Genomic DNA, 57,671 nt, shown 5'->3' with positions numbered 1-57,671 from the left:
GACCCGGTTGGCGGGAAGTCCGGCCCTGATACGTCTGGATCGGCTGGAGGCTTTGGCGCGGGATGATGACGTTCGCCGATACCGGGCGCTATGGGACATGCGGGGCCCGCGATCCGGCAGTGCCGCGGCCGCCGCGCACGGATCGGCCTCGCAGCGGCGCGGCGCGGCCGTGGAAGCGCGAGCCGCGCAGGCGCTTGGAGCGCTGGCGCGGCGGCTGGACCGGGAGGAAACGGGCCAGGATGGCGGGACGCGATACCGGGTCGCGACCTCGATGCGCGTGCCGGCATTCCTGTCGGCCGGCGCGGAGCGCGCGAAGACCGAGTGGGACGTCGTCCTGCTAAGGCAGAGCGGGGCGCGAGGGCGGCCCGATGCAGGCGCCAAGGTAGCCGAAGCGCAGGCCGGCGAGCCATCGCACGCCGTCTGGGACGTCCGCCTATGGGTCGAAGCCAAGGCCTCCCTGGATGCCGCGACCACCGACTTGCCACGGCTGGTGCGAGGTTTGCGGCTGCTTGCGGGCGCGGAGGAGAATGTTGTCTATCCCTTCCTGGCGCGCGAGGGTATCGTAGCGGTTTTCGGCGCATCCCTGCGCGGGATGCAAACCCATGAAGCGGCCCTGCGCGCGTCCGTTCTCTATTGCTGCGATGCACCGATGGAAATACATCCCCGCTTCCTGAGCGCGGCGAGCAGGATGCAGCTCCTGTCGGCGCCCGCGAGCCTGGCCTTCGCCGACCGGTGGGCGCGCGGTCGGCAAACCGATCCCGAAATGCTTGAACCCGTCTGGCGGGATCTTACGGGTTCCGCACGATGGACCGCGGTGCTTCATCAATATGCCATGCTGCGCCAGGTCCGCGAATTATTGGTCCATGTCGACGACGTGACGGCCACGGTCGCCTCATTGGTGTAGCCACCATGCCGCAATTCATGCGCGCTATCGATACCTGGTTGCTGGTCCTTGCCGCCTCCGGCCTCGCCGCGGGAGCGCTCTGCCGGGTCCTGGGATATCCTCAGGCCGCTCAAGCATTCTGGATGGCCGGCGTGGCGCCGGTGATGCTGGCGCTGTCGGTATCGATCGTCAAGGCCTTGATGAGCCGGCAGCCGGGTGTCGATGTGCTTGCATGGCTTGCGATCGCGCTTGCCGTGGCGCTGGGAGAGTTGCCCACCGCCGCCATCATCGCGCTGATGGTGGCGGGTGGGCGCGCATTGGAGCGCTACGCCCAGCACCGGGCCGAACGCGAAATGACGGCGCTATTGCGCCATGCGCCTCGCGCGGCCACCCGCTTCGAAGCGGGAGAATGGCGCCAGGTGGAGCCCGACTCCATCGTGAGCGGGGACCGCCTCCTGGTCAGGGCGGGCGACGTCGTGCCGGTGGACGGTTCGCTCGCCGAACAGGCCCAATTGGATGAGTCCTCGCTGTCGGGAGAGTCTCGGATCCTTGTCCGCTCGCCCGGAGAGTTCGTGCGCAGCGGCGCGGTGAATGCGGGCGCCCCCTTCGAGATGATGGCCGCGGCGGCGGCGGGCGACAGCACTTTTGCCGGGATCGTCCGCATGGTGCGGGAGGCCCAGCGCCAGCGCAGCCCTTCGGTGCGTCTGGCGGATCGCTATGCGCTGGCCTTTGTCTTTGTCTCGCTGCTGGTCTCCGTGGGCAGCTGGCTGCTCACGGGCGATCCGATGCGGGCGCTCGGCGTGCTGGTGGTCGCCACGCCCTGTCCGCTGATCCTGGCTGTCCCCGTGGCCATCGTTTCCGGCATCTCTCGTTGCGCCAAGCGCGGCGTGCTGGTCAAGGGAGGCGGTGCGCTGGAACGCCTTGGCGCCGCCACCATCCTGTTCTTCGACAAAACCGGCACTTTGACCGGGGGAAGCGCGCGCCTGGTCGCGATCGAGTCCGCGCCCGGGGTCTCGACGGAAACCGTACTGCGTCTGGCGGCGTCGTTGAGCCAGGCGTCGGGACATGTCGCCTCCGCGGCGGTCACGGTGGCCGCCCGCGAGCGAGGTGTGCAGCTGGCTCGGCCGTCGCATGTCCGCGAGCGCGCGGGCGCAGGCGTCGCCGGCGATGTGGACGGACGGCTCGTGACCATAGGGTCCTTCGACTATGTCAGCCGCGCCGCCGCACCGGCGCCGTGGAGTACGGAATTTCTGCGGCGCATCGCCTACGAAGGCGCCGCGGCCGTCTTCGTGGCCGCCGACGGTGTCATGATCGGCGCGATCCAGCTGGCGGACGAGATCCGGCTGGAGACGCCCCGCACCCTCCGCATGATGCGTCAGGAAGGCATACGGAAACTGGTGATGCTGACCGGCGACAGGAGCGACGTCGCGCAGACGCTGGGCACGATCCTGGGGGTGACGGACGTGCGGGCGGAGCAGACGCCGGCAGACAAACTGGCGGCCATCTCGGCGGCCCGGAAAGAAGGCATTGTGGTGATGGTGGGCGATGGCGTGAACGACGCGCCGGCGCTCGCCGCGGCCGATGTCGGCGTCGCCATGGGCAGCCGGGGCGCCGCGGCCTCGTCCGAGGCCGCGGACATCGTGCTGTTGGTCGATCGGCTGGATCGCATCGTCGATGCCATGCGGGTCGCGCGCCGGTCCCGTCGTATTGCGCTGCAGAGCGTATCGGCCGGTATGGGCTTGTCCGTCGTGGCGATGGGTGTGGCAGCCGCCGGTTATCTGCCGCCGATGTGGGGAGCCATATTGCAGGAAGCGATCGACGTGATCGTCATTCTCAACGCGCTGCGGGTTCTTGTCATTGCCCCGCCGGCGCGTCCAAGGCTGTCGCCCGCGGACGCGGCCGGCCTGTTTGCCAGCCACGCCGCGCTCGAACCCTTGATGGCGCAGATTCGCGGACTGGCCGACACGCTGCCCACGCTGCCCAGGAGCGCGATCGCCGGCGCGTTGGAAAAGGTGCATGCATCCCTTGCGCGGGATCTGCTGCCCCACGAACGTCGCGACGATACGGAAATCTATCCTCGCCTGAGCGGTTTGATCGGTGGAGATGATCCGCTTGCCACGATGAGCACAACCCACAGGGAAATTTTCCGTGTGACCGCGATGCTGGAGAAGATGATCGCCGATATTCCCCCGGAAGGCCCGGATCCGGAACGACTGCGCGATTTCCAGCGGCTGCTTTACGGGCTCGATGCGATTGTGCGCCTGCATTGCGTGCAGGAAAACGAGCTTTTTCATACTTTGACGGAGACGGCGTGAAGGCCGCGGCTATCGCCCGCGTGACCCGCGTCCATGGAGGAGAACAGGAATGGCCAGCAAAAACACGATCTGCCTGTGGTACGACGGGACGGCCCTGGATGCCGCGAACTTCTACGCCCGGACGTTCCCGGATAGCCGCGTCGTCGCGGTTCATCACGCCCCCGGCGATTATCCTTCCGGCAAACAGGGCAATGTGCTTACCGTCGAGTTCATCGTCGCCGGCATTCCCTGCCTGGGCCTGAACGGCGGCCCGGCATTCAAGCACAGCGAGGCCTTCTCCTTCCAGATCGCGACCGACGATCAGGAAGAAACCGATCGGCTTTGGAACGCCATCGTCGGCAACGGCGGCCAGGAAAGCGCCTGCGGCTGGTGCAAGGACAAGTGGGGCTTGTCGTGGCAAATCACGCCACGCGCCCTGATCGCCGCGATCACCGATCCCGACCAGGCCGCGGCCAAGCGCGCCTTCGAAGCCATGATGGGCATGACCAGGATCGACATCGCGGCGATCGAGGCGGCCAGACGCGGTTGAGTTCGCGACGGGCGGCCCGTGCGGTGAGCCGCCGTATACCGCTTGTGGATCGGCGTCGGGGTCAGGCTAATACCACCTCTACACCGACGCGGCGCCAACGGCGCAGTTCCTCCTGGACGCCAGCGTCGTCGTGCGCATTGGTGACAATCCGGCTGACATCCTGGGATTTGGCATAGCGCACGCGGCTGACCAATCCGATCTTGCTGTAATCGGCCAGCAGCACCCGCTGGCTGGCTTGCATGGCCATCGCCTGCGCGACCTCCGCCTCGTGGTGGGCGTAGCTGGTGGCGCCATGTTTCGCGCTGAGGCCCACCGGCGAAAGCAAGGCCAGGTCGGCATGGTAGCGGCCGATCTCATTGATGGTGCTGCTGCCATAGGTCGCCGGCACGTCGCCGTGCGGCGTACCGCCCAGCAGTATGACTTCATGGCGCGAGGCTTCGCCGGCTTCGTCGCGGCGCGCCAGCGTCATGGCGACGCCCAGGGAATTCGTAATCACGGTCAATCCGGATAGCCCGCGCAGCGCTTCGGCAAGGTAGCCGGTCGTGGTTCCGGCATCCAGCAGGATCACTTGTCCAGGCGCCAGCATCGGTAGCACGGCGCGGGCAATGGCGCGCTTTTCGCGGGCGCGCAGGTGCTGCCGTTGCGCGTAAGGCGGCTCGGCGTGGGCGGCCGTCGTGACCACGCCGCCATGTACCCGACGCAGCGCGCCCTGTGCTTCCAGTTCGAGGACGTCGCGCCGCACCGTCTCGCGCGACACCGAGAGTTCGCGCGCGAGTCGTTCGGTGCTGACGCGCGTGAACGCGCCGAGCAAAGCCTGGATGCGGGCGATGCGTTCTTCCTGCAGCATATCGGTCTGGTCGTGGTGGGTTGCGAACGGGGCGGACGACAGACGCCGCGCCACGGACTGCCATGGCGCGGCGTCTTTACCAGCAAAGCATCAAAGATCTTCCATGCCCATCGCCGGATCGCTCACGCCGTCCTTGCCCGTTTCGACGCGGCCCGCGAAGCGCCGCGACCAGCCGGGCTGCTCGGCGCAGGTGACGACGAAATCGTACCACTGGGCGCTATCTTTCAGATCCCAGTGCACGTCCTGGCTGGCGCCGGCGGCCACCGTCAGGTTCCATGGACCGTCATTGCGATAGGCCTTCGCCCGCACCGTCAGATGCGCATCCTTGCCGCCGGTATTCATGCCGGTCAGATAGACGTTGCCATTCGTCACGTCGTAGCAGACGCGGACTTCGGGCACGGCGGCGCCGTTGGCGGCCTGCACCGAAAGGTCGCCGGTGAAGCTCCGGTGGTAGCCGTTCGGTCCGAGCACCCACAGGTCATATCGGCCATCGTCCGCCGACTTGGCGTCCCAGCTGTCATCGAGCTGCTTGCCCGCCTCGACCACATAGCGCCGCGGAACGCGATCCAGGTGCAGGCGGTCGTAGACATGGAACACGGCCGCGGCCGAGCCCGTATTGGAGAAGATCAGTTTCACAGCGCCCGTCGACGCATCGGCGCGCGCGCTGGTGTGCAGCTCGTAGGGCAGGGCGCGCGATGGCCGCGTGCCGGCGCCTTGGCGTGGCAGGTTCTGCTGCGTGGGCAGCGCCACCTGGCCCAGCGCATCCTGCGAGATGCGCAGCGTATCCGCATCGTTGCGGCTGCGGCGCCCGGCCAGCGAGGGCAGTGCCGCGTCGTTCGGCGTGGCGAAGTTGAATGCCGACGTCAGGTCGCCGAACACCGCGCGGCGATACGGGCTGATCTGCGTCTCCGCCACCCCGAAGCGGGCTTCGAGGAAACGCAGTATGGACGTATGGTCGAACTGCTGCGAGTTCACCCAGCCGCCGCGGCTCCACGGCGAGATCACGTACATGGGAACGCGCGGTCCCGGACCATAGCAATCGCCGTCCGGCGCCGGCATCGAGGTGTTCGGCACCACGCCATGCGTGTAGTACTCGTACGACATATCGCTGGCGCTAAGCGTCGACTTGCCGAAAGTGGTGCCCGACGTCATGTCCAGCGACGGCGCGCAAGGCGGCGGCACATGGTCGAAATAGCCGTCGTTCTCGTCGAAGTTGATCAGCAGCACGGTCTTGGACCATACGTCCGGATTGGCGGTCAGCGCGTCCAGGACTTCCTGGGTGTACCAGGCGCCTTGCACGGGGCTCGACGGGCCGGGGTGCTCGGAATATGTTTCCGGCGCGATGATCCAGGAAACCTGCGCCAGCTTGTTGTCCAGGATGTCCTGCTTGAACGTCCCCAGGAAACCACCGTCCGGCATCGTATTGGCGATGCCCTTGTAGAGCGGATTGTTGACGTCGTCGCTGGGGGCGTACGCCGGGTTTACCGGCACGTCGTGATAAACCGGCTTGCCCGAGCGCAGATTGGCGTCGCGATACTGCTTGAAGCCGATCAGCGGGTTGTCGGTGAAGTTGTCCGGCATGTTCTGGTAAATCATCCAGGACACGCCGGCTTGCGTCAGGCGCTCGGGATACGTCATCCAGTCGAAGCCGGTGGTGGTCAGGTCGGTGGTCGTGTCCAGTCCATCCCAGACGTTGTTCACCACGACGCGGCCGGCCGGCGTGTTGGCGCCATTGGTACCCGTCCAAAAGAACAGGCGGTTGGTATTGGTGCCGCCGTGCAGGGAGCAGAAGTAGCCGTCGCACAGCGTGAAGGCATTGGCCAGCGCGAACTGGAAGGAGGCTTCCTGTTCGGTGAAGTAGCCCATCGACTGCTGCCGTTTGTAGCGCGCCCACTGGTACATGCGGCCCTTGTCCCAGGCATCGCGCGCGTCCGTCCAGCTGTGCGGCGTGCCGCTGACGCGTTGCGCATTGCCCTGCGTCTGGTCCAGGTGATACGGGAGGATGGGCTTGCCGTTGGCGTTCAGCTGCTGCCACACGTTCAGGGCGTTCGGCACCGGGATCGTGAAGCGATCGCCGAAGCCGCGCACGCCTGCCAGCGTGCCGAAGTAGTTGTCGAAGGAGCGGTTCTCCTGCATCAGGATGACCACGTGCTCGACATCCTTGATGGTGCCCGTGCGATTGTTCGCGGGGATGGCCAGCGCGCGGCGGATGCTGGGCGGGAACATGCTCAGTGCGGTCAGGGACGCGGTGGCGCCCAGGCTGTTGCGCAGAAACTTGCGTTTGGCGTTGTTGATCATTGTCGGTTCGCGGATCGGTTGTGGCGCGAAGGCCTGCATGGCGGGCACGGTGCCGCCGGGGTCGCTATGGGATGGAGGGGAAGGCGCGAGGGACTGCGTTCGCGACGATGGCCGGCTACGGCGCGCAGTGCATCACCGGCGCGGGCGGCGGCGGGGTGCCCGGCTGCTGCTCCGGCGGGGCCGGCTGCGTGGGCGTGTCCGGATTCGAGGGCGCATCATCATCATCGTGGTCGCCGCCGCAGGCGGTCAGCGAACAAGCGAGGGCGACGGCGGCCAGCAGCATGGGCCAGCGCGCGGCAGGACGGGCGTGGGAGCGTCGGATAGGGGTCGGTTTCATGCGGCGAGGGGGACGAGTTGCAGAAACGGCCGCGGAACGGCCGTGCTCGACGGTGATGTGCGTTTCGTTTGCACAAAACGCACAACTCCAAAAAAGTGCAACCGCATGATCGGCCATCGAGGTGACATGGCCGTGACAGGAAGGTTTAAGGAAGATGGCGGGAATGTGGAGCGCGGCGGCGGCGCCGCTGCCGAATGGAAAGATGGGCGGGTATTTGGTCTACCACCCGGAACAGTCGTGGGTCGCCAGCAGTCGCCGTGCGCACCATGCGTTCATCGACCCGGCGTGTGTTTCGGCAGCATTGATCGACGACCGTGGCGCGGCTTGGGCGCGACGCCTATCCGCGTGTCACGGGCGAAGACGAGACTCAAAATAGCTTCGACCGTTCGTTCAAAACCCGGATCGGATTCGGGCACATACAGCCACTTCCCAAGGACAGGATGTGGCCGCAGGCGCGGCAGTTCGCCGATTAGAGCGGCATGCCGCTCCTGCGAAGTGCACACCAGCAGGCCATCCCAGGGTGGCCCGCGATCGGCGGCGACCACGCAAAGTTGTCCATCGATATATCCGGCGTCGCAGCCGAACATTCGCTTGTGGATATAGGTGGGGTCCCGCTCCAGCGGCTCGAGGATCCAGGCGAGCGAGTTGAATCTGTTGGACGACATTGCGCTGGGTAGGTCTCCGGACTGATCTTCTGATGGTAATACGCTGCATTACCTCGTCAACCCGGAGGGGGCGCGCTTATTTCCCCTGCTGCAAGCTCTGCTTCAACCCCGTCTGTTCCGCCGCCGTACGCGAGACTTCCAGCTTTTTCGCGATGACCGCCTTGAACTCGCTGGGCGAGTTGCCGGTGGGTATGAAGCCCATGGACAGGAATTTCTCGCCCAGCTTGGGATCGCGCAGGGCGTCCATCAGGGCGTTGTTCAGCGTGGTCTTCAGGCTATCGGGCATTCCTTTCGGACCGACCAGGCCGTAGAAGAACGTGCTCTCCAATCCAGGGACCGCTTCCGAAAGCGTCTGGACGTCCGGCAGGCCGGCCCATCGCGTGGTGGAGCCGACCGCGACGGCGCGCGCGGCGCCGCTTTTGATATAGGGCAGGGCCACGCCCAAAGGCAGCACGAGCATGTCCACGTGGCCCGCGAGCAGGTCGGTCATGGCCGGGCCCGTCCCCGGGTAGCCGATGATGGTGGTTTTCACTCCCGCCGCGTCCTGTATGCGCAGGCTGTCCAGATGCATGCCTCCGCCCGAGACGACCGCGAAATTGAGTTTGCCGGGGTTCTTCCTGGCGTACGCGACGAAGTCCGCGAATGTTTTGATGGGTACGGACGGATTCACGATCAGGACCGTGCCGCCGGAGGCGATCTGGCCGATATGGTCGAAGTCTTGCACCATGTCGTAACCGAGATCGTCCCGCACGGCCGCGTTGCCTATATCGGAGTCGGTCCAGATGCCAAGGGTATAGCCGTCCGGCGCGGCGCCTTTAAGGTCGCGGATGCCGATGACGCCTGTGCCGCCAGGGCGATTTTTCACTATCACCTGCTGGCCCCACTTGCGGGACAGGACCTCCGCGACGCTACGAGCAACGGTGTCGGTGCCGCCGCCGGGCGCGTAGCCGACTATCAGCGTCACGGGACGGTTGGGAAATTCACTGGCATGCGCGACGGGCAAAAGCAATGACATCGCCGCCCACAAGCCCACGGACCAACGGACAATCAGCTTCATTTTGTCTTCCTCCTCAGGGGACCTCAGGGTCGCGGTGCCTGGCTATGTCTGCGGCTGGCGCGACCCTGCAGAGACGACTATACAAAAAAACAACTGACTGTCAAAGAAAATAATAGTCTTCTATAGAAGACGATATTAGGCCACTCCCTGGGCGCTAGGACATATGGCCGAGCTTGCGGTGGCTCCAAGAACCCGCCACCGCGCTCCCGCTGCCCCAGTCCATTGGGTTGCACTGAGTTCCGGGCACAAGGCCGCCCAGAACGTCTTCTATAGAAGACGATAGTACGCTATTGCAAACGTGCAGCGCATGTCCTACCATGGGCCGAAACGCACGTTCCAACGCGATCCCGTTCATCCGCCCCGTGTCGTACGCGGGCCTCGGCCCGGACCGGCGTTCCCCGTTCTACAAGCTTCCACAAGGAGGAGACATGTCGAAGGACACCCCATGCCAAGGTGCCGCGCCCGGCGCCCGTGAGCGCGTCGATGTTCTGATCGTCGGCGCCGGTTTCGGCGGGCTTTACGCCATCTACCGCATGCGCAGGCTCGGCCTCCAGGTGCGCTGCATAGAAGCGGCCACCGGGGTCGGCGGAACCTGGTTCTGGAATCGCTACCCAGGCGCCCGCTGCGACGTGGAAAGCCTCGACTACTCCTATTCCTTTTCCAACGAGCTGCAGCAGGAATGGAGCTGGTCGCACCGCTACGCCGAGCAGCCGGAAATCCTGGCATATCTGAATCACGTGGCCGACCGTTTCGATCTGCGGCAACACATCCGCTTCGAAACGCGGGTCACCTCGATGCGCTACGACGAAGCGCGGTCGGTGTGGCATGTTTCCACCGACAGCGGCCCGGCGGTGGAGGCCCGCTTCTGCATCATGGCCAGCGGGAATCTGTCGGCGCCGCGCGTCCCGGATATTCCCGGCATCGAACGGTTCAAGGGCGAATGGCACCATTCCGCCCGCTGGCCGGAACAGGGCGTCGATTTCACCGGCAAACGCGTGGCGTTGATAGGCACCGGCGCGACGGGCGTGCAAATGCTGCCCAGGATCGCCGCGCAAGCCAGCCTGGTAACCGTCTTCCAGCGAACCGCGAATTTCAGCGTGCCCGCGCAAAATCACCCCATGCCGGAGGATGAAGAGCGCGAACAGAAGGCCAACTATCCCGCGCTGCGTAAAGCGGCGCGCAAGCAATCCTCCGGAATGTCGCGTGTCGCGATTCCCACCATGTCCGCGCTCGATATGCCCCGAGAAGAGCGCTTGCGCCTGTACGAACGCCTGTGGGCGAAGGGCGGCAGCGCACGGATGATGGGGGCATTCACCGACCTGATGCGCAACGAGGAGGCCAATGAAAGCCTGGCTTCATTCGTTCGGGAAAAAATCCGCGCGGTCGTCAAAGACCCGGTCACCGCCGAAATCCTCACGCCCCGCGATCACCCGATAGGCTCGCGGCGGCTTTGCGTGGATACGGACTACTACGAGAGCTTCAACCGGGATAACGTGAGGCTGGTCGATGCCCGCCGCACACCCATCCAGGAAATCACCGAGCAAGGGCTGCGGACGACCGACGCCGAATACGAAGTGGACATCATCGCTTTCGCGACCGGCTTCGACGCAATGACGGGCGCGCTGAACGAAATATCGATCACTGGACGGGCGGGCGAGCGCCTGGGCGACAAATGGCGCGCCGGGCCGGCCACCTATCTCGGTCTCATGGTGCACGGCTTTCCCAATATGTTCATCGTTACCGGCCCCGGCAGTCCGTCGGTAAAGGCGAACATGGTCACCGCGATCGAGCAGCACGTCGAATGGATCGCGGACTGCCTGGCCTATCTCGACGATCACGACATCGCCACCATAGAGCCGACATCGGAGGCCGAGGACATGTGGGTGCGGCACGTGAATGAGGTGGCCAACGGCACACTCTTTCCGAAGGCGACCAACTCCTGGTATGTCGGCGCCAATATCCCCGGCAAGCCGCGTGTCTTCATGCCCTACGTCGCGGGCCTTCCCGCCTATATCAAGGTTTGCGAAGAAGTGGTCGCGGACGGCTATCGCGGCTTCGATCTGCGGAAAAGCAGAATGGACGCGGAGGCCAGCCTATGACGGCCGAAAGCGTATTCGTGGTCGGGGGCGCGTCCGGTATCGGCTTGGAAACGGCGCGCTACTTTCTCGAACGGGGCGCGGCCGTGACGATCATCGATGCCAACGCGGACAAGCTCGCGCGGGCCGAAAGGGCGCTGGCGCCGCCAGGAAAGCGCGTGTTTGCCCGCGCGGCCGATGTGCGCGATCGCGCAGGCTTGCAAGAGGCGTTCAGTGACGGCGCCGCCCGCCACGGCGGCATCGATGCCCTGGTATTCACCGCCGGAGTGCTGCTTCCCGCCTCGCTGGCCGATATGACCGATGACGCTTACGACCTGACCTTCGACGTGAACGCCAAGGGTTTCTGGCGCTGTGCGCAAGCCGCCTTGCCTTTCTTTCCGGAAACCGGCGGCGCTATCGTCGCGATATCGTCATCGGCGGGCCTGCGTCCCAAGGCCGGTAACGGCGCCTACGCGGCGTCCAAGGTCGCGCTGCAATTCCTGGCGCGAACGCTGGCATTGGAATTGGCCCAGAGGCAAATACGCGTGAATTGCATCTGTCCCAGCATGCTGAAAACGCCCATGACCGAAAAATTCATCGCCGGTGCCGCGCAAGGCGGATTCCACCTGACGGCAACCACGCCGCTCGGACGCCTATGCACGGAGGCGGACATCGCGCGGACCATCGCGTTTCTTTGCTCGGATGAGGCGTCATTCATCACCGGCGCGACCGTCGCGGTGGACGGCGGATCCACCGCCGGCATGCCATTGGCGCTTTGAATGAGCTGCTATATTCCGCGTGGAGCGCCGCAATTCCCAGGAAGACCCGAGCAGACCGCGTTGCGGCCATCAACCCTTGCATACGACCCTGTCACAGGAATGAGTTCATCGTGAGTACCGAGTACGGGATCGAGGCTGAATCGCAAGCGAGCAGGCCCGATGATACCGGCAAGGCCAGCCACGCTGACGGCGCCGAACGTGTCGTCGGCAAGCCGGTAGGGGCGATCGTTTCCGGACTGGCGGTGCTGCGCGCGCTGCATCGGGCGCAACGCCCGCAAAGGGCCAGCGAGGTTGCGCGCGAAACCGGCCTGCACCGCGGCACGGCGTTCAACATCCTCCGCACTTTCCAGCGGGAAGGGCTGGTCGCCTATAACGAACGCGAGCAAACCTACAGCATAGGTGTCATGGTCCTGGAGCTGGCCCACGGCGTGCTGCGTACCAGCGGCTTGCTCGATGTCATCAGGCCGGAAATGTTTGCGCTGGCCGAGCGCGTAGGCGTCACCGTCGCGCTGGCGAAGGTCGAGAAAAGCTACGACCTGGTGCTGCTGGATTTCGTGGGCGGCGGGTTCCGCGTCGACAGTTATTTCAGCGTGGGCCGGCGATCGCCCCGTTTCTCCGGCGCCTCAGGTCTGGTGATGGCCGCGTTTTCCGGGGCTGCGCCGGAATTGATCGAGTCCGCGTATGGCCAGACGGAATGGTTCCGCAAGCCTGCCTTCGAGGAGTATGTCCAGCGTGTGGAAACGACGCGGGCGCGTGGGTACGCGCTGGATTCCGGAGACAGAAGGCGAGGGCTGACGCAGATCGCGGTGCCGATCTTTTCGCAGGCGGGACCGTTGACGCTGGTCCTGACCGCCGCCAATTTCAGCTACGTCATGACCGAACCGAAAATAGCCGAAGTCGCGGAAGCCATGCTGGCCTTCGCGGATCGCATGTCACCGGAGCTGGCGCGCCTGCGCCTGGACTGAAGCCCGCCGGCGCGCGCCCGGGTCCAGGCGCCGGCGCTTACCAGCGCTCCGCCGGTTCCGGCAACGCCAAGGCCTTGCGCAGGGCCTCGCACATGCGATGAAACTCCATGTCCACCGCGGCGCTCAGCCGGCGCGCCCGCAAGCAGCCGTGGATCATGCCCACGCCTATGCGCATCTCCACGTCCGTCCCCGCCGCGCGCAGCTTGTCGGCATAGCGCCGGCCATCGTCCAGCAAGGGGTCGTGGTCGGCCAGCAGCAGATACGCCGGCGGCAGCCCCGCGTGGCTCGCCGCGCGCATCGGCAAGGCATAGCCGTCATCGCGCATCGCGCCCACCGTGGGCGGCAGAAAGGATTCCAACGCGTAGGCCATGGCCTCGCGCGTCAAGAAGGCATCCTGAGTGTTGTGCAGATAGCTGGGCGTATCGAGATCCGCGTCCAGCGTCGGGTAGATCAAGGCCTGCATGCGCAACCGTGGTCCCCCGCGATCGCGCGCCAGCAGCGCGCACGCCGCCGCCAGGTTGCCGCCGGCGCTGTCGCCGGCTATCGCGATACGGTCGGCGTCGATGCCCAGCATCGCGGCCTCGCGCGCGGCCCAGGTCAATGCCTCACAGGCGTCGTCCGTGGGCGCCGGATAGGGGTTCTCCGGCGCACGGCGGTAATGCACGCTGAGCACCAGCGCGCCGGTATTGAAGGCCAGGCTGGCGGTGATGAAATCATGTCCCTGAGGACTGCCCGCCACGAAGCTGCCGCCGTGCAGATAGACGATCGCCGGTAACGGCGCATCCGAGCGGGGCCGGTACACCCGTACGAGGATCTCACGGCCCGGCAGCACGATATACGTATCGTTGACCGCCAACGAGGCCGGGTAGGGTTCGTTCATCAATGCGGCCTGGCGATCGGCGCGCGCCCGCCGCTGCGCCAATGTCAGGCTGCCAAGGTCACCCATCTCCGCCAGGGCTTTGCGGGTGCGATCGACATACTGCTGGATGCCCGGATCGTAAGCCATGGATGGTCACCTGCCGTGATGCATGAGTGGGAAGGCCACTCTACAAGATGGCCATACCGATGCCAATACTGGATTGCCCGTCTCGCACGGCAGGGCGATCATCGATCGTCTTCTCACGAAAACGGTTCACCGTCGCGGGAGAAGCTGCGCAGTTTTTCTTCGTCCAGGGCCAGTCCCAGCCCGGGTTCATCGGACAGCGTAATCATGCTGTCGCGCTGCGCCGGCAGCGGCCGCGCCAGCATGTCGTGCAGCGGATTGCGGATATACATGTCCTCGAAATAGCGGAAGCGCGGGATGGCCGCCGACAGGTGCATGGAAGCCGCGATGCAGATCGGCCCGGATGCGCCCGTATGCGGGCATACGGCGATGTTGTACGCGTCCGCCAATGCGGCGATGCGCCGGCAGCCGGTGAAGCCGCCGGCGCGGGCGATGTCAGGCTGGGCGATATCCAGGAGTCCCTGTTCGAAGAACGGACGGAATCCCGCGCTGGTGAATTCGCCTTCGCCCGCCGCGATGCGGATGTCCTTGACGGCGCCGCGCACGCGGGCATAGCCGGGTAGATCGTCCGCCAGGACGGGTTCCTCCAGCCAGTAGATGCCCAGGCGTTCCGCGGCACGACCCACCACGATGGCGGAGGTCGGATCGTAACCGGCGTTGGCATCCAGCATGATCTCCACGCCGGGCCCGACGGCCGCGCGCACGGCTTCCATGCGCGGGATGTCCGCCTGTATGCCTTCGCCAACCTTCAGCTTGATCGCGCGATAGCCCTGCTTGACCAGGGCGCGCGATTCTTCCGCCATGACCTCCGGGGTATCCAGGAGTACGGACGAGGCATAAACGTCGATCTGCCGGCGGCCGTGTCCGGCCAGCAGTTGCCAGGTCGGCCGGCCGGCGGCCTTGCCCAGCAGATCCCATAGCGCGATGTCCACGCCGGAGATGGCCTCCATCAGGAAGCCGCGCGTATGGCCGCGCGCGCGCATCGTCCGGTACATGTCTTCCCAAAGGCCTTCGACGTGCCGCGGGTCGCGGCCTATCAGCACCGGCGCGAGGATTTCGCGGACCACCGCCGCGGCGACGCCGGGGCCCAGCCGCGCGATACATTCCCCGGTGCCGTGGATGCCTTCGTCCGTGACGATGCGCACGGCCGTCGCGGTCAAGGACGCCAGCGTGAATGTCGAAATCCGCCACGGCTTTTCGAGCGGCGCCTCCAGCGTCATGGTTTGTACGGCGGTGATCTTCATATGGATTTCCCTCCTTTCGCGCTCAAAGTGACCCACGGCGTCGAATTGCCCGGATAGGTCACGCCATACCGCGCGACCGCATCCGCATCGAAGCGGAAAGACAGTCCCGGATCGGTAGGCAAAAGCAGATAGCCATCCTTGGCTACCAGTTGCCGATCCAGCAGACGCCGCAGATTCACGATATGGTCGTCCGGCATGAACTCCATCCAGTTGGCATTGGGGCAGGACGCCACCAGATGCACATGAATGTCGTGCCATGCATGCGGCGCCACCGGAACGCCATAGCTGGCGGCAGTGGCCGCGATGCGGCGCCATTCGGTAATGCCGCCGCAAACCGTCGCATCCGTCTGCAGGATCGTGGTCGCGCCGCGTTCCAGCAGGTCCTTGAACCGCCAGCGGCCGGCCTCGATTTCACCCGTCGCGACCGGTACGCGTGTGGCGCGGGCCAGGCGCGCATGGTTGTCGATGTCGTCGGGTGAAAAAGGTTCTTCGATCCAGTAGGGGTGGTGCGGTTCGATGCGTTCCATGTAGTGCAGCGCCGTCGGCAGGTCCGGCCAGGCGTTGTTGGCGTCCAGCATCAGATGCACATCTTCGCCGATGGCGGCGCGCACTTTGCCTACGCGCGCGCCTTCCTGGCCTGGGGACAACTTGCCGACCTTGATCTTTACCGCCTTGTACCCCTCGTCGACGAATGCGCGCATTTCCGCGGCCAGGTCGTCGTCGGTCTTGCCCGGCCAGTAGTAGCCGCCGCTCGCATAGGCCGGCACCTTGTCCAGGACCGTGGCGCCGAGCAGCTTGTACAGCGGCAGGCCGACGCTGCGCGCATTCAGGTCCCAGAGCGCCACATCCAGCGCCGACAGCGCGCGTATCACCGCGCCGGCACGGCCCTGCAGCAGCGCCTCCTGGTACATCTCGCGCCACAGTCCTTCGACGCGCCAGCTATCCTGGCCCAGCAGCAGCGGGCCCAGAAGATCGGTCACGGCCACCTGCAGCAGCCTTCCGGATGTGTTTACCGCGTAGCAATAGCCGATGCCTTCCACGCCATCGCTGTCGCGGATGCGCACCAGGCAGTACTCGCGGGCGCTGACGGTGCGCGTGGAAAACTGCACCGGGTTGTCCAGGGGCACCCTGGCGATGCAGGCCGATACGGATTCGATCGATGCCATGTTTACTCCGCTTTGATACCGGTTTTCTTGAAAACGTCCGTCCATTTGGTGTACTCGGCCTGCATCAGCGAGGCGAATTCGGCGGGCGTGTCGCCCACGGGAACGGCGCCTTGCTGGGCCAGCCACTGCTGCGTTTCGGGTTTGCGCACGATGGCGACGATGTCCTTGTTCAGCTTGTCGACGACGGGCTTGGGCGTGCCGGCCGGCGCGATCACGCCGAACCAGACATCGGAGTCGTAGCCAGGGATGGTCTCCGCCACGGTCGGGACGTCGGGCAGGACGGCGGCGCGCTGCGCCGAACTGACGGCCAGCGCTTTCAGCCGCTTCTCCTTCAGGAAGGGCAGGGACTGGACCGTGGTCAGGAACATCAGCGAAACCTGTCCGGCCAGCAGATCGTTCATCGCGGGCGCGCCGCCGCGATAGGCGACGTGCGTCATCTTGATATCCGCCATCTGGTTCATCAGCTCATGCGAAAGATGCTGCGTCGAGCCGTTGCCCGGTGAACCGAAGTTGATGCTTCCCGGCTTGGCCTTGGCCAGCGCGATCAGTTCCGCCACGTTATTCGCCGGCAGCTTCGGATTGGCCAGCAGTACGAAGGGAGACGTCGCGACCACCGAAACGGGCGCGAAGTCCTTCAATACGTTGTAGGGCAGATCTTTGTACAAGAGGCCATTGGTGATGTGCGAGGAGATCGTCAACATCAGCGTGTAGCCGTCGGGCGCCGAGCGCGCCAGTTCGGTGGTGCCAATGACGCCGTTGGCGCCGCCGCGATTTTCAACGACGACGGATTGCCCCAGTGATTTGCCCATTTGCTGCGCGAGATAGCGCGCCAGCATGTCGGTGCCTCCGCCCGGCGGAAAACCGACGATCAGCTTCAATGGCTTGTCGGGATACTCCGCGCGCGCGCCGCAAGGCGCCGTACCGATTGCGAGCGCCGATACGGCGCCCAGGATGGCCAAGCAATGCCGTGCATTCATCTTGTCTCCTCCAGCGGATTGGCTTCGCCCGTGTGTCCGGGCGTAAGCAGGGTGTCGCCCCCGGGCCCGGGGGCCCTAATGAGCGTGGAACTTGCGTAACCGCTCCATTCCATTGCGCACATGGGTGCCGGCGGCCTGCGCGGCGGCTTCGCCGTCGCGGGCCGCGATGGCGTCGTAGATCGCCTGATGCTCCTGTTGCACCGCCTGCAGCCACCCCGCCACGCTGCTGTTGCGGCGGCTGATGCCCAGCTGTTCGCGGACGTGGCGTTCCAGAAAGCGCGCGAAGTCGTCGTAGATGCGATTGTTGGTGGCGCGCGCGATGGCGCGATGAAAGCGCATGTCTTCCTCCACGCCGTCGCCGCCGTGTTTCTGCACCTGCTCCAGCTCCTTGAGCGCCGCGCGGATCTCGCGCAGCTGCGTGGCAGTGGCGCGCTGCGCGGCCAGCGCGGCGGCCTGGGTTTCGACGCCTATGCGCAGCTCGAAGACCTGCTGCACGATTTGCTGTGGCGTCTCCGCGCCGGCCGGCGCGATGCGGAAGGGAGCGGCGGTCAGCGATTCGGCGACGAACGCGCCCAATCCCTGGCGGGTGGTTACCAGGCCGTCGGATTTGAGGCGGGCGATGCCTTCGCGCACAACCGTCCGGCTGACGCCGTATTCCGCGGCAAGCTGCTCTTCCGTGGGTAGCCGGCTGCCCGGCGCTCGTTCACCGGACTCTATTTGCCGGCTCAGGATTTCGCTGAGTCGCTCGGTCAGGTTGGAATTGCGCAGGGTCGACGGCATGGTGGCTGGCTTCCATAAAACTGATACGCCTGTCAGCGTATTGCATGATTATCATACAACCATATTTTTGCAGCCGGCAATGGGGACGGGCGCCGCCGGCGTATTGATACCTGCGATCCGGTGCCGGCGGCGCCCGCGATGACGCGGACGCCCTACGCTTCGCTTACTGTTTACGCGACCGCATGACGCCGTCGAACGCCGTCTGCACCATGCGCCGCAGCAGCGGTTGAACGCGGTTCGCGCGCTCGGGCAGGTAGTCGAACGGCAGCGCTTCCTGCATATAGCTGCACTGGGTCATTTCCAGCTGTATGGCATGGATGCCCTGTTCCGGCTTGCCGTAGTTGCGCGTGATATAGCCGCCGGTGAAGCGCCCATTCAACACGCTGGTGTAGCCCTGCGACTCGCCTTCGCGGGCGACGGCCGCCACGGCCTCGGCGATGTCCTGCGCGCAGGCGCTGCCCTTGCCGGTGCCCAGGTTCAGGTCGGTCAGCTTGCCCTCGAAGAAACGCGGCAGGACCGAACGGATCGAGTGGGCGTCCCATAGCAGCACGACGCCATGCTGGTCGCGCAGGCGGTTCAGCTCCTGCGCCAGTTTGTCGTGGTAGGGCTGCCAGATCCGGGCGCGGCGTTCGGCGATCTCGGCTTCATCGGGCACGTCGTTGGCGTCGCGATACAGCGGCGTGTCGTCGAAGGTATCGACGGGACAAAGGCCGGTCACGCTCTGGCCCGGATACAGGCTGCTGCCATCGGGCGGACGGTTCAGATCGGCGACGTAGCGCGAGTGCGTGGCGACCAGCACCGATGCGCCCATGCCGACGACGAAGTCGTACAGCCGTTCCAGGTGCCAGTCGGTGTCGGGAACGTGCCGCGCTTCGTCCGTCAGTCGTTCCGCGATGGCGGGGGGCAGATAGGTGCCGACGTGGGGCATGGAAACCAGCAGCGGCGCCGTGCCTTGCCGGAAGGTGAATACGGGACGATCGGTCAGTGGTTGGGACATTGCTTCCTCCTGATGTTGAATTAGCCTTCGCGGCGAAGGACGGCGGTGTCAGCGGAGCGCGTGGGGCAGGCCGGCGTGGTCCGGCGCGGCTCGCCGGGCATCAGCGATCCGCCACCAGCGCACGCCGCACCTCGACAAACGCCGCGGCGGCCGCGTCGCGCAGGGCATGGCGGCCTTCCAGCACGCGCAATTTGCCGCCGACCCATACCTTGCCGATCGCGGAAGTGCGATGGCTGCCGAAGACATGCGCGGACAACATATCGTGTGCGGGCAAGCCCGCCAGGGCGACATGGCCCGGATCGAGTTCCAGGAAGTCGGCCTGCTGCCCCGCTGCGAGACCGGCTACCGGACGACCCGCTGCCTGGGCGCCGCCCGCGACCGCGGTCAACGTCATGGCGGTAGCGACATGCGGCTGCCGGGCGTCGGCCAGGACGTTCCGCTGCCGCGTGATCAGCCGCAGGCCGTATTCCAGCCATTGCAGTTCTTCGGCGGCGTTGACGGTGGAATGGCTGTCGGAGCCGACGCCCCAGCGGCCGCCGCCTTCGCGCCAGTGCGCCATGTCGAACAGGCCGTCGCCCAGGTTGGCTTCGGTGGTGGGGCAAAGCCCGGCCACCGCGCCGGTGCGTGCGGCGTCCAGGGTCTCGTCGGGGGTCATGTGGGTGGCATGGACCAGGCACCAGCGGGGATCGACAGGCGCATGCTCCAGCAGCCAGCGCACCGGCGGCAGGCCGCTCCATGCGATGCAGTCCTCCACTTCCTTCACCTGTTCGGCGATGTGGATGTGGATGGGGGCGGTGGGGTCCAGCGCGTCCAGGCCCGCCAATGCTTCCTTCAGTGAAGCCGGCGGCACCGCGCGCAGGGAGTGCGGCGCCAGGCCCAGGCGCGCGCCTTGTGCGTCGCATGCGGGTTTAAGCGTATCGAGCAATCGCAGCATGGCGGTCGTGTCATGCAGAAAGCGCCTCTGGCCTTCGTGCGGCGCCGCGCCGCCGAATCCGCCGGATTGGTACAGCACGGGCAGCAGCGTCATGCCTATGCCCGCGCGTTGCGCGGCGCGCAGAATCGCCAATGCCATCTCGGGTCCATGGGCGTACGGCCGTCCGTCCAGGTCGTGATGCAGGTAATGGAATTCGCAGACGCTGGTATAGCCGGCTTCCAGCATCTCCACGTACAGCCAGGTCGCGATGGCTTCGGCCTGGACCGGATCGATGCGGCCCGCACAGCGGTACATCAGTTCGCGCCAGCTCCAGAAGCTGTCCGCGGCCTGCGCGCGATACTCCGTCAGGCCGCAGAACCCGCGCTGGAACGCGTGCGAGTGCAGATTGGGCATCCCGGGAATCAACGGCCCGGTGGCTTGCGTTTGTCCGGGTTCGGGCCGGGTGTCGCATCCGATCCGCGTCAGGCGCCCTTGCTCATCCCAGTCCAGGGTAACGCCGCGGGCCCAGCCTTCCGGCAGCAATGCATCCGCGGCCCACAGGCTGTTTGCGTGCTTCATATCGCTTCCTGTTCTTGCGCGCCGTGCGCCGGCGCCGGCGTATCGATCGCCACGACGATCAATCCGGTGTCGACCGGGCTGTGTTTCTTCGTGCAGCGGACACGCCAGGCGTGCGGGTGTTCCGCCCACCAGAGGCCTTCATCCAGCTCGAGCGTGTGCTGGCTGCCATCGTCGCGCTCCACCAGCCAGCTGCTGCCTACCGCCAGCAACAGGCCGCATGCCGCGGTCGGCAAAATCGCGTGGTTGTCGATGACCTGGACGCCGGCATGCACCTGGCCGCGCCGGCTCATCACGTTGAAGTCTTCCGATGCACCGTCCCGCAGGACACAATCGACGGCCACGTCGCCTGGAAAGGCGAAGGGCGCAAGCGGGCGGGTCAGGGCGTGTTCGCGGCCTTTGAAATCGCCGCGTAGCACTACGCCCGGACCGCTCAATAGCGTAATGATGCGGTCCATCCCCGGAAAGCGCGAGAATGGCCCTCCCGCCGCGATGCGTGCAACGCTGATGCGCCACAGGAAGTTGTCCATGTCCGCGCCGGGAGGCCAGCACACGATCTCCCTGGTCAGGCCGCCGCCGTTCTTCCAGGGCTGCGCCGGGACATCGGCCAGGCGGAACAGCGCAGGCACGTCGGCCCCGCGCGAGGTGATGGGGTCAGCCACGTTTGAGTACCGCCTGCAGGAATTCGCGCGTGCGTGGTTGCGTCGGCGCCGTGAAGATATGCGACGGCGGCCCGGCTTCGATGATGCCGCCGCCGTCCATGACGACGACCACGTCGGCCACTTCCTGCGCGAAGGCCATTTCATGGGTGACGACCATCATGGTCATGCCTTCGGCGGCCAGCATTTTCATGACCTTCAGCACCTCGCCGACCAGTTCGGGATCGAGCGCGGACGTCGGCTCGTCGAACAGCATGACCCGCGGCCGCATGGCCAGGGCGCGCGCGATGGCCACGCGCTGCTTCTGCCCGCCGGACAGGCTGGCGGGCATGGCATCGGCCTTATGCGCCAGGCCGACCTTGTCGAGCAGCGCGCGGGCTTCTTCCTCGGCCTGCCTGCGTCCGATGCCGCGCAGCTTGCGCGGACCCAGCGTGATGTTGTGCAGCACGTTCAGGTGCGCGAACAGGTTGAAGGACTGGAACACCATGCCGACTTCTTCGCGCAGCTTGTTCAGCCGGCTGTCGGGCAGCATGCGGCCCGACGCCAGCAGCGGCTGGCCGCAGATTTCGATGTCGCCGCCTTGCGCCAGCTCCAGGCCATTGCAGCAGCGCAGCAGGGTGCTCTTGCCGGAACCGCTGGGCCCGATGACGACCACGACCTGCGAGGGCAGGACATCCAGGTCGATGCCGCGCAGTACCACGTTGTCGCCATAGGCCTTGGTCAGCTGGCGTATGCGGACCATGGGTTGTTGGGTATTCGTGTTCATTGCACCATTCCTCCCGCGCGCAGGCGCAACTCGATACGCCGCAGCAGGAAGGTCGTCACGCCCGTCAATATGAAGTAGATCACCGCGATGGCCAGATAGACTTCCAGCGACCGATAGGACACGGAAATAATCTTTTGCCCTTCGTGCATCACGTCATGGATGGTCAGCAGGGACACCAGCGCGGAATTCTTGATCAGCGCGATGAACTCGTTGCCCAGCGGCGGGATCATGCGCACGAAGGCCTGTGGCAGCACCACGCTGGTCATGGCCATGCGCCCCGGCATGCCCAGCGAGCGCGCCGCTTCCACCTGTCCGCGGTCGATGGACTGGATGGCTCCCCGCACGATTTCCGAGACGTAGGCGCCGCTGTAGACGGACAAGCCGATGGTGCCGCAGACGAAGGCGGGCAGCATGATGCCGAATTGCGGCAGGCCGAAGAACAGGATGAACAGCTGTACCAGCAGCGGCGTGCCCCGTATGGCCGCCACGTATGCGGAGCACAGGCCGTAGACGAAGCGGCGGCGCGGGTTCAGGCGGCCGATCCCGACCAGCAGTCCGATCACGCAGCCGCACAGCAGCGATACGGAGACGATCTCCACCGTGACCGCCGCGCCTCGCACGAGGTCCGGCCAATTGGCCCAGACCGGAGAGAAATCCAGATCCATTCAGGGCCTCAGTTGCTGAACCACTTCTTGACGATGGCGTCGTAGGTGCCGTCGGCCTTCAGCTTGGCCAGCGCCTTGTTCAGGGCCGCGGTCAGTTCCGGCTGGTCCTTGCGGACGGCCATGCCATAGGCTTCGGTGGTCAATTGCTCGGGCAGTACCTTCAGGCCGCCGCGGGTGCGCACGTACTGGTAGGCGGCGGGCAGGCCCGTCACCGCGGCGTCGGCGCGGCCGATGGCGACCAGATTGAACATCTGATCGTTCTTTTCCACTTCGACCAGCTTCACGCCGGGGTAGTTGTCCTTCAGGAAACCCACCGACTTGGTGCCGACCTGCACGGTAACCTGCTTGCCGTCCAGGTCCTTGGGCGTCTTGATGGTGTTGTTGTCGGCCTTCACCATCGCGACCAGGCCGCCCGCGTAGTAGGAGTCGCCGAAGTCCACCACCTTGCGGCGTTCGTCGGTGATGTAGATCGCCGACACGGCCATGTCATAACGCTTAGCCACCAGGCCCGGGATCAGGCCCTTGAAGTCGATCTGGGTCCATTCGACCTTCTTGCCCATGGCCTTGGCCAGGGCTTCGGTGAGTTCGATGTCGAAGCCGGTCAGCTTGCCGTTCTCGACGTACTCCATGGGCGGGAAGGTGGCATCGGTGACGACCCGGATCACGTCCTGGTCGGCGTGCGCCGGCGCGGTGGACCACAGCAGGGGACACAAGGCGAGCGCGGCCTGCAGGACACGGCGACGTAGGGCTTTCATATAAGGCTCCTTGGAGATCAGGACGCGAAGGTCCGGGGGACAAAGGTCAGGTCAGGTTGAGCAGGCGGGAAACGCGCGCGGCGGCTACCACCACCATCTGGATCAATTCGTCGGCGCGAGGCAGGCCCCGCGAGGTCGGCGCCATCAGCGTCATGCAGCCGGCCAGCCGCTGGCCCGGCCCGAAAAGCGGTGCGCTGGCACCCCACACGCCTTCGTCGACTTCGTTCTGGCTGCAGGCATAGCCGGCCTTGCGGATGGCGGCCAGCGCGGCGCGATCGGGCAACCGCGGGTCGGGCGGTTCGTCTTGCCATGCATCCAGCACGGCGTCGCGCCGCGCGGCGGGCAGATGCGCAAGCAGGCATTTCGCGGTGGCGCCCTTGCGCAAGGGCACGCTGCGGCCTTTTTCGAAGGAACAGCGCAGGGCTTGCGGGCTCTCCAGCATGTCCAGGCAAATGGCCCGGTCGTTCACCGCCACGATCAGCCCCACGCTTTCGTTGGATTGGTGCACCAGCCGCTGCATGTCCATGCGGGCCATGTGCACCAGGCTCGAACTGGCATCGAATCCCTGCGCCAGTTGCAGGCCCATGGGGCCGGGCGCGTAACTGCCGTCTTCCTCCTGCACGAAACCCCAGTGCTTCAGGCGGGCCAACTGCCGGTACAGCGAGCTGCGCGGCAGGCCGGTCATTTCAGCGAGCTGCTGCGCTGTCATCGGACCGTTCCATTGCGCCAGGGTGGCCAGCACGAGCAGTACGCGGTCCTGGGAGGCGGGGGCAATCGTGGACGAAGACATAGTGGCGGCAGTATGGTCCACCCGGGCCGCATGGGCCAGTAGGGATTCCCACTGTATGGGAATCCGCGCCAGCTTTTCGTGGCCCGGTGAATCGGTAAACCGCGCCCTCCGCCCCAGGAAACCAAGGGAAAACCCGTATCAGCGCACTACCGCTTGGCGGGTTGCCGGCATTGACGCGTCCCATGCCGTGGGAATCGGATCCGGCCGCGCGTCGGCGCGGTGCATAACACGATGCGTCCGGGCACCAGCCCGGCGCCTCGCCCGCGGCGGGGAACCGCGGTCCTAAGCCGACGACGTACCTATCCCTTTACGACGTCATCGACGTCCCCTTCAAGGAGATCTGGCCATGCAGATATCGTCGCGTTCCACCGGCATCGATCAAGGATACGGCCCGCAGGCCGATGCGGCCACGCCCCAGTTGCGGAATCCACGGACAGAGGGGCTCGCGACCTCTGATGCCGAGCAGGACCAACGGCTCGATGCCTTCCTGAAAGCCTGTGCCGAGACCTTCGGCCCAAGTCCGATGGAGCCTGAACCGGAAAACCGCCCCAGGGCGATACCGTCGACCCACATGTGGATCAACCCCGAAGAGATGCGCATGTTGCGGCAGATGTTCGAGGCGCGCCTCGCTCGCGCCGAGGCCCGGATGAAACATCAGTTGGATCGCAGTGTCGCGGACCTCCGGTCCAGGGTGGCCGACCAGCAGGCAAGCGATGGCGCGAGAAGCAATGCGACGCCGAAGACCTCGGTCAAATCCGCTTAATGGATTTCCGGCCGCCGGCCATGCGCGGCGCGCGGGCGGCCCGGTTGTGGTTTTTTAGGTCGCCGGGGCTCTCTTAGTTGTATCCGGGTCGATGATAAATTTCGTGATGTTCCTGCGGAATTGTGCTCATCAATGTCGTATTGATACAACTTAATTTCACAACCTGTCCTTGAGTACAATGCCGAGCGCCTGATCCGCCCATAGGATGAACCCTCCTCCACGGAGTCATCCTTATGGCTTATTCGCTTCCCGCCACTGTTCTGCAAGTCACCGGCCGCGCCTGGATGCGCCATCCGGACGGTTCCCTTACAGAGCTGCATGCCGGCAGCCGCATTCCCCCGGATACGGAAATCGTGACGTCGTCCGGCGCCACGGTAAGCCTGCAGGTAGAGGGCGGCATGCCCATCCTGATCGGCGAGAACCGCGAGGTCGCCCTGACCGATGACCTGACCGGGCAAGTGGACGTTACGGAAGCACGGGTGGCGCCGCCTCAGGGCCCGGACTCCGATCGGCTGCTCGCCGCGCTTCAAAGCGGGCAGGACCCATTCGACAACCTTGACCCCACAGCCGCGCTGACGTCCGGCAGCGGCGGGGACGCCGCCGGCAGCAGCTTCGTGCGCCTGGCGCGGATCCTGGAATCGACGACGCCGTTGTCGCTGGAGTATCCGACCTCTGGGACGGCGCAGGCCTCCAGCGACGTTCCGGCCGCGGGCGTGGCGGGCGGGGATGCGGGCGGGACGGCGGACGGGGCAGGCACCGGCACTTCCGCAACGGGTTCGGGCGGCGCCGCTGTTCCGGGCGGCGGGGCCTCCACGGGCGCTCCGACGAGCGGCGCCTCGCCCGTGGGCGAGCCGTCTACCGGAACGCCTTCCACGGGCACTCCGGTTGATCCTCCCCATGTAAATGCGCCCCCGGTCGCCGGTGCCGATGCGGCGATGACGACGCAAGACGCCTCGGTGAGCGGCAACATCCTGCGCAATGACACCGACCCCGACAACGATGCATTGGCCATCGTTACGGTCGGCGATCAGCGCATGGTGACAGGCGGTGTCACGGTGGCTGGCTCCAGCGGCGGAACGTTCACCGTTTACCCGGACGGTAGCTATGTATTCAACCCGGAGGGCAGCTATCAGCATCTCGGCGCCGGGCAGACCGCTACCAGCAGCGCTACCTACACCGTCACGGATCCGAGCGGATCGACTTCCACGACCACCGTCACGGTCACCATTACCGGCGTAAACGACGCGCCCGCGTCCACCGGTCTGGCTGACCTGACGGGACAGGATGCCCAGCAAGGTATCAATATCGACGTGTCCGGGCACTTCTCCGACTCGGACACCGGTGACAAGTTGACCTACTCGGCCGCCGGATTGCCGCCCGGGCTAAGGATCGATCCGCAAACCGGCGTGATCTCGGGAACCATCGATGCATCGGCGTCGACAGGCGGCGATCATGGCAGCTATCAGGTAGTGATTACAGCCACGGATAGTGGCGGTGCGACGACGTCGCAGACATTCGACTGGAACGTCGGCAATCCCGCGCCTGTCGCCGCCGATGACAATGCGGCGGCCGCTCAGAACGAGATGTTGGGCGGTAACGTCATTACCGGCGATGCCCAGGGCCATGGCCGGGATGTGGATCCCGATGGCGACGCGCTGACCGTCACCGGTGTGAATGGCCAGCCCGGCAACATCGGCCAGGCCCTGGCCGGCGACCATGGCGGCACCTTCGTGTTGAACGCGGATGGCAGCTACAGCTTCGATCCCGGCACGGCTTTCAACTACCTGCCGGCGGGGCAAGCACAGGCGACGTCGATTTCGTACACCGTGTCGGATGGCCAGGGCGGAATATCCACGGCGACCCTGACCGTAACAGTGACCGGCACCAACGATGTCCCGGTGTTGACCAGCGGTGTGCACGCGGTCACCGAGGACCAGGGCGCCACGGATGGGCAACTCACCGCCGAGGGTCAGTTGTCCATCACCGACGCCGATACCGGCGAGGCCGTATTCCGCCCGGGTGCGCACTTCGATGGCAGCACGGGCAACGGTAATGCGCCATTGGGCGCGCTGGTTTTCAACGCCGATGGCTCCTATGTCTACACGGTCGCGAACGACAACCCTGTCGTGCAGGGCTTGAAGAGCGGCGAGAGTATCGTCGAAACGTATACGGTGACCAGCCGGGATGGGGCTGCGAACAGCACGATCACCATCACGATCAATGGCACGGACGATGTGGCGGTCATCACCCCGCACGCGCCTGGCGACGACGCGGGAGCCGTCACTGAAGATACAGCGCTGACCGCCAGCGGCAAGCTGGACATCGTCGACGCGGATGCCGGCCAGGCGGTGTTCGTGCCGCAAACGAATGCGGCGGGCACCTATGGCACATTCTCGGTCGCGGCCGACGGCGCGTGGACATACACGCTCGACAATGCCGCCCCGGCGGTGCAGGCCCTGGGGGTCGATGACATCCGGACCGAGCAGTTCACCGTCACGTCGGCCGACGGCAGCACGAGCACCGTCACGGTCACGGTGCAGGGCACCAATGACACTCCCATCATCAACGCCGCCGTCGGCGCGGATACGGGCGAGGTCACGGAAGATGGCGTCAAGGTGGCGACAGGCCAGTTCAGCAAGACGGACATCGATGCGACGGATACGCACAGCTGGACGGTGGATGGCAACCCGCAAGGCACCTATGGCACGTTCGCGGTCGACCAGACTGGGAAGTGGACGTACACCCTGGACAACGCGGCGGCGCAGTCGCTGACCGCGAAGGATCACATCCAGGAAACCTACACGGTCAAGGTTGACGATGGCCATGGCGGCACGGCGACCAAGTCGGTGACCGTGACGATCAACGGTACGGACGACGGGGCTATCATCACGCCGCATGCGACGGGCGCTGACGCCGGCACGGTCAAGGAAGACACGACGCTGACCACCAGCGGCAAGCTGGACGTGGTCGACCCGGATGCCGGCCAGGCGGTATTCGTGCCGCAGGCCAATGCGGCGGGTATGTACGGGACGTTCTCGCTCACGGCAGACGGCACGTGGACCTATACGCTGAACAACGCTTCGGCGGCAGTGCAGCAACTGGCCGCCGGCCAGACTGCGACCGAGACGTTCACTGTTGCGTCGGCGGATGGCACGACCAGCGCCGTGACGGTGACGGTTCAGGGCACCAATGACGCGCCGGTGATCAATGCTCCTATTGGCTCCGCCAATGGAGACGTTACGGAGGATGGTTCCAAGACGGCGACGGGCCAGTTCAGCAAGACGGACGTCGATGCGACCGATACACACACCTGGACGGTGGACGGCAACGCGCAAGGCACCTATGGCACGTTCGCGGTCGACCAGACGGGGAAGTGGACGTACACCCTGGACAACGCGGCGGCGCAATCGCTGACCGCCACGGACCATGTCCAGGAAACCTACACGGTCAAGGTAGACGACGGCCATGGCGGCACGGCGACCAAGTCGGTGACCGTGACGATCAACGGCGCGGATGATGGCGCCATCATCACGCCCCATGCGACGGGTAGCGACGCCGGCACGGTCAAGGAAGACACGACGCTGACCACCAGCGGCAAGCTGGACGTGGTCGACCCGGACGCCGGCCAGGCGGTGTTTGTGCCGCAGACCAATGCGGCCGGTACGTACGGAACCTTCTCGCTCACGCCAGACGGTATGTGGACGTACACGCTGAACAATGCCTCGCCAGAGGTCCAACAACTGGCGGCCGGCCAGACCGCGATCGAAACGTTCACGGTGGTGTCCGCTGATGGCACGACCGGCACCGTGACGGTGACCGTCCAGGGAACCAACGATGCTCCGGTGATCGATGCTCCGGCTGGTACCGATTCCGGTACCGTTACCGAAGACGGTCCCAAGACGGCGTCAGGCCAGTTCACCCAGGCAGACGTCGACGCGAGTGATACACACACTTGGACGGTGGACGGCAACGCGGTGGGGGCCTATGGCACATTCGCGGTCGACCAGACTGGCAAGTGGACGTACACGCTGGACAACGGCGCGGCGCAATTGCTGACCGCCAAAGATCACATTCAGGAAACCTACACGGTCAAGGTCGACGATGGCCATGGCGGCACGGCGACCAAGTCGGTGACCGTGACGATCAACGGCACGGACGACGGTGCCATCATCACGCCGCATGCCACGGGTAGCGACGCCGGCACGGTCAAGGAAGACACGACGCTGACCACCAGCGGCAAGCTGGACATCGTCGACCCGGATGCCGGCCAGGCGGTATTCGTGCCGCAGGCCAATGCGGCGGGTATGTACGGGACGTTCTCGCTCACGGCAGACGGCACGTGGACCTATACGCTGAACAACGCTTCGGCGGCAGTGCAGCAACTGGCCGCCGGCCAGACCGCGACCGAGACGTTCACCGTCGCGTCGGCTGACGGCACGACCAGCGCCGTGACGGTGACTGTCCAGGGCACGAATGACTCGCCGGTGATCAACGTTCCGGCGGGCACGGACGCGGGGTCGGTGACGGAAGACGGTGGCAAGACCGCGACGGGCCAGTTCAGTCAGACCGACATCGACTCGACTGACACGCACACTTGGACGGTGGACGGCGGCACGCAAGGCACCTATGGCACGTTCGCGGTCGACCAGACGGGGAAGTGGACGTACACCCTGGACAACGCGGCGGCGCAATCGCTGACCGCCACGGACCATGTCCAGGAAACCTATACGGTCAAGGTAGACGACGGTCATGGTGGGACCACGACGAAGTCGGTGACGGTGACGATCAATGGCGCGGATGATGGCGCCATCATCACGCCCCATGCTACGGGTAGCGACGCCGGCACGGTCAAGGAAGATACGACATTGACGACCAGCGGCAAGCTGGACGTTGTGGATCCCGATGCCGGCCAGGCCGCCTTCGTCGCTCAGAGCGTGAACAGCCAGTACGGCACGTTTACCATGGGCACGGACGGCACATGGACCTATACGCTGAACAATGCTTCGGCGGCAGTGCAGCAACTCGCGGCCGGCCAGAGCGCGACTGAGACGTTCACCGTCGCGTCGGCTGACGGCACGAACAGCACCGTGACGGTGACCGTTCAGGGCACCAATGACGCGCCTACCATCAATGCTCTGGCCGACACCGATACCGGTTCGGTCACGGAAGACGGTACGAAGACCGCGACGGGCCAGTTCAGCAAGACCGATGTTGACGCCACCGATACGCACATCTGGACGGTGGATGGCAATGCGCAGGGCGCCTATGGCGCCTTCAGCGTTGACCAGAGTGGGAAGTGGACGTACACGCTGGACAACGCAGCCGCCCAGTCGTTGACCGCCACGGATCACATTCAGGAAACCTATACGGTCAAGGTCGACGATGGTCACGGGGGGACGGCCACGAAGTCGGTGACCGTGACGATCAACGGCGCGGATGATGGCGCCATCATCACGCCCCATGCCACGGGCAGTGACGCCGGCACGGTCAAGGAAGACACGACGCTGACCACCAGCGGCAAGCTCGATGTGGTCGACCCGGACGCCGGCCAGGCGGTGTTCGTGCCGCAGACGAATGCGGCTGGTACGTATGGAACCTTCTCGCTCACGCCGGACGGTACGTGGACGTACACGCTGAACAATGCCTCGACAACGGTCCAGCAGCTGGCTGCTGGCCAGACGGCGACCGAGACGTTCACGGTGGCGTCGGCGGATGGCACGACGAGCGCCGTGACGGTGACGGTTCAGGGCACCAATGACGCGCCGGTGATCAATGCTCCTATTGGCTCCGCCAATGGAGACGTTACGGAGGACGGTTCAAAGACGGCGACGGGCCAGTTCAGCAAGACCGATGTTGACACCACCGATACGCAAACCTGGACGGTGGATGGCAATGCGCAGGGCGCCTATGGCACGTTCAGCGTTGACCAGACGGGCAAGTGGACGTACACGCTGGACAACGGCGCGGCGCAATTGCTGACCGCCAAGGACCACATCCAGGAAACCTACACGGTCAAGGTCGACGACGGTCATGGTGGGACCGCGACGAAGTCGGTCACCTTGACGATCAACGGCACGGACGACGGGGCCATCATCACCCCGCATGCGACGGGCGCTGACGCCGGCACGGTCAAGGAAGACACGACGCTGACTACCAGCGGCAAGCTGGATGTCGTCGATCCGGATGCGGGTCAGGCGGTGTTCGTTCCGCAGACCAACGTGTCCGGAACGTACGGCACCTTCTCGCTGACCGCTGATGGGACGTGGATGTACACGCTGAACGATGCGGATCCTGCGATCCAAGCGCTCGGCGTCAACGAAAGTCGAGTCGAGCAGTTCACGGTAACTTCGGCCGACGGTACCACCAGCGTAGTTTCCGTCACGGTGCAGGGTACGAACGATGCGCCGGTCATCAATACCCCGGCAGGTGCAGATGCGGGTGCCGTCACCGAAGACGGTTCCAAGGCCGCGACGGGTCAATTCAGCAAAACGGACGTCGATGCGACCGATACGCACACCTGGACGGTGGACGGCAATGCGCAAGGCGCCTATGGCACGTTCAGCGTTGACCAGACCGGCAAGTGGACCTACACGCTGGACAATGCAGCGGCGCAGTCGCTGACCGCGAAGGACCACGTCCAGGAAACCTACACGGTCAAGGTCGACGACGGTCATGGTGGGACCGCGACGAAGTCGGTGACCGTGACAATCAATGGCGCGGATGATGGCGCCATCATCACGCCGCATGCCACGGGTAGCGATGCCGGCACGGTCAAGGAAGACACGACGCTGACCACCAGCGGCAAGTTGGACGTGGTCGACCCGGACGCCGGTCAGGCGATATTCGTGCCGCAGACCAATGCGGCCGGTACGTACGGAACCTTCTCGCTCACGCCGGATGGTACATGGACGTACACGCTGAACAATGCCTCGACGGCGGTCCAGCAACTGGCCGCCGGCCAAACGGCGACCGAGACGTTCACGGTGGCCTCGGCGGATGGCACCACCAGCGCCGTGACTGTGACGGTCCAGGGCACCAATGACGCGCCGGTGATCAATGCTCCTATTGGCTCCGCCAATGGAGACGTTACGGAGGACGGTTCAAAGACGGCGACGGGTCAATTCAGCAAGACGGACGTCGATGCGAGCGATACACACACCTGGACGGTGGACGGCAATGCGCAAGGCACCTATGGCACGTTCGCGGTCGACCAGACGGGGAAGTGGACGTACACCCTGGACAACGCGGCGGCGCAATCGCTGACCGCCACGGACCATGTTCAGGAAACCTACACGGTCAAGGTCGACGATGGCCACGGTGGGACGGCGACGAAGTCGGTGACCGTGACGATCAATGGCACGGACGACGGCGCCATCATCACGCCGCATGCGACGGGCGCTGACGCTGGCACGGTCAAGGAAGACACGACGCTGACCACCAGCGGCAAGCTGGACGTTGTGGATCCAGATGCGGGTCAAGCTGTCTTCGTGGCCCAAAACGTGAATGGCCAGTACGGCAGCTTCGCGATGGGCGTGGACGGCACGTGGACGTATACGCTGAACAACGCTTCGACGGCGGTCCAGCAATTGGCCGCCGGCCAGACGGCGACCGAGACATTTACAGTGGCCTCTGCCGATGGCACGTCGAGTACCGTGACCGTGACCATTCAGGGCACAAATGACGCGCCGGTAATCAATGTTCCGGCGGGCACGGACGCGGGTTCGGTTGCGGAAGACGGTGGCAAGACGGCGACGGGCCAGTTCAGTCAGACCGACATCGACTCGACCGATACGCATACCTGGACGGTGGATGGCAATGCGCAAGGCGCCTACGGCACGTTCAGCGTTGACCAGACCGGCAAGTGGACCTACACGCTGGACAATGCAGCGGCGCAGTCGCTGACCGCGAAGGATCACGTTCAGGAAACCTACACGGTCAAGGTCGACGATGGCCATGGCGGCACGGCGACGAAGTCGGTGACCGTGACAATCAATGGCGCGGATGATGGCGCCATCATCACGCCGCATGCCACGGGTAGCGATGCCGGCACGGTCAAGGAAGACACGACGCTGACCACCAGCGGCAAGTTGGACGTGGTCGACCCGGACGCCGGTCAGGCGATATTCGTCCCGCAGACCAATGCGGCCGGTACGTACGGAACCTTCTCGCTCACGCCGGATGGTACATGGACGTACACGCTGAACAATGCCTCGACGGCGGTCCAGCAACTGGCCGCCGGCCAGACGGCGACCGAGACGTTCACCGTCGCGTCGGCGGATGGCACGACGAGCGCCGTGACCGTGACCGTCCAGGGAACCAACGACGCTCCGGTGATCGATGTTCCGGCCGGTTCAGATGCGGGTTCCGCCACCGAAGATGGTGCGAAGACCGCGACGGGCCAATTCAGCCAGACAGACGTCGACGCGACCGACACGCATGTCTGGACCGTGGACGGCAACGCGAAGGGCGCCTATGGCACCTTCAGCGTCGACCAGACTGGCAAGTGGACGTCCACGCTGGACAACGCGGCCGCCCAGTCGTTGACCGCCAAAGATCACATTCAGGAAACCTACACGGTCAAGGTCGACGACGGTCATGGCGGCACGGCGACCAAATCGGTGACCGTGACGATCAACGGCGCGGATGATGGCGCCATCATCACGCCCCATGCCACGGGTAGCGACGCCGGCACGGTCAAGGAAGATACGACGCTGACGACCAGCGGCAAGCTGGACGTCGTCGACCCGGATGCCGGCCAGGCGGTGTTCGTGCCGCAGACCAATGCGGCCGGTACGTACGGGACGTTCTCACTCACGCCGGATGGTACATGGACCTACACGCTGAACAATGCCTCAACAGCGGTCCAGCAGCTGGCGGCCGGCCAGACCGCGACCGAGACGTTCACGGTGGCCTCGCCGGATGGTACGACCAGCGCCGTGACGGTGACGGTCCAGGGCACCAATGACGCGCCGGCGATCAATGCTCCTATTGGCTCCACTAATGGAGACGTTACGGAGGATGGTTCAAAGACGGCGACGGGTCAGTTCAGCAAGACGGATGTTGACGCCACCGATACGCACACGTGGACGGTGGATGGCAACGCGAAGGGCGCCTATGGCACCTTCAGCGTCGACCAGACTGGAAAGTGGACGTACACGCTGGACAACGCGGCCGCCCAGTCGCTGACCGCCAAAGATCACATTCAGGAAACCTACACGGTCAAGGTCGACGACGGTCATGGTGGGACCGCGACGAAGTCAGTCACCGTGACGATCAACGGCACGGATGATGGCGCCATCATCACACCGCATGCGACGGGCAGTGACGCCGGTACGGTCAAGGAAGACACGACGCTGACCACCAGCGGCAAGCTGGACGTTGTGGATCCAGATGCGGGTCAAGCTGTCTTCGTGGCCCAAAACGTGAATGGCCAGTACGGCAGCTTCGCGATGGGCGTGGACGGCACGTGGACGTATACGCTGAACAACGCTTCGACGGCGGTCCAGCAATTGGCCGCCGGCCAGACGGCGACCGAGACATTTACAGTGGCCTCTGCCGATGGCACGTCGAGTACCGTGACCGTGACCATTCAGGGCACAAATGACGCGCCGGTGATCAATGTTCCGGCGGGCACAGACGCGGGTTCGGTCGCGGAAGACGGTGGCAAGACGGCGACGGGCCAGTTCAGCAAGACCGATGTTGACGCCACCGACACGCACACCTGGACGGTGGATGGCAACGCGCAAGGCACGTACGGTACCTTCAGCGTTGACCAGACCGGCAAGTGGACCTACACGCTGGACAACGCGGCAGCGCAATCGCTGACCGCCACGGACCATGTCCAGGAAACCTACACCGTCAAGGTCGACGATGGCCATGGCGGCACGGCGACCAAGTCGGTGACCGTGACGATCAACGGCACGGACGACGGTGCCATCATCACGCCGCATGCGACGGGCGCTGACGCCGGCACAGTCAAGGAAGACACGACCCTGACCACCAGCGGCAAGCTGGACGTGGTCGACCCGGACGCCGGCCAGGCGGTGTTTGTGCCGCAGACCAATGCGGCCGGTACGTACGGAACCTTCTCGCTCACGCCAGACGGCACGTGGACGTACACGCTGAACAATGCCTCGACGGCGGTCCAGCAACTGGCCGCCGGCCAGACCGCGACCGAGACGTTCACCGTCGCGTCGGCGGATGGTACGACGAGTGCCGTGACCGTGACCGTCCAGGGAACCAACGATGCTCCGGTGATCGATGTTCCGGCCGGTTCAGATGCGGGTTCCGCCACCGAAGATGGTGCGAAGACCGCGACGGGCCAATTCAGCCAGACAGACGTCGACGCGACCGACACGCATGTCTGGACCGTGGACGGCAACGCAAAGGGCGCCTATGGCACGTTCAGCGTTGACCAGGCGGGCAAGTGGACGTACACGCTGGACAACGCGGCCGCCCAGTCGTTGACCGCCAAAGATCACATTCAGGAAACCTACACCGTCAAGGTCGACGATGGCCATGGCGGCACGGCGACCAAGTCGGTGGTCGTGACGATCAACGGCACGGACGACGGGGCCATCATCACGCCGCATGCGCAGGGCGCTGACGCCGGCACGGTCAAGGAAGACACGACGCTGACGACCAGCGGCAAGCTGGACGTGGTCGACCCGGACGCCGGCCAGGCGGTATTTGTGCCGCAGACGAATGTGGCCGGTACGTACGGGACCTTCTCGCTCACGCCGGACGGCACGTGGACGTATACGCTGAACAACGCTTCGACGGCGGTCCAGCAGCTGGCCGCCGGCCAGGCGGCGACCGAGACGTTTACGGTGGCCTCTGCCGATGGCACACCGAGCACCGTGACCGTGACGGTCCAGGGCACCAATGACGCGCCGGCGATCAATGCTCCTATTGGCTCCACCAATGGAGACGTTACGGAGGATGGATCAAAGACGGCGACGGGTCAGTTCAGCAAGACCGATGTTGACGCCACCGATACGCACACGTGGACGGTGGATGGCAACGCGAAGGGCGCCTATGGCACCTTCAGCGTCGACCAGACTGGCAAGTGGACGTACACGCTGGACAACGCGGCCGCCCAGTCGTTGACCGCCAAAGATCACATTCAGGAAACCTACACGGTCAAGGTGGACGACGGCCACGGCGGTACGGCGACCAAGTCGGTGGTCGTGACGATCAACGGCACGGACGACGGGGCCATCATCACGCCGCATGCGCAGGGCGCTGACGCCGGCACGGTCAAGGAAGACACGACGCTGACCACCAGCGGCAAGCTGGACATCGTCGACCCGGATGCAGGCCAGGCGGTGTTCGTGCCGCAGACCAATGCGGCCGGTACGTACGGGACGTTCTCACTCACGCCGGATGGTACATGGACCTACACGCTGAACAATGCCTCAACAGCGGTCCAGCAGCTGGCGGCCGGCCAGACCGCGACCGAGACGTTCACGGTGGCCTCGCCGGATGGTACGACCAGCGCCGTGACGGTGACGGTCCAGGGCACCAATGACGCGCCGGCGATCAATGCTCCTATTGGCTCCACTAATGGAGACGTTACGGAGGATGGTTCAAAGACGGCGACGGGTCAGTTCAGCAAGACGGATGTTGACGCCACCGATACGCACACGTGGACGGTGGATGGCAACGCGAAGGGCGCCTATGGCACCTTCAGCGTCGACCAGACTGGAAAGTGGACGTACACGCTGGACAACGCGGCCGCCCAGTCGCTGACCGCCAAAGATCACATTCAGGAAACCTACACGGTCAAGGTGGACGACGGCCACGGCGGTACGGCGACCAAGTCGGTGGTCGTGACGATCAACGGCACGGATGATGGCGCCATCATCACGCCGCATGCGACGGGCGCTGACGCCGGCACAGTCAAGGAAGACACGACCCTGACCACCAGCGGCAAGCTGGACATCGTCGACCCGGATGCCGGCCAGGCGGTGTTCGTGCCGCAGACGAATGCGGCCGGTACGTACGGAACCTTCTCGCTCATGCCAGACGGTACGTGGACGTATACGTTGAACAATGCCTCGACAGCGGTCCAGCAACTGGCCGCCGGCCAGACCGCGACCGAGACATTCACGGTGGCGTCGGCGGATGGCACGACGAGCGCCGTGACGGTGACGGTCCAGGGCACCAATGACGCTCCCATCATCAATGTTCCGCCCGGCACCGATACGGGTTCCCTCACGGAAGACGGTACGAAGACCGCGACCGGCCAGTTCAGCAAGACGGACATTGATGTGGCCGACACGCATACCTGGACGGTGGACGGCAACGCAAAGGGCACTTACGGTACTTTCAGCGTCGACCAGAGCGGCAAATGGACGTACACCCTGGACAACGCCGCGGCGCAATCGCTGACCGCCACGGACCATGTCCAGGAAACCTACACGGTCAAAATCGACGACGGTCATGGCGGCACCGCGACCAAGTCGGTGACCCTTACCATCAACGGTACGGACGATGCCGCCATCATCACCCCGCATGCCATAGGCAGCGATGCGGGTACGGTCAAGGAAGACACGACCCTGACCACCAGCGGCAAGCTGGACATCGTCGATCCCGATGCCGGCCAGGCGACGTTTATCACCCAGAACGTGACCGCGCAGTACGGTACCTTCACGTTGGGCAGCGACGGTACCTGGACGTACACGTTGAACAACAATGCTCCGGCGGTACAAGCCTTGGCAGTCAACCAGACCATGACGGAAACGTTTACGGTTTCCGCCGCTGACGGGACGACCACGAAGGTCAACGTGACGATCCAGGGCACGAACGACGCGCCGGTCATCACGCTGCCCTATGGCGGCGCCGACACCGGGGGCGTCACGGAAGACGGTACCAAAGTGGCTTCCGGCCAGCTGGCGCGCGCCGACGTCGACAGTGGCGACACGGCGACCTGGAGTATCCAGGGGGCAAGCAGGGGCACGTATGGGACGATCTCGGTGGACAACACCGGCAAGTGGACTTACACCCTGGACAACACGGCCGCCCAGTCCTTGAAGGCGGGCGATAAGGTCAACGAGGTCTATACCGTCAAGGTCGATGACGGTCATGGTGGGACTGACGTCCATACCGTCACCATCTCCATCAACGGCACCAACGACGTGCCCGTCATCGTCGGTCGCGGCGGCGACGGGGTGGGGGACCGCGGCACGGTCATTGAGGACGCATCCCTGACCGCGACCGGCAAGCTCGATACCACCGACCCGGACGCCGGCGAAGGCTATGTCCGGCCCCAGACCGTCCAGGACGCTTACGGCACCTTCAGCATCGACGCCAATGGCAATTGGACCTATACGCTGGACAACAACAATCCGGCGGTACAGGCCTTGTCCGGTGGGCAATCCCTGGGTACTCGTACCTTCACGGTGACGTCGCTGGACGGGACGGCGACGCATACGGTCAGCGTCAACATCAGCGGGACCAATGACGCGCCTACCTCGGCGGCCAATTCCACCCATGTGGAAGCGGGCACCACCCACGTCTTTACCACCAGCGAGTTCGCGTTCTCCGACAGCAATGGAGAAAGCAACAGCCTGCAAAGCGTCATTATTTCCCGCTTGCCGGATAACGGCAGCTTGACACTGAATGGCGCCGCCGTGACCGCCGGTCAGGCCGTATCGGCCAGCGACATCGCTGCCGGTAAGCTGGTCTACACGCCCGGCGCCACAGGCGCGGACGCGTCCTTCGGCTTCCAGGTGCGCGATACGGGCGGTACGGCCAACGGCGGCAAGGACACCTCCGGGGAATACAGCTTCAATGTCGTCACCGACAACCTGATACGCGGTACGAATGACGGCAGCAACGTCGGCACCCTATCCGGCGGATCCGGCGACGATATCGTCATCGGCGATGCCGGCGGCTCCAAAACCACGGTGGTCCCAGGCAAGAGCTACAACATCGCCTTGATCGTCGACCACTCCGGCAGCATGGCATGGGGCCTGGACGGCGGCAGCAATCCCGGATACGGGCAGGACCGTATGTCGCTGGTGAAGGCGGCGCTGCTCAACCTGCTCGATACGCTGGACAGCCATTCCGGCGGAGTGGTCAACGTAGCGCTGATCGGCTTCGGCACGTCGGCCGATAGCACGATTCAGATCCAGAACCTGACGACCAGCAACGTCCAGACGCTGATCAACGCGATCAACAATATGTCGGCCACCGGCGGCACCAACTATGAAGCCGCGTTCAATTCCACCGTAAGCTGGTTCAATGCCCAGACCGCCGCCGGCAAGACGGGCAGCAGCTACGAGAACATGACGTACTTCCTGACGGACGGAGACCCGACCTATTATCTGAACAACAATGGCACCCGGGGCGGCGACGGATCGACGACCGACGCGACGACGCTGCAGGAATCCATCAATGCCTTCCAGGCCCTGAGCAAGGTCACCAGCGTCAACGCCATCGGCGTGGGCGACGGCGTCAGCAGCCAGTACCTGCAGTTCTTCGACAACACCGCCAGCGGCAACGTGAGCAACGTGACGGTGGGCGTGGGATCTCATTCCGACACTACGCTGGCCAGCTTCGGGAGCCTCTTCGGCAGCGGCATAAACAACCCGCTGAATTGGACGACGACGGCGGGCGGAGTCGGTAGCAGCGCCGTCCGCAACCTCAATGGCTATATGCAGATCACCGACGTCACCGGCAGCGGCGATACGAAAGTGGTCAGCCCCAACATCACCATCGGCTCGTCCAAGATGGCATTGGCCTTCGATGTATCGACGACCAACTTCAATACCGGTGATAGCTTCAAATGGGCCATTGAGAAGCTCAATACCGGCACCGGCCAGTGGGAGACCGTGCAATCCGGTTCTTCTACGTCGCCGATCTCGAGCGCCGTGGAAATCGAATCGAACATCCTGGCGGCCGGCACCTATCATCTGGTGTATTCGGTCGGCGACAACACCGGCGGGCTTGGGTCGGCAACCGTCAATATCGACAACATCGAGACGCATTCCTACGGTTCGACGATTAGCGGCGCCGCTGGCACGGTGGATATAGCGCACCAGGCTTCCGATCTGGATACCGTGCTGCAAGGCGGCAGCGTCTCGACCACGCCAGCGACGGTAGGCAGCGACAACATCGACGGCGGCGCCGGAAACGATGTGATCTTCGCGGACACCATCAATACCGACGGCTTGTCATGGGCCGGTCATCCGGCGGGTTCCCATGATGGGCAGGGCATGCAAGGCCTGGTGGATTACCTGACCTCGACCAACGGCCACGCCGCCACGACCACCGAGCTTTATGACTACATCAAGGCGCATAGCGATGACTTCAACGTTGCCGGCGATACCCGCGGCGGGAACGATACGGTACATGGCGGAGCCGGCGACGACCTGATCTACGGGCAGGGCGGCAATGACACGTTGATCGGCGGACAGGGCAGCGACACCTTGTACGGCGGTACGGGCAGCGACACGTTCAAATGGGAGCTGAACGACCAAGGCACGACCTCGAAGCCGGCGGTCGATACCATCAAGGACTTCTCCAGCGATACGCCGGCCAATGGCGGCGACGTGCTGAACCTGAATGAGATGCTGCACAATCCGGCCGACGCCGATCTGTCGAAGTACCTGAACTTCAGCAAGGATGGCAACAATACCGTGGTGAAGGTCAGTACCGCGGGCGACGTGGCGCACGGTTTCGACCAGAAGATCATCCTGGAGAACGTCGACCTGACCGGCGGCAAGACCGACCAGGCAGCCATCATCAACGATCTATTGCAGAAGGGGAAACTGCAAGGACACGAGTAGGCAAGTGCCGGTATGGGCCGCGGCTTCAGCCGCGTGCCCAATCCGCGATGAACTGCAGGAAGGCGCGGGTCTTTGCTGGAACGTGATGCCTGGACGGGTGAAACACGTAAAGCGGATAGCGCTCGTCCACCCAATCGGGAAACAGGTTGATCAAGCGGCCGTCCGCAAGCAGTCGGGAGGCGCCCAGGTGCAGCATCTGCGCTATCCCGGAACCCGCCAGGCAGGCATGGAGCAAAGCGCCGGGATCGTTGACCGTCAAGCGCCCGTTTGTCGGAACGACGAGGCGTTTGCGGCCGCGATGAAACTCCCACGGAAAGGGTTTACCGGTCTGCGGATCGCGGAATTCCAGGCATCGGCGCGCATGATCCGCCAGGTCTTGCGGGCGGGCGGGCCGGCCCCAGCGTTCGATATAGGCGGGCGCGGCGACGGTGACCACGGCGGTATCCAGCACTTTGCGCGCGACGAGCGTGGAGTCGCGGGGATTGCCGAATCGCAGCGCCAGATCGAAACCTTCCGTGACGAGGTCGCCCAGGCTATCCCGGGCAATGAGTTCGACCTCCAGTTCCGGATAGGCATCCATGAATCGATCCAGATGCGTTCCCAGGATGGCCCGATAGCACACGGCATCCAGATTGACCCGCAGCCTGCCCCGCACGGCGGAGGCGCTGCCCGACGCCATGATGGCCGCTTCTTCCAGTCCAGCCAGATGAGGAATGACCTGTTCATGAAACCGGCGTCCTTCCTCCGTCAGCGATACCGAACGGGTGGTTCGATTGAACAGCCGGATGCCGAGCCGCTTCTCCAGCCTGGCGATAGCGCGGCTCACGCCGGGAGGCGACATGCCTATCATGTCAGCCGCGGCGGCGAAGGAGCCGCTGTCGACGATGGCCGCGAATACGCTGATGCCGCTGGTGAAATTCTCCAGTCTGGTTTTCATGGATGCGTGGTCGGAGATGCGTCTCGCCTGTTCCGGACTGCCGGTTGAACATGTGGCGGCGACGGTCGTCGCGGCACACCGGGCGATCATGCCCTATTAGTGCGGTCCTGTCACTTATCAAGTTCCATTAAGGTCATTTTGTTACTGGCCCCATCGATCCAGAATTGTCTCCGCGGGTTTATTCAATCCCATCACTCAAGGAGAGATTCATGTACGCGATCACAGGTATCACGGGCCAAGTGGGTGGCGCGTTGGCGCGCGAACTATTGGCCTCGGGCCAGCCGGTAAGGGCGGTCGTGCGCGACGCCGGGCGCGCCGCATCCTGGGCGGCGCAGGGATGTGAGATCGCCGTCGCGCGGATTGAGGACGCGGCGGCGTTAACCGAGGCGTTCACCGGCGCCGAAGCGGTGTTTGTCCTGCTGCCGCCGCAATTCGATCCGGAACCTGGATTCCGGGGCGCGAAAGCAATCATCGAGGCCGTATGCGAGGCACTGCGACAAGCCAGACCGGCGAAAGTGGTGTGCCTTTCCACCATCGGCGCGCATGCGTCGCACACCAATCTGCTGACGCAGCTGGGGTTGATGGAGCAGGCGCTGCGCACGTTGCCCATGCCCGTGACGTTCCTGCGCCCCGGCTGGTTCATGGAGAACGCCGCCTGGGACGTCGCGTCGGCGCGCGATCAGGGCGTGATCGCCAGCTTTCTGCAGCCGCTGGACCGGCCCGTGCCCATGGTAGCCACCGCCGACGTGGGGCGTGTCGCCGCGGCCTTGCTGCAGGATACGTGGGCGGGCGCGCGTGTGGTCGAGCTGGAAGGTCCGCGTCGCGTCAGCCCCAACGACATCGCCGCGGCATTCGGCAAGGTGTTGGGCAGGCCCGTCCGGGCCGAGGTCGTGGACCGCAAGGAATGGGAAGCGCTGTTCCGCTCACAGGGCATGCGGAACCCCGAGCCCCGCATACGCATGCTCGACGGTTTCAACGAGGGCTGGATCTGCTTCGAAGGCCAGAACGATGCGGTCCTGCGTGGCCGTGTCGAGTTGGACGCGGTGCTGGCCGCGCTGGTGGCAAAAGCCGATTAGGACCCGGGGTTGGACCGCGCGAAGGCTCGGATGAGGTGACGGCGCGCGCCGGCGCAGCGGCCCCGTATTCAGCGGCTTGCAAAGCAGCGGTCAGAGGGGGGGCGGGCGCGGGCCGGGCTCGCCGCGAAGCCCCGCGGCACAAATGAAAACAGCGCCTTTCGGCGCTGTTCCTGGCATCCGCGGATGCCTTCGAATCCGGGTGGTGGAGCGGAGGAGGATCGAACTCCCGACCTTCGCATTGCGAACGCGACGCTCTCCCAGCTGAGCTACCGCCCCACATCAAGCAAGTCCGCAACTATACCAGAAAAGTTTTGGATTGCGCGCGCTCGCGGCCAGGGCTCGCGGCGACTGGGCAACTCGGATGCCCGGTGACGGGGCGTAGCCCTCTCGTTGTCGACAAATTGGACTAGGCGGGTCTACACGGGACGGCCAGCCGTTTTGATCTTTGTCTGTCTGGACGTTGAATTTGTATGTTTCAATAAATGTTGTTACATCACAACGGTGTCGTGCGCGGCCAACACCGTTACGTGTTACTGCGGCCCTTTTGGCCGTCGTTACATTCGCCGAGTTGCGTGACTCCGCGAACATAGCGGTGATTTGCAGGATGTTGACTGAAGAAGGCGCGGATATGAGCTGAAGAGCAGGGGCTTTCTCAAAAGCCATTACAACTGTGTCTGCCACCTAAGGCGTTTCCTACCCATAATATTTACATTCGGTTGATAGGCAATGAAATAAACCGCGTTTTTTCGGAGTTGATCAGGCGTTGAACGACACTGACAATGCCGGCCGCAGTTTCTTCATAGCTGTTTCGTCGACCGTTCCTCTTATAAAAATACCTGTATGCGGAGCGGCACGTGCTGAGCGCGAAGTATTACAGCCGGGAAATCAGCTGTTACTCAACCACGAACACGCATTACGGGAATGCCATGCAATCGTTTCGTTTGAAGCATCTAGTTGCCGCCCTGGCAACTTTTGCCACCGCCGCCGCTGTCGCCCAGCCCACTCAACCCGCTCAGTCGAATGGCCAACTTGCCAAGCCCCCGGTGGCGCCCGCCGCCGGCGCGCCGGTGTCGCAGGCGACGGATGTGAAGGGCTCTGCCACGCTGTATCAGGTGGTCGAACAGACGCTGCTGACCAATCCGGAAATCCAGGCCCGCTATAACGATTTCCGTTCCTCCCTGGAAGGGCAGAACGTCGCCAAGGGCGGATGGCTGCCGCAGGTCAATGCGCAGGGCTGGGTCGGCCACGAGTGGCAGAGCAACCTGCCGGGTGAAGGCTCCGCCAGCTGGAACCGTCCGGGGTATACCCTGGAACTGCGCCAGCTGCTGTTTGATGGCTTCAAGACGAACAACGACGTGAAGCAGGCCGGCTTCGAGAAGCTGTCGCGCTACTACGATCTGCTGGCCACCAGCGACGAGATGGCATTCAACGCGACCCAGGCTTTCCTGGACGTCGAGCGCTATCGCGCCCTGGAATCGCTGGCGCGCCAGAACTACAGCCTGCATGAGGAAACGCAGAAACAGATCCGTGAACGCGCCGATTCCGGCGTGGGTCGCCGCGTCGATCTGGAACAGGCGGGCGGTCGTCTGGCCTTGGCGCAGACCAACCTAATGACGGAAAGCGCCAACCTGAACGATGTCACGCAGCGTTTCCGCCGCGTGACGGGATTGGACGTGCCGACCACGCTGGCGCCGCCACCCCGCCTGGAAGACAAACTGCCCAAGGATCCGAAGAACTTCAACGACTCGCTGCGCAGCAACCCGTCGTTCCTGTCCAAGCAGGCGCTGCTGCAGGCCGCGGATGCCGGCGTGCAATCGTCCAAGGGCGCGTTCTCGCCCAAGTTCGAATTCGTGGCGTCGACCGGCACCGATACGTCGCAGCCGGGCCCCGACTATAAGAACACCCGCAGCACCAACGTGCAGCTGGTCATGTCGTACAACCTGTATCGCGGTGGCGCGGATTCGGCGCGCGTGCGCCAGACGTCCTCGCAGAGCTACGCCGCCCGCGACGTGCGCAACTACACCTGCCGCAATATCCAGCAGGACCTGGCGATCGCCTGGAACAACATCGTGCACCTGCGCCAGGCCCTGCCTTTCCTGCGCGACCACGAAGTGGCCACCACCAAGGTTCGCGATGCGTACCGCCAGCAGTTCCAGATCGGCCAGCGCACGCTGCTGGACTTGCTGGACACCGAAAACGAATTGTTCGAATCGCGCCGCGCGCTGACCAACGCCGTGTATGACCTGCAGGTGGCCCAGTACCGCTGGCTGACGCTGTCGCACAAGCTGCTGCCTACGCTGGGCCTGCGTCCCGCCAACGACGAGACGCCGGACGAGAAGTCCAAGCTGGAAGTCAGCGACGACGTCATCAAGCTGTGCAATTCGACGGTGCCGGACGCGACGCGTCTGGAGCCGGTCAAGGTTATTTATAACAACGGCACCACGCCGCCGGACTTTGTCCCGTCGGGCAAGTCCACTCAACCCAGCCCGGCACGCCCGGGTTCCACCCCGAAGTGGTGATTTGCCATGGCGACTAAAGGCGACGATCAGCGAGACGACGGATTTTCCAAGCTTGACCTGGACTTCGTCCGCGTACTTGAGGACTTGATCGACGCCTTGATCGCCAACGGCACGCTGCGGCTGACGGATTTGCCGCCGCACGCGCAGCGCAAGCTCAACGAGCGCAAGCAGCACCGGGCCAGGTTATCCGAACATCTGGATTTGTTGGACGATGAAGACGGACAAGTTATTTGACCGCTCGGTGGACTCGTGGCGCGTTGACCCGCGCTCGACCCATGATGATCCCCTGCTGGAGTGCCTGGTCGAGCTGACGCGGGTGCATGGCGTGCCGGCGACGGCGCAGGCGCTGTCGGCCGGCTTGCCGCTGGTCGACCAGCGGCTGACGCCGGCCCTGCTGCCGCGCGCCGCCGCGCGGGCGCGCCTGTCGGCGCGGCTGGTGCGGCGTGCGGTGGCCGAGATCCCCACCGATATCCTGCCGGCCATCCTGCTGCTGCACGGCGAGCGGGCCTGCCTGCTGCTGGAAGCGCGCGAGGGCAAGTACCTGATCAGCCACCCGGAGCTGGGCGCCGGATCGGTGGAAATCAGCGCGGAAGAGCTCGCGCAGGATTACACCGGCATGTGCTGTTTCGTGCGGCCGCAGTTCCGCTTCGACGCACGTTCGCCGGAGGTCGGCAAGGTGCGCGGACGCCATTGGTTCTGGTCGGCGATATTCGAGAACCGGCGGCTGTATCGCGACGCCATCGTCGCCGCGATACTGATCAACGTATTCGCCATGGCGATGCCCTTGTTCACGATGAACGTGTACGACCGGGTGGTGCCCAACAATGCCCTTGAGACATTGTGGGTGCTGGTCGTCGGCATCGCCATCGTGGTCATTTTCAATACCATCCTGACCACGGCGCGCGCCCACGTCATCGATAGCGCCAGCAAACGCGTCGACATCAAGCTTTCCGCGCTGATCATGGAGCGGGTGCTGGACCTGCGCATGGAAGGGCGGCCGGTTTCGGTGGGCTCGTTCGCCGCCAACCTGCGGTCCTTCGAAGCCATCCGCGATTTCATCGCGTCGGCAAGCATCACCACGCTGGTCGATTTGCCTTTCGTCATCATGTTCCTGCTGGTGCTGGCCTGGATCTCACCCTGGATGGTGATACCCCCGGTCATCGCCATCGTGCTGGTAATTCTGGTGTCCCTGGCGGCGCAGTTCCGCATGGAAACGATGACCATGGCGTCGTACCAGGCCTCGTCGCAACGCAATGCCACCCTGGTGGAAGCGCTGACCGGCTTCGAGACCGTCAAGACCCTGAACGCGCAAGGCACCATGCAGCGCAATTGGGAGCGTTCGACCGAATACATCGCGAATATCAGCAGCAAGCTCAAGCTGATGTCCAGTACGACGGTGGGTTTCGTCGGTGCGATGTCGCAGCTGGTGTCGGTGGCGGTGGTGACCATCGGTGTTTACCTGGCGCACGATTCGGCCGTCTCGATGGGCGGCATCATTGCCGCGTCGATGATCTCCGGCCGTTGCCTGATGCCGCTGGGGCAGGTCGCGGGATTGCTGATGCAGTACCAGAACGCCCGTACGTCGCTGGGTTCGATCGACAACTACATGCAGCTGCCGGTCGAACGGCCCGAGACCGCCGAGTTCCTGCATCGACCGGTGTTCCATGGCTCGGTGGAATTCCGCGACGTCACCTTCTCCTATCCCGGCGCGGCGCAGCCCGTGCTGCAGAACGTCTCGTTCAAGCTGAATCCGGGCGAGAAGATCGGCATCATCGGCCGCATCGGCTCGGGCAAGACGACGCTGGAAAAACTGATCCTGGGCCTGTACCAGCCGACCGAGGGTACCGTGCTGCTGGACGGCGTGGACGTACGGCAGATCGATCCGGCCGACCTGCGCCGCGCCATAGGCTATGTGCCGCAGGATCCGGTGCTGTTCTACGGCAGCCTGAAGCACAACATCGCCATGGGCGCGCCGTACGCCGATGACGCCAGCATCCTGGCGGCGGCGGAGGTGGCCGGTGTCAGCGACTTCGCCAACGTGCATCCCGACGGCTTCGACATGCTGATCGGCGAACGCGGCGAATCGCTGTCGGGCGGCCAGCGGCAATCGGTGGCGATATCGCGCGCGCTGATCAATGATCCCCCGGTGCTGCTGCTGGATGAGCCCAGCAGCAATATGGATCACCAGAGCGAGACCCGCCTGCGCAAGCAGCTGGCCGCGGCCAGCGCCAACAAGACGATGTTCCTGATCACCCACCGTACGGCGCTGCTGGAGCTGGTCAGCCGCCTGATCGTGATCGATGGCGGCCGGGTCGTTGCCGATGGTCCGAAAGAGCAGGTGGTGGAAGCGCTGCGGACTGGCCGGGTGGGACGGGGAGCCTGAGCATGAACACGCATGTCGCCAACTCGAACGGCTCCTTCCTGGGCGCGATCGTGCGCCTGCCGCGCACGCTCTTCGTGAAGCTCTTCGACGCCCTGCTGGACGGCGAAGAGCGCGGCAAGCCCAAGGTCACCACGGGCTACGCCGGCAATGCGGAATGGGCCATCTATCATTCCGACGCGCGCGGCGCCCGGGTGCTGTTGTGGACCTCGCTGGTCGTCATCACCGTCCTGTTGATCTGGGCTGGCACCAGCCCCATCGATGAAGTAGTGCGCGGCGAAGGCAAGGTGGTGCCTTCGCGGCAGGTACAGGTCGTGCAAAGCCTGGACGGCGGCGTCGTCAAGGAAATCCTGGTCCGGCCGGGCCAGACCGTTGAGCCGGGCCAGATCCTGCTGAAGATCGATCCGACGCGCTTCAATTCGTCCCTGGGCGAGAACCAGGCGGAATACCTGTCGCTGGAGGCGAAGGCCGCGCGCCTGCACGCCTTGGCCACGGGCGAGCCTTTCCAGGTGCCGGACGAGGTACTGCAGCAACTGCCCGCGGCGGCCGAGGCCGAACGCAATGCCTGGATCCAGCGCACCAACGAATTGAACGCGACGGTCAGCGTGGCCAAGGAGCAGGTCAAGCAGCGGCAGGAAGAATTGCGTGAAACGCAAGCCAAGCGCGATCAGGCGGCGACCACGTGCTCATTGACGTCCAGGGAGCTTTCCGTGACGCGTCCGCTGCTGAACAGCGGCGCGGTATCCGAAGTCGACCTGCTGCGCCTGCAGCGCGACGTCGCCAAGAGCTGCGGCGACCAGAAAGCGGCGGACGCGCAGATCGATCGTATCCAGGCGTCTATCCAGGAAGCCCTGAGCAAGACCAAGGAAGCCGAACTGAACATCCGCAACCAGGCGCGCAGCGAGCTGTCCGATACCACCACCAAGCTGCGCACCCTGCGTGAAGGCAAGCTGGCGCTGGCCGACAAGGTCAAGCTGGCGGAGATCCGTTCGCCCGTGCGCGGGACGGTCAAGACGCTGTTGGCCAATACGGTGGGCGGCGTGGTGCAGCCGGGCAAGGACATCATCGAGATCGTGCCGACCGACGATACGCTGCTGCTGGAAGTGCGCATCCAGCCGCGCGACATCGGTTTCCTGCACGCGCAGCAGAAGGCCGAGGTGAAGTTCACGGCGTATGACTATTCCATCTACGGCGGCCTGGAAGGCGTCGTGGAGCAGATCAACGCCGATACGACCACCGACGAACGCGGCAATTCGTTCTATATCGTGCGCGTGCGCACCGATCGTGCCTCGGTCGGCGACCAGCATCTGGCCATCATCCCGGGCATGATCGCCGAGGTGCACATTCTTACCGGCAAGCGGACGGTGCTGCAGTATCTGCTGAAACCCATCCTGCGCGCCAAGGAAAACGCGTTTACGGAACGGTAGGCAACGATAGGCCGCCTGGCTCGACAAGTCCCCATAGTCCCACCGTTCTTCTGGATTCGCATTCGCACACCTGCCGCGACGCGTCACGTCGCGCCGCGGCAGGCCACTAGAGAGGTATCGATGCACGTGGCACCGGTTCTGTTCGTCACCCATGACGATCTGCTGTGGAAACACTGGTCGGGCCTGGATGCGCGCCGCTGGCTGCCGGCGCGCGGCCGGGCGCTGCCCGACCTGGCGCGCTGGCGCGAGCAGGGCCGATCGCTGGTCGTGGTGGATGCGGACCTGCCCAAGCTGCCGGCCTGGACTTCCGAGCAATGGACCGGCGCCGTCAGCGGCTTGCGGGTGGTGGTCGCCAGCGCGCGGCCGCACGACGAGCAGGGGACCAAGGTGCTGGCCTCCGGCGCCGTCGGCTACTGCCATGCCTATGCGCCGCCGGCGCTGCTGAATCAGGTGCTGGAAGTCGTCGACGCCGGCGAAATCTGGATGGGCCGTTCCCTGGTGACCCGCCTGCTGCGACTGGTGGAAAGCCGGGCGGGCGGCAAGGAAGAATGGCATGCCAATGCGCTGACCGAGCGCGAGGATGTCGTGGCGCGGCGCGCCGCGGTGGGCGAAGCCAATGGCGAGATCGCGGCGGCGCTGGGTATTACCGAGCGCACCGTCAAGGCGCACCTGTCGTCCGTTTTCGAAAAGCTGGGCGTCAGCGACCGCCTGCAACTGGCGCTGAAGGTACACGGCATCAGCCGTTGACGGCTGATGACCGGGTATCCGCCTTGGATGGCGGGTGAGCCGCGGCCGGCCATGGCGGCCGCCCGGTTCTCGGCATCGCCCGTTGAGCGTCGGGATACTCATCCAATCCGCAAACCTGTCCTCCAGGACAATATCGGCCAATCGGCCCGGTCTATAGGATTACGCCATCCTAAACCGGAGCTAAACAAATGGCCTTCTCCACCCCCGCCGTAGTTACGCAAGTCGTCGGACGTGCCTGGATCCGCAACAGCGATGGCTCGCTGACCGAGCTGCACGCCGGCAGCCGGATCCCCCCCGATACCGAAATCGTGACCGCCTCGGGTGCGACCGTGGCCCTGCAGACCGAAGGCGGCATGCCGCTGACGATCGGCGAAAACCGCGACGTGGCCTTCAACGCCGATATGGCGGGGCAGCCGGTGGACCGCTCCGAAGCCGCCGTGGCCGCGCCCACCGGCACCGATTCCGACCGCCTGCTGGCCGCGCTGCAGAATGGCCAGGACCCGTTCGACAACCTGGATCCCACGGCCGCCCTGGTGGCCGGCGGCGGCGATGCCGGCGGCAGCAGCTTCGTGCGCCTGGCCCGCGTCGTCGAAGCCACCACGCCGCTGGATCTGGCCTATCCCGGCGCCGGTACCCCCGCGATCAACCTGCTGACCCCCGCCGGCCTGGCGACGAACAACAACGCCCCGGCCAATGATCCCCCGGCCGCCGGCAACGACGCCAACACGACGACGGAGAAGTCGTTCGTGGCTGGCAACATCCTGACCAACGACACCGATCCCAACGGCGACGCGGTGTTCATCCAGTCCGTGGGTGGTAGGCCCATGGCGACGGGTGGCGTGCAGGTGGCCGGCTCGACCGGCGGCACGTTCACGGTGTTCCCGGATGGCAGCTACGTCTTCAATCCGGGCGATTCGTATCACAACCTGGGCGTCGGCCAGACCGCGACCAGCACGCTGACCTATACGATTTCCGATCCCTTCGGCAATACGTCCACCGCGACCGTCACCGTGACGGTGAACGGCCTGAACGACGCGCCGACCGCCACCGCGATCGACAACGTCAACGGCGTCGATGCCCAGCAGAACATCAATGTCGATGTGTCCAGCCACTTCACGGATATCGACAACGGCGACAAGCTGACCTACTCGGCCAACGGCCTGCCTCCCGGCCTGACGATCAACCCGGACACCGGCGTGATCACCGGCACCATCGACCATTCCGCTTCGCAAGGCGGCAACAATGGCGTGTATCAGGTCACGATCACCGCGACCGACGCCAGCGGCGCCACGGTCACCGAGACTTTCAACTGGAACGTTTCCAACCCGGGCCCGCTGGCCGTCAATGACGCCGCCACGACGACGGAAGACGCTGGCGTATCCGGCAACGTCCTGACTGGCAATGCGCAGGGTGCCGGCCGCGACATCGATCCAGACGGCGACACGCTGACGGTGGTGCGCGCCGGCGACAGGGATATGACGGCGGAAGGCGTCGTCGTGGCGGGTTCCGCCGGCGGCACGTTCACAATTCGCGCGGACGGCTCGTATTCGTTCAACCCGGGCGAGGATTTCCAGAGCCTGGCGGCGGGCGAGACCAAGACCACCACCATCAACTACACGATTTCCGACGGCGAAGGCGGTACGTCGATCGCGACGCTGACCCTGACGGTGACCGGCACCAACGACGTGCCCGTCATCACCCCGGGCGGCGAACCCGGCCCGGATTCCAACCGAGTCCAGGAAGACGTCATCCTGACGACAGAAGGCAAGCTGGACATCGTCGACGCGGATCACGACCAGTCCTTCTTCCAGGCGCAGACCGGCACGGCCGGCCAGCACGGCACCTTCTCGATCGACGCGGAAGGTCACTGGACCTACAACCTGACGAACGACGACCCGCAAGTGCAGCAACTGGCGGTGGGCGAGCATTTGACCGAGACGTTCATCGTCAAGGCGGCGGACGGTACCGAAACGACGGTGACCATCACCATCGACGGCACGAACGACATCCCGACCATCAGTGGCGCGAGCACCGCGGCTGCCACCGAGGACGTCGAGCAGACCGTATCCGGCCAACTGGCCGTGGCCGATATCGACACCAGCGACACGCACAGCTGGTCGGTGTCCGGCGAACCGAAGGGCCAGTACGGCACCATCAGCGTCGACCAGACCGGCAAGTGGACCTATACCGTCGACCAGGCAGCGACGCAGGCGCTGGCGGCGGGCCAGCAAGTGCAGGAAACTTTCCACATCCTGGTCGATGACGGCAACGGCGGCACGGCGATCCAGGACGTCACTGTCACGATTACCGGCACCAACGATGTGCCGGAGCTGAGCAGCGGCGCGGGCGCGGTGACCGAGGACCAGAGCGTCAACAACGACGGCAACCTGGTGACCGGCGGCCAGCTGACGATCACCGACCCGGACGCGGGTGAAAGCAGCTTCAAGCCGGGCGCACATTTCGACAGCAGCACGGGCAACGGTAATGCCCCGCTGGGCACGCTGACCTTCAACGCCGATGGTTCGTACACCTACTCGGTGGCCAACGACAACGCGGCGGTGCAGGCGCTGCGCAGCGGCGAGAGCATCGTCGAGACCTATACGGTGACCAGCGCGGACGGCTCGGCCACCAGCACGATCACCATCACCATCAACGGCACCGACGACGTGCCGGTGATCACGCCGCACTCGCCGGATAGCGACAAGGGCGAAGTCCAGGAAGATGCGACGCTGAGCACCAGCGGCAAGCTGGACATCGTCGATGCCGATCACGATCAGTCGTTCTTCCAGGCGCAGACCAACACGGTGACGGCGCACGGTACGTTCAACATCGACGCGAACGGCAACTGGACCTACAACCTGAACAACAGCGATCCGGCCGTGCAGGAACTGGGCGCTGGCCAGAGCCTGACGGAGAAGATCACCGTCCTGACGGCCGACGGCACGCCGACGGAAGTGACCATCACCATCGACGGCACGAATGACGTTCCCGTACTGAGCAGCGGCGCGGGCGTGATGACCGAAGACCAGAACGTCGACAACGCCGGCAACCTGGTGGCTTCGGGACAACTGACCGTCACCGATGTGGACGCCGGCCAGAGCAGCTTCAAGCCGGGCGCGCACTTCGACGGCAGCACCGGCAACGGCAACGCGCCGCTGGGCACGCTGACGTTCAACGCGGACGGTTCGTACCACTATTCCGTGGCCAACGACAACGCGGCGGTGCAGGCCTTGCGCAGCGGCGAGAGCATTGTCGAGACCTATACGGTGACCAGCCTGGACGGCTCGGCCACCAGCACGATCACCATCACCATCAACGGCACCGACGACGTGCCGGTGATCACGCCGCATTCGCCGGACAGCGACAAGGGCGAGGTGAAGGAGGACGCGACGCTGAGCACCGGCGGCAAGCTGGACATCATCGATGCCGACCACGATCAGTCGTTCTTCCAGGCGCAGACCAACACGGTGACGGCGCACGGTACGTTCAACATCGATACGAACGGCAACTGGACCTACAACCTGAACAACAGCGACCCGGCGGTGCAGGAGCTGGGCAAGGGCGAGAGCCTGACCGAGAAGATCACTGTCCTGGCGGCCGACGGCACGCCGACGGAAGTGACCATCACGATCGACGGCACGAACGACACGCCGGAGATCAGCGGCGTGGCGACCGGCGCGATCAAGGAAGACGCGGCGCCGTCGGTGTCGGGACAACTGGCGGTTTCCGACGTAGACGTGCACGACGGTCACACGTGGTCCGTGACGGGCGACCCGAAGGGCAACTATGGGACGCTGACGGTCGATCAGACCGGCAAGTGGACGTACACGGTGGACAATGCCGCGGTCCAGGCGCTCGGCGAAGGCCAGACCAAGACCGAAACCTTCACCGTGCAGGTGGACGACGGCAATGGCGGCACGGACACGCAGACAGTGACGGTGGTCGTCACCGGCACGAACGATGTGCCGGTGGTCACGGGTTCCGATACGGGAACGGTGGTTGAGGATTGGAAGTTCGTGGCTACCGGTGATCTCGACGTCAAGGACGCCGATGCGGGGCAGTCGCAGTTCCAGCCCCAGCTCGTTACGGGCGCGCATGGCATTTTCGGGATTTTGCCGGATGGTCATTGGGGCTATACGCTCAACAATTTCGATCCGCAGGTGCAAGCGCTGGGCAAGGGCGAAACGCTAACGGAGACCTTCACTGTCAAGACCGCCGACGGCACGCCGGAGACGGTGACGATCACCATCGTCGGTACCAACGACAGTCCGGTGATCAGCGGCGTGAGCAGCGGCGCCCTGACGGAGGACGCGGCCACGACGGTCACCGGGCAGTTGAACGTCAGCGACGTGGATGTCCACGACACCCATAGCTGGGCGGTGGTAGGCGGCGATACGCGCCAATACGGCTCTCTCGCAGTCGACCAGACCGGCAAGTGGACCTTCACCGCGAACGACAACGTGCAGGGCCTGTCCCAGGGCGAGACCGTGCAACAGCAGTTCACGGTCCAGGTCAGCGACGGTAAGGGCGGCTTCGACTACCAGACGGTGACGATCACCCTTACCGGCACGAACGATGTGCCGGTGCTGAGCGCCGGCACGGGTGCGGTGACGGAAGATCAGAACGTTGGCAACGACGGCAATCTGATGACCAGCGGCCAGCTGACGATCACGGATCCTGACGCGGGCGAAAGCAGCTTCAAGGCGGGCGCGCATTTCGACGGCAGCACGGGCAACGGCAATGCGCCGCTGGGCACGCTGACGTTCAAGGCGGATGGTTCGTATACCTACACGGTCGCCAACGACAATCCGGTGGTGCAGGGCCTGAAGACCGGCGAAAGCATCGTCGAAACCTACACGGTCACCAGCCTGGATGGTTCGAAGACGAGCACCATCACGATCACCATCAACGGCACGGACGATGGCGCGGTCATCACTCCGCACGATCCGGGCACGCCGGGCCAGCCGGAAACGGCCAGCGACCACGGCACGGTGACGGAAGACGCCACGCCGGACACGACCAGCGGCAAGCTGGACGTGAAGGATGCGGATGCGGGCGAGGCCAAGTTCTCGACCACGCCGGATCACGCCGGCGCGCACGGCACGTTCACGATCGACGAGAACGGCAACTGGTCGTACAAGCTGAACAACGGCGATCCGGCGGTACAAGCCCTGGGCGCGGGCAAGACGCTGACCGAAACCTTCACGGTGAGCTCGGTCGACGGCAGCGCGACGCACCAGGTCGTGGTGACGATCGTCGGCACGAACGACGTGCCGGTGGTGAGCGCCGGCACGGGCGCGGTGACCGAAGACCAGAGCGCTGGCAACGACGGCAATCTGGTCACCAGCGGCCAGCTGACCATCACCGACGTGGACGCCGGCGAGAGCAGCTTCAAGCCGGGCGCGCAGTTCGACGGCAGCACGGGCAACGGCAACGCGCCGCTGGGCACGCTGACCTTCAACGCCGACGGTTCGTACAGCTACACGGTCGCCAATGACAATCCGGTGGTACAGGGCCTGAAGACCGGCGAAAGCATCGTCGAAACCTACACGGTCACCAGCCTGGATGGTTCGAAGACCAGCACCATCACGATCACCATCAACGGCACGGACGACGGCGCGGTCATCACTCCGCACGATCCGGGCACGCCGGGCCAGCCGGAAACGGCCAGCGACCACGGCACGGTGACGGAAGACGCCACGCCGGACACGACCAGCGGCAAGCTGGACGTGAAGGATGCGGATGCGGGCGAGGCCAAGTTCTCGACCACGCCGGATCACGCCGGCGCGCACGGCACGTTCACGATCGACGAGAACGGCAACTGGTCGTACAAGCTGAACAACGGCGATCCGGCGGTGCAAGCCCTGGGCGCGGGCAAGACGCTGACCGAAACCTTCACGGTGAGCTCGGTCGACGGCAGCGCGACGCACCAGGTCGTGGTGACCATCGTCGGCACGAACGACGTGCCGGTGGTGAGCGCCGGCACGGGCGCGGTGACGGAAGACCAGAGCGTTGGCAACGACGGCAACCTGGTGACCAGCGGCCAGCTGACCATCACCGACGTGGACGCCGGCGAGAGCAGCTTCAAGCCGGGCGCGCAGTTCGACGGCAGCACGGGCAACGGCAACGCGCCGCTGGGCACGCTGACCTTCAACGCCGACGGTTCGTACAGCTACACGGTCGCCAATGACAATCCGGTGGTACAGGGCCTGAAGACCGGCGAAAGCATCGTCGAAACCTACACGGTCACCAGCCTGGACGGCTCGAAGACCAGCACCATCACGATCACCATCAACGGCACGGACGACGGCGCGGTCATCACTCCGCACGATCCGGGCACGCCCGGCCAGCCGGAAACGGCCAGCGACCACGGCACGGTGACGGAAGACGCCACGCCGGACACGACCAGCGGCAAGCTGGATGTGAAGGATGCGGATGCGGGCGAGGCCAAGTTCTCGACCACGCCGGATCACGCCGGCGCGCACGGCACGTTCACGATCGACGAGAACGGCAACTGGTCGTACAAGCTGAACAACGGCGATCCGGCGGTACAAGCCCTGGGCGCGGGCAAGACGCTGACCGAAACCTTCACGGTGAGCTCGGTCGACGGCAGCGCCACGCATCAGGTCGTGGTGACCATCGTCGGCACGAACGACGTGCCGGTGGTGAGCGCCGGCACGGGCGCGGTGACGGAAGACCAGAACGTCGGCAACGACGGCAACCTGGTGACCGGCGGCCAGCTGACGATCACCGACGTGGACGCCGGTGAAAGCAGCTTCAAGCCGGGCGCGCAGTTTGACGGCAGCACGGGCAACGGCAATGCGCCGCTGGGCACGCTGACCTTCAACGCGGATGGTTCGTACACCTACACGGTGGCGAACGACAATCCGGTGGTGCAGGGCCTGAAGACCGGCCAGAGCATCGTGGAAACCTACACGGTCACCAGCCTGGACGGCACGAAGACCAGCACCGTCACGATCACCATCAATGGCACGGATGACGCGCCCAAGGTGGTCGGCCACATCGATGCCCAGGTCGGCAAGGACGCCGACACGGGCATCAATGTGGACACCGCCAGCCACTTCGCGGACGTGGATGCCGGCGACAAGCTGACCTACACCGCCAACGGCCTGCCGCCCGGACTGACGATCGACAAGGACACCGGCAAGATCACGGGCACTATCGACCATTCCGCGTCGCAGGGTGGGACGAACCACGACGGCATCTACCAGGTTGTCGTCACGGCCACCGACACCACCGGCAAGACCGCCACGCAGACCTTCGAATGGGATGTCACCAACCCGGCGCCGAAGGCCCTGGATGATGTTGCCACCGTGGACGGAAACGGCCAGGCGTCCGGCAACGTGATTCTGGGCGATGCCGGCGTGGGCAAGGACACGGACCCCGACGGCGATACCCTGAAGGTCGTCAGCGTCAAGGGTAACGGCAACGCGCAATCCGTCGTCGAAGGCCAGGGCACCCAGGTGACGGGCGATCATGGCGGCACGTTCACGCTGAACGCCAATGGCAGCTACACCTTCAACGCGGGCCACGATTTCGATGGCCTGGGCCAAGGCGAAACCCGCACGACGTCCATCACCTACACGGTGTCGGACGGTGAGGGTGGCACGGATACGGCCACGCTGACCATCACGGTCACGGGCACCAATGTGTTGCCTGTGGCGAACGACGATACCGGCGCGACCAAGCAGGACATCGTGCTGGCGGTCACCGACCCCGCCCACGGCGTGCTGAGCAATGACACCGACGGCAACCCCGGCGACACGCTGGTGGTCAATTCCGTCAATGGCAATGCCGGCAACGTGGGCCAGCAGATCCAGGGCAGCAATGGCGGCACCTTCACCCTGAACGCCAACGGTACCTATACCTTCAATCCCGGCCACACCTTCGACTACCTGCCCAACGGCCAGTCGACGACCACGTCCATTACCTACACCGTCTCCGACGGCCATGGCAGTTCCAACAC

32 protein-coding genes and 1 tRNA gene (1 of these 33 only partly in view) are annotated in these 57,671 nt (G+C 64.8%); 15 read left to right on the top strand and 18 right to left on the bottom strand.

What is annotated here, in order from left to right:
- The 3 genes in view from ACNA0R_RS11965 to ACNA0R_RS11955 are tightly spaced (at most 49 nt apart) and all read left to right on the top strand, a layout consistent with a single transcriptional unit that may run on beyond the window.
- On the top strand, window positions 1-904 hold the 3' portion of the coding sequence (locus tag ACNA0R_RS11965) for a 3-deoxy-D-arabino-heptulosonate 7-phosphate synthase (RefSeq protein ID WP_415826226.1). Its footprint begins 539 nt before the window's first position; 904 of the gene's 1,443 nt are visible here — the last part of the coding sequence; the start codon falls outside the window, past its left edge; it ends in the stop codon at window positions 902-904.
- A 5-nt stretch (window positions 905-909) separates the two neighbouring features.
- The gene (locus ACNA0R_RS11960) at window positions 910-3,198 is read left to right on the top strand and encodes a heavy metal translocating P-type ATPase (RefSeq protein ID WP_415826225.1); all 2,289 of its coding nucleotides are present in this window, start codon (window positions 910-912) and stop codon (window positions 3,196-3,198) included.
- Between the two features lie 49 nt (window positions 3,199-3,247).
- A complete protein-coding gene (locus tag ACNA0R_RS11955) occupies window positions 3,248-3,727 on the top strand; it encodes a VOC family protein (RefSeq protein ID WP_415826224.1) in 480 nt (159 codons plus the stop codon).
- 61 nt (window positions 3,728-3,788) lie between these two features.
- Here ACNA0R_RS11955 and ACNA0R_RS11950 read toward each other — a convergent pair whose 3' ends face one another.
- From ACNA0R_RS11950 to ACNA0R_RS11935, 4 genes are all read right to left on the bottom strand, one after another.
- Window positions 3,789-4,574, bottom strand: coding sequence for a DeoR/GlpR family DNA-binding transcription regulator (locus ACNA0R_RS11950; RefSeq protein WP_415826223.1), 786 nt, complete (start codon window positions 4,572-4,574; stop codon window positions 3,789-3,791).
- A gap of 90 nt (window positions 4,575-4,664) precedes the next feature.
- The gene (locus ACNA0R_RS11945) at window positions 4,665-6,872 is read right to left on the bottom strand and encodes a phosphocholine-specific phospholipase C (protein ID WP_415826222.1); all 2,208 of its coding nucleotides are present in this window, start codon (window positions 6,870-6,872) and stop codon (window positions 4,665-4,667) included.
- A 609-nt stretch (window positions 6,873-7,481) separates the two neighbouring features.
- Window positions 7,482-7,874: a hypothetical protein gene (locus tag ACNA0R_RS11940; protein ID WP_415826221.1), complete on the bottom strand. Its 393-nt coding sequence runs from the start codon at window positions 7,872-7,874 to the stop codon at window positions 7,482-7,484.
- A 76-nt stretch (window positions 7,875-7,950) separates the two neighbouring features.
- A complete protein-coding gene (locus ACNA0R_RS11935; protein WP_415826220.1) occupies window positions 7,951-8,931 on the bottom strand; it encodes a Bug family tripartite tricarboxylate transporter substrate binding protein in 981 nt (326 codons plus the stop codon).
- Between the two features lie 428 nt (window positions 8,932-9,359).
- On the opposite strand from ACNA0R_RS11935, the gene ACNA0R_RS11930 reads away from it, so the two are divergent.
- From ACNA0R_RS11930 to ACNA0R_RS11920, 3 genes are all read left to right on the top strand, one after another.
- Window positions 9,360-11,030 carry a flavin-containing monooxygenase gene (locus tag ACNA0R_RS11930; protein WP_415826219.1) on the top strand — a complete coding sequence of 557 codons (1,671 nt, stop codon included), beginning with the start codon at window positions 9,360-9,362 and terminating at the stop codon, window positions 11,028-11,030.
- Entirely contained in the window at window positions 11,027-11,785 is a 759-nt protein-coding gene (locus ACNA0R_RS11925) for an SDR family NAD(P)-dependent oxidoreductase (RefSeq protein ID WP_415826218.1), read from the top strand. The genes ACNA0R_RS11930 and ACNA0R_RS11925 overlap by 4 nt, the downstream gene beginning before the upstream one ends.
- A gap of 110 nt (window positions 11,786-11,895) precedes the next feature.
- A complete protein-coding gene (locus ACNA0R_RS11920) occupies window positions 11,896-12,750 on the top strand; it encodes an IclR family transcriptional regulator (RefSeq protein ID WP_415826217.1) in 855 nt (284 codons plus the stop codon).
- Between the two features lie 37 nt (window positions 12,751-12,787).
- On the opposite strand, the gene ACNA0R_RS11915 is transcribed toward ACNA0R_RS11920, so the two are convergent.
- The 12 genes from ACNA0R_RS11915 to ACNA0R_RS11860 form a co-directional block, all read right to left on the bottom strand.
- The gene (locus tag ACNA0R_RS11915) at window positions 12,788-13,756 is read right to left on the bottom strand and encodes an alpha/beta hydrolase (protein ID WP_415826216.1); all 969 of its coding nucleotides are present in this window, start codon (window positions 13,754-13,756) and stop codon (window positions 12,788-12,790) included.
- A gap of 113 nt (window positions 13,757-13,869) precedes the next feature.
- Window positions 13,870-14,997, bottom strand: coding sequence for a mandelate racemase/muconate lactonizing enzyme family protein (locus ACNA0R_RS11910; protein ID WP_415826215.1), 1,128 nt, complete (start codon window positions 14,995-14,997; stop codon window positions 13,870-13,872).
- On the bottom strand, window positions 14,994-16,163 hold the full coding sequence (locus tag ACNA0R_RS11905; RefSeq protein WP_415826214.1) for a mandelate racemase/muconate lactonizing enzyme family protein: 1,170 nt from the start codon (window positions 16,161-16,163) through the stop codon (window positions 14,994-14,996). Before ACNA0R_RS11905 ends, ACNA0R_RS11910 begins: the two co-directional genes overlap by 4 nt.
- Before the next feature lie 2 nt (window positions 16,164-16,165).
- Window positions 16,166-17,140, bottom strand: coding sequence for a Bug family tripartite tricarboxylate transporter substrate binding protein (locus tag ACNA0R_RS11900; protein WP_415826213.1), 975 nt, complete (start codon window positions 17,138-17,140; stop codon window positions 16,166-16,168).
- Between the two features lie 75 nt (window positions 17,141-17,215).
- Window positions 17,216-17,920, bottom strand: coding sequence for a FadR/GntR family transcriptional regulator (locus ACNA0R_RS11895; protein ID WP_415826212.1), 705 nt, complete (start codon window positions 17,918-17,920; stop codon window positions 17,216-17,218).
- Between the two features lie 163 nt (window positions 17,921-18,083).
- Window positions 18,084-18,917 (bottom strand): N-formylglutamate deformylase, encoded by an 834-nt coding sequence (hutG, locus tag ACNA0R_RS11890; protein ID WP_415826211.1) that lies wholly within the window; start codon window positions 18,915-18,917, stop codon window positions 18,084-18,086.
- 100 nt (window positions 18,918-19,017) lie between these two features.
- Entirely contained in the window at window positions 19,018-20,409 is a 1,392-nt protein-coding gene (locus ACNA0R_RS11885; protein ID WP_415826210.1) for a formimidoylglutamate deiminase, read from the bottom strand.
- Window positions 20,406-21,068 (bottom strand): HutD/Ves family protein, encoded by a 663-nt coding sequence (locus tag ACNA0R_RS11880; protein ID WP_415826209.1) that lies wholly within the window; start codon window positions 21,066-21,068, stop codon window positions 20,406-20,408. The genes ACNA0R_RS11885 and ACNA0R_RS11880 overlap by 4 nt, the downstream gene beginning before the upstream one ends.
- Window positions 21,061-21,831 carry an amino acid ABC transporter ATP-binding protein gene (locus ACNA0R_RS11875; RefSeq protein WP_415826208.1) on the bottom strand — a complete coding sequence of 257 codons (771 nt, stop codon included), beginning with the start codon at window positions 21,829-21,831 and terminating at the stop codon, window positions 21,061-21,063. The genes ACNA0R_RS11880 and ACNA0R_RS11875 overlap by 8 nt, the downstream gene beginning before the upstream one ends.
- The gene (locus ACNA0R_RS11870) at window positions 21,828-22,496 is read right to left on the bottom strand and encodes an amino acid ABC transporter permease (RefSeq protein ID WP_415826207.1); all 669 of its coding nucleotides are present in this window, start codon (window positions 22,494-22,496) and stop codon (window positions 21,828-21,830) included. The genes ACNA0R_RS11875 and ACNA0R_RS11870 overlap by 4 nt, the downstream gene beginning before the upstream one ends.
- Window positions 22,497-22,504: 8 nt before the next feature.
- The gene (locus ACNA0R_RS11865) at window positions 22,505-23,251 is read right to left on the bottom strand and encodes a transporter substrate-binding domain-containing protein (protein WP_415826206.1); all 747 of its coding nucleotides are present in this window, start codon (window positions 23,249-23,251) and stop codon (window positions 22,505-22,507) included.
- Between the two features lie 46 nt (window positions 23,252-23,297).
- Window positions 23,298-24,041 (bottom strand): IclR family transcriptional regulator, encoded by a 744-nt coding sequence (locus ACNA0R_RS11860; RefSeq protein ID WP_415826205.1) that lies wholly within the window; start codon window positions 24,039-24,041, stop codon window positions 23,298-23,300.
- A 346-nt stretch (window positions 24,042-24,387) separates the two neighbouring features.
- Between ACNA0R_RS11860 and ACNA0R_RS11855 the strand changes: the two genes are divergently transcribed.
- Together ACNA0R_RS11855 and ACNA0R_RS11850 are read left to right on the top strand one after the other, a co-directional pair.
- Window positions 24,388-24,804, top strand: a complete 417-nt coding sequence (locus ACNA0R_RS11855; RefSeq protein ID WP_415826204.1) for a hypothetical protein — start codon at window positions 24,388-24,390, stop codon at window positions 24,802-24,804.
- 233 nt (window positions 24,805-25,037) lie between these two features.
- Window positions 25,038-40,598 (top strand): VCBS domain-containing protein, encoded by a 15,561-nt coding sequence (locus ACNA0R_RS11850; protein ID WP_415826203.1) that lies wholly within the window; start codon window positions 25,038-25,040, stop codon window positions 40,596-40,598.
- A gap of 25 nt (window positions 40,599-40,623) precedes the next feature.
- Here ACNA0R_RS11850 and ACNA0R_RS11845 read toward each other — a convergent pair whose 3' ends face one another.
- Window positions 40,624-41,535, bottom strand: coding sequence for a LysR family transcriptional regulator (locus ACNA0R_RS11845; RefSeq protein WP_415826202.1), 912 nt, complete (start codon window positions 41,533-41,535; stop codon window positions 40,624-40,626).
- A 209-nt stretch (window positions 41,536-41,744) separates the two neighbouring features.
- Here ACNA0R_RS11845 and ACNA0R_RS11840 point away from each other — a divergent pair, with 209 nt between their 5' ends.
- Window positions 41,745-42,611, top strand: coding sequence for an NmrA family NAD(P)-binding protein (locus ACNA0R_RS11840; protein WP_415826201.1), 867 nt, complete (start codon window positions 41,745-41,747; stop codon window positions 42,609-42,611).
- Window positions 42,612-42,811: 200 nt separating this feature from the next.
- Here the strand turns inward: ACNA0R_RS11840 and ACNA0R_RS11835 are convergent.
- A tRNA-Ala gene (locus ACNA0R_RS11835) sits at window positions 42,812-42,887 on the bottom strand.
- Window positions 42,888-43,537: 650 nt separating this feature from the next.
- Between ACNA0R_RS11835 and ACNA0R_RS11830 the strand changes: the two genes are divergently transcribed.
- The 6 genes from ACNA0R_RS11830 to ACNA0R_RS11805 form a co-directional block, all read left to right on the top strand.
- Complete coding sequence (locus tag ACNA0R_RS11830) at window positions 43,538-45,130, top strand: TolC family outer membrane protein (protein WP_415826200.1); 1,593 nt, start codon at window positions 43,538-43,540, stop codon at window positions 45,128-45,130.
- A gap of 6 nt (window positions 45,131-45,136) precedes the next feature.
- Entirely contained in the window at window positions 45,137-45,364 is a 228-nt protein-coding gene (locus ACNA0R_RS11825; RefSeq protein WP_415826199.1) for a hypothetical protein, read from the top strand.
- A complete protein-coding gene (locus tag ACNA0R_RS11820) occupies window positions 45,342-47,513 on the top strand; it encodes a type I secretion system permease/ATPase (RefSeq protein WP_415826198.1) in 2,172 nt (723 codons plus the stop codon). Before ACNA0R_RS11825 ends, ACNA0R_RS11820 begins: the two co-directional genes overlap by 23 nt.
- A gap of 2 nt (window positions 47,514-47,515) precedes the next feature.
- On the top strand, window positions 47,516-48,937 hold the full coding sequence (locus ACNA0R_RS11815) for an HlyD family type I secretion periplasmic adaptor subunit (protein WP_415826197.1): 1,422 nt from the start codon (window positions 47,516-47,518) through the stop codon (window positions 48,935-48,937).
- 120 nt (window positions 48,938-49,057) lie between these two features.
- A complete protein-coding gene (locus ACNA0R_RS11810; protein WP_415826196.1) occupies window positions 49,058-49,684 on the top strand; it encodes a helix-turn-helix transcriptional regulator in 627 nt (208 codons plus the stop codon).
- Between the two features lie 188 nt (window positions 49,685-49,872).
- A partial coding sequence (locus ACNA0R_RS11805) for a retention module-containing protein (RefSeq protein WP_415826195.1) occupies window positions 49,873-57,671 on the top strand: 7,799 nt, incomplete at its 3' end.

This window comes from Bordetella sputigena (assembly GCF_965137885.1).
GTDB lineage: Bacteria > Pseudomonadota > Gammaproteobacteria > Burkholderiales > Burkholderiaceae_B > Bordetella_C > Bordetella_C sputigena.
This window is presented reverse-complemented; position numbering and strand designations above follow the sequence as displayed.

Excerpts from the sequence above, each read along its gene's own strand:
- ACNA0R_RS11810 (WP_415826196.1), top strand. The coding sequence starts at position 49,058 with ATGCACGTGGCACCGGTTCTGTTCGTCACCCATGACGATCTGCTGTGG.
- ACNA0R_RS11845 (WP_415826202.1), bottom strand. The coding sequence starts at position 41,535 with ATGAAAACCAGACTGGAGAATTTCACCAGCGGCATCAGCGTATTCGCG.
- ACNA0R_RS11885 (WP_415826210.1), bottom strand. The coding sequence starts at position 20,409 with ATGAAGCACGCAAACAGCCTGTGGGCCGCGGATGCATTGCTGCCGGAA.
- ACNA0R_RS11825 (WP_415826199.1), top strand. The coding sequence starts at position 45,137 with ATGGCGACTAAAGGCGACGATCAGCGAGACGACGGATTTTCCAAGCTT.
- ACNA0R_RS11855 (WP_415826204.1), top strand. The coding sequence starts at position 24,388 with ATGCAGATATCGTCGCGTTCCACCGGCATCGATCAAGGATACGGCCCG.
- ACNA0R_RS11930 (WP_415826219.1), top strand. The coding sequence starts at position 9,360 with ATGTCGAAGGACACCCCATGCCAAGGTGCCGCGCCCGGCGCCCGTGAG.
- ACNA0R_RS11940 (WP_415826221.1), bottom strand. The coding sequence starts at position 7,874 with ATGTCGTCCAACAGATTCAACTCGCTCGCCTGGATCCTCGAGCCGCTG.
- ACNA0R_RS11860 (WP_415826205.1), bottom strand. The coding sequence starts at position 24,041 with ATGTCTTCGTCCACGATTGCCCCCGCCTCCCAGGACCGCGTACTGCTC.
- ACNA0R_RS11935 (WP_415826220.1), bottom strand. The coding sequence starts at position 8,931 with ATGAAGCTGATTGTCCGTTGGTCCGTGGGCTTGTGGGCGGCGATGTCA.
- ACNA0R_RS11905 (WP_415826214.1), bottom strand. The coding sequence starts at position 16,163 with ATGGCATCGATCGAATCCGTATCGGCCTGCATCGCCAGGGTGCCCCTG.
- ACNA0R_RS11815 (WP_415826197.1), top strand. The coding sequence starts at position 47,516 with ATGAACACGCATGTCGCCAACTCGAACGGCTCCTTCCTGGGCGCGATC.
- ACNA0R_RS11910 (WP_415826215.1), bottom strand. The coding sequence starts at position 14,997 with ATGAAGATCACCGCCGTACAAACCATGACGCTGGAGGCGCCGCTCGAA.
- ACNA0R_RS11850 (WP_415826203.1), top strand. The coding sequence starts at position 25,038 with ATGGCTTATTCGCTTCCCGCCACTGTTCTGCAAGTCACCGGCCGCGCC.
- ACNA0R_RS11915 (WP_415826216.1), bottom strand. The coding sequence starts at position 13,756 with ATGGCTTACGATCCGGGCATCCAGCAGTATGTCGATCGCACCCGCAAA.
- ACNA0R_RS11955 (WP_415826224.1), top strand. The coding sequence starts at position 3,248 with ATGGCCAGCAAAAACACGATCTGCCTGTGGTACGACGGGACGGCCCTG.
- ACNA0R_RS11900 (WP_415826213.1), bottom strand. The coding sequence starts at position 17,140 with ATGAATGCACGGCATTGCTTGGCCATCCTGGGCGCCGTATCGGCGCTC.
- ACNA0R_RS11875 (WP_415826208.1), bottom strand. The coding sequence starts at position 21,831 with ATGAACACGAATACCCAACAACCCATGGTCCGCATACGCCAGCTGACC.
- ACNA0R_RS11840 (WP_415826201.1), top strand. The coding sequence starts at position 41,745 with ATGTACGCGATCACAGGTATCACGGGCCAAGTGGGTGGCGCGTTGGCG.
- ACNA0R_RS11820 (WP_415826198.1), top strand. The coding sequence starts at position 45,342 with ATGAAGACGGACAAGTTATTTGACCGCTCGGTGGACTCGTGGCGCGTT.
- ACNA0R_RS11895 (WP_415826212.1), bottom strand. The coding sequence starts at position 17,920 with ATGCCGTCGACCCTGCGCAATTCCAACCTGACCGAGCGACTCAGCGAA.
- ACNA0R_RS11830 (WP_415826200.1), top strand. The coding sequence starts at position 43,538 with ATGCAATCGTTTCGTTTGAAGCATCTAGTTGCCGCCCTGGCAACTTTT.
- ACNA0R_RS11945 (WP_415826222.1), bottom strand. The coding sequence starts at position 6,872 with ATGATCAACAACGCCAAACGCAAGTTTCTGCGCAACAGCCTGGGCGCC.
- ACNA0R_RS11865 (WP_415826206.1), bottom strand. The coding sequence starts at position 23,251 with ATGAAAGCCCTACGTCGCCGTGTCCTGCAGGCCGCGCTCGCCTTGTGT.
- ACNA0R_RS11870 (WP_415826207.1), bottom strand. The coding sequence starts at position 22,496 with ATGGATCTGGATTTCTCTCCGGTCTGGGCCAATTGGCCGGACCTCGTG.
- hutG (WP_415826211.1), bottom strand. The coding sequence starts at position 18,917 with ATGTCCCAACCACTGACCGATCGTCCCGTATTCACCTTCCGGCAAGGC.
- ACNA0R_RS11960 (WP_415826225.1), top strand. The coding sequence starts at position 910 with ATGCCGCAATTCATGCGCGCTATCGATACCTGGTTGCTGGTCCTTGCC.
- ACNA0R_RS11950 (WP_415826223.1), bottom strand. The coding sequence starts at position 4,574 with ATGCTGCAGGAAGAACGCATCGCCCGCATCCAGGCTTTGCTCGGCGCG.
- ACNA0R_RS11925 (WP_415826218.1), top strand. The coding sequence starts at position 11,027 with ATGACGGCCGAAAGCGTATTCGTGGTCGGGGGCGCGTCCGGTATCGGC.